We start from the raw sequence: 56,690 nt of genomic DNA, 5'->3' as shown, positions 1-56,690 counted from the left end.
CAGAAAGGTGCGAAACAACTTTGCTACGAGTATCAACGAAATTGGAGTAGTCAGACTGTACATCTGACAACTCTGGAGCAATGGCGCTTTTAATCTCTCCATCAATGTCATTGAATTTGTCTTCGATCTCAATCAGAGCTTCGGACAGACGGGCCGACTCGTCATGCAACGAAGTAACTGTAGAATCAAGATCACTAGCTAGTCTCTTGATCTTTTCCATCTCTGCTGCTGCAGCAACGACTATTGCCTCAACATCACCATCGCACTCTTCGGTACTATGTTGAGATTCTGGTAAAGCGCCGCAAAGCGGGCAAGGCACTCGTTCATGGTGCACAAAAAGCGAACCGGATTCTTCGATGGCCATCAACCGACGCAAGTCTGTTACATATTGCGCCTTCAGCAAAGCAAAGCGTTCCAACATGTTGGCTATGTCATCTATCCTGTCCTTTGTCACCTCGCGGTTTTTCACAATCTCCCGTCTTTGGGTGGTCATTTGATTGAGCTGAGACTGAGCCAGTTGAAGCTTTTCTCTACTGGATGAAATAGCCCGCTCTAGTTTTTCGAGTTGATTTTCTAGTTCTTCACGCCCAAAACCGTGTTCAGTAATCTCGTCCTCTACATCAGCTATCCATTGTTCGAGAAGTTCGGCTTTTGCTCGGTCATTTGACTCCGACTGTTTGCGAGCATCTGCTGGCACTATTGCGCTATCATCCGCCCCCGTAAGCATGAGCTTCAGGGTAGACTTTTCAGCAGTTTTAGAAACATATTGGCCAGTTAAGAACGGAGAATCCTGCCGAATTATTTCCTGCTCATTAACAATGACAAGTCGAGCAATGTCGCGGAAGCTTAAGGACCGGCAATCTCCATTCGCATTCTTTCGCACATATTTGCCTAGCAATTCTATGGCACCAAGAAGCCAACCGGAAATATTGTCCTCCCTGCCTGCTGCGTGTTTCATCTTCATTGTGCCACTTTCCATGGCATCAGTCGCAGCTTCAATATCCCCTTTAAATATCCGGTAGTTACCGCCCTCTATACTGCGTTCGAATGTCCAGAGGCCTTTTTCCGAGGATTCGATAGCAATACGGGCTTTTTCGTATCCGGCCAGCTCTGGAATTCCTCGCAGCTCCTTACCACCGAGAAGGAAGTCAATGGCCTCGACAAGAAAAGATTTTCCAGTATCAGATGCACCGCATACAACACTCAGGTTTTGATCGAAACCAATCCAAGCGGGGGCAACTCTACTGCCCAAAAAGCCTATGTTTCTTATTTTAACTGTTTCATCCATTTTATTAACTATCACCTAGGCCTTGTGATGGGTGAAATTGGGTAGTCCATTTATCAAAAAAACCGCTAATCAAATCTTGAAGCTCGGCAGTATCCATATTCCCGAAAGTCTCCCCAACCCAGCGGGCCCTATCCATCAGTATGCGCATATAGGGGGTAGCCATCGAGTCGACAAATGGCTTCGCATAGTCACTTGCCTGATAAAAGATCCCTTCCGCCCCCACAATTCTGGTGACAAGCCCACGGCTCATCATTAAAGAAAGTCCTGACTCAATAATTGTACGCCTAACCAGAAGCTCACCTTCTCTCATAGGAAGAGGTGGATGGAGGCTTTCGGGGCCGTTAACATCGCTTGAATGAACAACCAGATAGTCAAAATCAACAAGACGCTGCAAATCCAAAGCGACGGGGAAATTAGCTGCAAGAATGACTAACGAGCGAACACCTGTCTCAAGTGCACTATTAAATACTGTGACACTTGGTTGACGATCTTCACTCATCGCGCTCCCCCCAATTCAAACGGCTGTCATTTACAAGTTGGTGGCACATTCCTTGTTTGTCCCGCGCGCGTGTGACACTGGCAAGCGGGCTTGCATCAATGACAACATTGGCTGCCTGGCTCATTGTTGTATTTAAACGATCCATACCGCAGTCGTGCTTAGACTCGCACACATCCACAACGCCATCAAAAATATCATCTTGAAGAGCTTCGAAGACACCTGGGGGGACTGTGTCCCGGGAAAAGTTGCGCAAGGACTCCGCATGATAAAAGCGCTCACGTTGTCTTCGAAAGTTGTTCCGTATGCCATCATCTTTTTCTAGCAGGGAAAGATCGGGCGATTTCGTATTATCGTCAATGGATTGTGCATACACACGTAATAGCTCTCTCACGTAGCGATGATCCATAGATACCGTATCTTCTGGCGGTATTTCAGGTTCGGGGCGTGTAGCTAGCCCTCCACCAAATCTTACGGAATGAAAAGGCGTGGAGGCATGTTGCTCAATCATTCGAACAAGTGATACAGAATCGAATATGGTAAAATCAAAGCTCTCTAAATGGGTAAGGAGATCGCCCTCGAGCTTTATCTTGGCTGCAGACGTGATGCCATCTTCGCAATGTTTTGCCCAGTTATATTTAAGCCCTTCTTTTAACTTTGGAGCATTTGCGAGTAGCTTGCCGAGTTTTGTCCCGATTTGCTTTGGAGCAACGAAGTAATACTTTCTCGGTGACGTATATTCACCGCAATGCGTAAAGTAAATAATCTTACCCAACTCAACCCAGACATCGGAAGGAGCTAAAGGCTTATCGTAAAATTTACACTGGTAGTTGTCCCAGCCATCACTAAACTGGCTAGAGGCGATAAAACCTACGACGTCTAGCCCTTTGTCGCCTGCACCAGCAAAGCGCTTGACGCAATGATAGAAACCTTCAAGCGATGAAGCCCATTCCTCGGTGAATTCCTCCCACTCGTCCGCACCAAATAGCTGCACGCGCTTCGCTTTCGGGATAGGAATACCGGAAATTATATGCTCCGAGCTATACAATCCTTTTTGAGGATTGGGTGAAAGCTCTTTCAAATGATCTTGGTTCATTATTTTTCGCAATTGGTCGTATTTTGTATCGTATAACGCCAAAAGCAGCGGGGCATGTTTTTCTCCGCTGCCATTTCTTGTTAAGCGCTAGTCATCCGCATCAAGGATGAGCATTTTCTCCGTTACCTCGATCGAGACATTCACCTCTCGAGGTGGAACAAACAAAACACAACCAGCTCCGTGACCGGATTGAACCTCTGGCAAAAAATGCCCTCCAGCCCAACCATTACGTTGCGCCTCTTCGGCGAACCAGTTTTTAACCGGCTGAGTTATTCGTTGCTGTGATTTCCCAGTCGCCTGGTTGTAAAGCGCCAAAATTCTATCCGAAGTACATAAGACCGCATTGTCTTTCAGCTTGCATGATGCCGGTGTTGGAAATTTATAGTTTGGCGGCATATCCCCTCCTCGTTTTAGAAATTACGCTTAACGCCCACAGCAACTGCGGCTTTGTAGTGAAGTCGAAGGCGTAATGAAAAAGCCGTCGGATTTCCTGCGATTGTTATGTGTTTTCCACTGCATGTTGATGAACCCTTTCCCGCTCTAGTTGAGCTATTTCTTCCATTTGCTCCAGAGTTAAATCATGGGCTTCGAGGCGATTACCGCCTGTGATCCTCATATATTCCTCATGCCGCTTATTTTTGAAAATATCGTAGAATCCAGTAGAAGGTAAATTGGTATTTTTTTTTGCTAGAAGCGCACCATAGATAGCCACTTCACTAGGCGCAATTTTTCGACACGCTTCTTCGAATGTTTCCCATACATCATTTCTATGTGTGTCTGGATCAAAAAAATCGAATATTGCGCTATAGCGAATGGCGCTACGTCTACGCGCCTTATTCTCTAAGAGCTTGATTAATTCCGGCACCTTCTCTTCTATTACATTCACTTCGTATTCTCTAACTTACGTTTTGGGTACAGTGACACATAATTGGCATTGGGACGTCAGCGCGAATTTCCAATGAACGCGTCCGCGTCATATCACTATTCTTGAATTCCCCTAGCCCAAAATAAAACCAGAAAAGTCAGCAACTTACAAACTCAGTGATCAGGTCTGTCCCTGATATCTTGACCACCTCGCTCTCCCCACAAACCAAAACGCCGCCAGCGCCACGCGCAAACGACCTTTTAAGTAAGCCCTTACTAATTAGCCAAATCAGATAAATCGCGGGTCAAACGCCGACATCAAGGCAAGCCCGTCTAGCGGGCCTCCCCGGCAACGGCAACCCAGCAATCCGCTTAGCCTTCTCTGGCGGCACACCCAGCGCCTGCAGCACCATCTCCGCCGCAATACGGTCGGCGTGCTCCACCTCGCCGTCTTCCACGAGCAGGTTCATGGCGCCCAGGGTGGCGGAGATCACCATGCTCATGGCCATTTCTTCGTGGGCGTAGTGGAAGTCGCCTTGGCGGCGTCCGGCTTGCAGGTCGGCGCGGAGGTAGGTGGCGAGGGTGGAGCGCATGTCTTCGGCGTAGCTGACGACGGTGATGAGGGCGCGGGTCCAGTCCGGGTCGGTGCGGGCTTTGTTCATGAAGGTGCGCACGGCGATGCTGAGGCGTTCGGCGCCGCTGTCGACGGCTTCGCTGACGGTGAGGATCTGTTCGGAGAGCTGGACGGCCAGTTCCAGACCGAAGGCTTCGAGGACTTGTTCGCGGGAGCGGAAGTCGTTGTAAACGGTGCCGTTGGAGACGCCGGCTTCGTCGGCCAGGGTGTTGAGGGCCAGGTCGCCGGCCCCGGCGGGGAAATCATCAAGCCCGCCCACGTGCAGCTGCTGGATTACGAGATCGAGCTGACCCTGGTGCTGGGCAAGCAAACGGACGGGCCGGTGGAGATCACCGCCGACAACCTGCACGAATTCGTGGCGGGCCTCTGCATTGGCAACGACGTCTCCGCCCGGGACGTGCAGATTCCGCAGATGCAGTTCCACAAGGGCAAGAGCTACCGCACCTTCTGCCCGCTTGGGCCGGTGCTGTGCCTGCTGGATAAGAGCGAAATGCATTACCTGGACGAGATGCAGCTGAAGCTGACGGTGAACGGCGAGACCCGCCAGCAGGACAGCACCGCCAACCTGGTGTTCAAGCCCGCCGAAACCCTCAGCGAGTATTCGCTGATTCACAACTTCGCCCCCGGCGACGTATTGATGACCGGCACACCCGCCGGCTGCGCCCTGGGCCTGCCCAGCCCGGCGGTGACCAAAGTGGCCGCCTTGCTACCCGAATCGAAAAAATGGCAGCTTTTTATAAAGTCGCAAAAGCGCCGCCAGCAGTACCTTCAGGCCGGGGACGTGGTGGAATCCACCATCACCAGCCGCGACCAGGTGCTGGACCTGGGCAAGCAACGCCATACGATTAAGGGCGGGGTCTGACCGGGCCGGCAAAGGAGAAAAGGATGAAGGCTTTTACCATCGTCTATCAGAACACCGGCACGCTGCGCCCGACCGAGGTGCCGGCGCCCGCCGACAATCAGGTTCAGTTGGCACTGATCGGCACCTCCATCAACCCCATCGATCCGCTAGTGGCCCGGGGCTACGGCGCCCCGCTGCTCAAAACCAAGCAGCAAGTGCCCCTGATCCCGGGGCGGGACGCGGTGGCTCGGGTTGTCGACGTGGGCAAGGGCGTCACCAACTTGCAGCCCGGGCAGCGCGTGCTGGTCGCGGCCTCGCCACGCACCGGCGGCACCTATGCGGAGATCTTCAACCTGCCACGAGCCTGTGTGGCACCGATTGACCACGGCCTCAGCGACGCCACCGCCGCCGGCCTGGGCTACGCCGGACTCACCGCCCTACAATCCCTGGCCGCCGCCGGCCTCTCCGCCGACAACGCCCAAGGCAAAAACCTTTGCATCAACGGTGCCAGCGGCGGCGTGGGCTCCATCGCCCTGGTGCTGGCCCGGCGCTGGGGCGCGACCATCACCGCAGTGGCCTCCCAGTGCAACCGGGACTGGGTACGGCGTCTGGGCGCCGACCAGACCGTGGACTACCGCGACCCGTCGGCCATGGCCGCCATCGACGCGGACGTCATTCTCAACTTCGCGGCCCCCGGCGACAATCACCGGCAAGACCCACTGCTGGACGGGCTGCGCCGCCGCGACACCCCCAGCCGCGCCTACGTGAACACCACCAATCCGGTGCTCAGCTCGGTTACCGACAAGGGCGTGGTGGGCGGTCTCGCCACCAGCGGTGGGATCTACCTGAAGAAACGCCTGGCGGCACACCGGGCGGGCATCCGCTACCGCTGGGTGCTGTTCCAGGAAAACGCCGACCAGCTGGCGTACCTGGCCAAGGTGTTCGCCGACCCGGACACCCCGACCATCGTCAGCGACAGCCAGCCGCTTGATGCGCTGCCCGATGCTTTCAACGATCCGAAGGGGGCGCCGTCACCGGGGAAAGGGGTTTTTATGGTGGGTGCACCCTGACCGGGGAATTCCCGCGGCAGGATAGTTCCGACGCAAAACCTGGACACAGGTCGCCAGAGCAAATTAAGTGGCCGGCCTTAGCGAAAGCTAAAGACCTAAACATACTGGTGTTATGACTCAGCCTCATTCAAAGCGCTGCTCTCGTTCCTCGTCCTCTCGCTGTTCGCGAACTCTCATGTTTTCAATGCATCTAATCAGCTTTTCGGACACCAATCTCGCGGCCGCTGCTATCTTTTCGTTCTCATGGTCGATTAACCCACGGATGGCATCCGCTCGAGGTTGCATCGCGTCCGCTTGGCTACCAGACCAAGACGACGGTGTAGCCCGCTCAGCGAAGACTTCCAGTATCTCTTCTGGCTCAGGACAGGCTTCCAGTAACCGAAGCGCAGATTCCGACAGGAGCACTTTATCCCCATCCTTCGACCAAAGTTTGATGCCAGGCGCGACAGAGGCCCACACGCTGGCCTCATCTCTGGATCGGCACCACTCAATCAAAACGCCCACATCGACTTTAGCAAAGACAGAGCGATGCAGGCCGCCGTGGCGAATGAAGAACTGTCGACGACTCTGTTCTTCTTCAGTGCCTTCAAAAACGCGATTAAGAAACACCTCTGGCATCAAGGCGACGGTAGTCTCAATGGCAATGTCGAACCCATGAATATAGCCATATCGCTCATCCATAACGTCAAAAATCGTATTTATCCATTCGAGCTTTTCAGTCTCGTTGCCATCGCAGCTCAATGCGGCGCCCACAACGCGCTCCATGTTGTAACTTATGGCCCCATCAGGGTCATCATGATCTCTTGCAAGCCTCTGAATCGCTGCTCTTAGGCCAATCGAGCGAAGGCCCGCCCCCAACGTATCTGCGGCGCCTTCTTGGCCATGCAATTTCATGTTTACAGCATCCAACACCACATCATCGCCGTTTGATTTACTCAGAAGCCTTTGGGCAAGTTCTAGAACACGTTCTTCCGGCAAACCCGCATACTCATCTCGCCACAGGATTGGCCCATACATCCAAGGACGAATGTCAGGATCGTCCAGAATCGCCATACAGCGGTCTAGGTCTTGTTCTTTAAAATCCAGACGGGGATGCAAAGCCACCAAAACGAGCCGGAGTTTGGGGTGCCGGGCACACTGGTCAAGCAACTCCTGTGCGAATGCGGAATCAATTGAGTTAACCTCTTCAATGAAACCGCCAAAAATCGCAAAATTCTTATGGTCTTCACAGTGCGCACTCAGTGCTTTGAGCAGCTCCTGCCAAACAAATTCCAGCTCATGCGACCCTCGAACCAACCCCCGCCCAAACGTTGCGACATAGGGCATAAATCCGTTGCAGAACAGGTTATCACCCAGTTCACTAAGCTCGTAACCTGATGCCGCAAAATCTTCTCCCAGACGTAGCGCCTTCGCCTCGAGCCGCTTCTCAGCTTCGCGATATTTTTGGGAGTCGTCATGATCGAAGTCCTTGTCAAGCGCCCAATAGTCGCCCCCCTTACTCAATACATATGCCATTATCTTCGAAACTAAATCGCTAGGCTCCAGCTCCCTCTCCAATTCGGCAAGCTCATCCGGTAACGGCTCAAACTCGTCCTCGCTTTTATGCTTTGTATGATCAAGATGGATAGTGGAACGAACAGCTTTCCAACCTTCACCCCAAGGTCGGTGTGCATGCATTTTGCGAGCGGCAACGACAAGATCCCCCCGAATGGCTTTTTGGTGCCAGATCGCTCTAAATTGATTCGCCAGAACTAGCCGTGCCGGGTTCTCAAGATCAGAATCGCCGGACGTTCCCAACTGTACCGCAATATCTATGAAGGCATTTCGCCACTGCAAAAGTTCATTATGGTTAGGTTGAAATCCAAAGTTTCTTGGCCGAGCACCAAATTCGTTTACCCCAAACCCTGTCCATGGCGGTCCACCCAGGGCGGTCGAGAGCACCCGGAAGCCAAGCGATCTGCGTCCAGCCACATCTGACGAAAGGCATTCATTCATGACCGCTATACGCTGATCTAGGGAGGCATGCGTTCCGGAAAGGTATGCCTGAAAAAACCTGGTGATCTTGTCCCGAACCGAGTCGTAATTATTTTCTTCGCCCTCGTAATCCGCCACATGGATTAAAAGATTAACACAACGGTCGAAGGCACATGCATCGTAGGCCAATAACTGCAAAAGGTTGAGGATAACCGTCCGCTGCGGATTAAAACGCGGCTCCATACCGTCAAAACCAGGAGAGGTAAGCTCGACTTCGATCCTATGGAGCAACGTCTCAGGTGCAACCGGGCCGACATAGCTCAGCATGCGTGCCGCCGTATCTCCAAGTGTTAATATCCGCCCCAGCAGACCACCGGGATAGAGCCAGGCTTCAACAATCTCTTTCGCCACGGGATGATCGTGCAAGAGCCCCAGCCTGTGCGCGAACGACGTTAGCAAGCGCTCACGACCGGGAGCCTCAAAGGTCGCCCTGAGTTGATCAACAGGGATACTATCAAGTGCTGATGCTGCCAACCTATTTGCAATGGCTTGAGGCAGAATTGCCCTCCAATGCCCCCTTTTCTGCAGAACATGGCGATCCAAAAGCTTCTTGACCGATCGAAACAGCTGGCTCGAGGAATGCCCCAAAATCGAGCCAAGCACTTGCAATTCGCCATCACGTTCTCCAATTTTGGAGGCCGAAAACGAATAGACCAAAGAAAGTATTTCTGCCTGTTCTCGTAAATTATCATCCGGCTGATTCCGCTGCTCAAACAAGCGCTCAAACAGCTGTGCATCAGAAAGTTGAGCCAAGCTCTCACCTTCCTGTACCCGCTCGGCAATTGCCAATGACACCCTCGCATTTCCATCAGCAAACTCCGCTACCCGGCGAGCGTTGTTCCGACCGATGTAGGGAAAGCGACGAATGACAAGCTGCTCGGCCACCTCAGGTCCAACTGCTTCAATGTGGATTACCTCGGTTGTCTGAGGTTTGTCTTCCCTGATGTCGTATTCAACGGTGATAAGTCCTACCTCGCCACCTGCGGCTGATACCTTGCCGGCCAGCGAAGAATGTAGCTCCGAAGGGCAATTATCGAGGATCACGATGGCTCTTCGGCCCTCAGATATAAGCCTATCCAGCATTGCTGCGGCCGAAGGATTCGGTTCCGCACCAGTATCCACGTAAACGGCTATGGTTCGGTCGAGAGCCTCTTTGCCAACCGTCTCATCGAAAAGAGCTTGCACGATCCGGGTCTTCCCGACACCTGACAAGCCCGTTATGCGAACAGCCTTAGAAGTTGACCTTATAAGCTCACGCATCGGATCAATGGCATCTTCTATACTAAGCTTTCGTCCTTTCTCAGAAGGCAATGTCACCGTCACCCCCGCGGCCGAAATCAGCGTATCATCGGCGCCTTTGGGTGGGTTGCTCCAAGCCCCAAATGGCTGCCAGCCTGAATACCCCTGGCCGAGCTTACCTTTTGCCCACAGAATGACCGACGGATGCTGACGCAACCATTGAGTCAGCTTCGATCGGTCAAAAAAATTCAGGTGGATACTGTCGCTGTTAGGATCATCCTTAACGGCTTCCTGCATAGCGGCGATGCGCGCCGTCTTCATGGGAGGAGAGCAATCATCATCCAAGCTGACAATTATATAGCTGCCACGCTTCGAAGCCTGTTCTGAGATCACCTCTGATAGTTCTCCGCCGGTGACCATTTCACTCTTGATAGCCCCCTTCGACATCGAGTGCTTCTTTGCCTGGAGGATTGTATCGGGCCTCGCAAGAAACCCTGTGTTCAGGGTGTCGGCAGGAACTTGAACGTGAATATCAATTCCATCGTCAGGAGCATTGATTGAACCTGACCAGCTTACCGATGCCGGGCTATACCCATTCGCCGCCACCTCAGCCTCGGCGAGGCGAGCAATCAACTCTTCTAGCTGAGTATCGGACAGGCGGAGCAAGTCGTCCTTCTCGATGTCAAAGATTGCCACGGCTTCACCTCATTAGAATATGTCGCGCGAGAGCCGACCCGAGGCCAGCCTTGCCCAGCTCCCCCATTGAAAAACACGCGTAGCACCGACGATGCTTGAGCTCCATACCTTATATGCGCTGTAGCCGTCTCAGCCATGTATCCCATGATTCGATACGGACTGCAGGGGTGGTGTGAGCTTCGTAGTCTTGGCGCTTGACACTTTCCTCCAGATCGTTCTGGGTTCGCCCACCGACCACAACGCACCTGATATTGATGTCCTTTTCAGGATCGACGCCGAGCTTACTACGGGGCCCAAGAAATGCGTTATGCACCTTTTCACCGAACTCAGCTCGCTGTCTAACAGCATGCGCCTTTTCCCGAAACCCATTTAAGTCACGGAAAATGACGCCTAGCCTTTGAGAAATTTGCGCCACAGCTTCGGTTATCTTGTGATTGAATGCCTTGTAGTGATTAGTGTTAAGGAGATTGAATTCGGCACCTTTAACTTCGACGAGGATTACATCCATCCTAGAGCGCCCGGTAAATACGACAAAGTCAACGACGCCATCTACTAGAGGGAATTCAGAGAAACAAATGTACTCATCATCAGGCTTTGCGTATGCCTCACCAAAGATCGATAGGTCAGCTTTTAGTAGACGCTGAAGCTCTTGCTCTCCACTCCCTGATTGAACAAGTGCTTCTACGGAAGCCTTCGAGATCATACCGTCGATCACTTCGAGGCGGCGCTTCGTGACATTGTTACTCTCTGGGTATCTGGATCCGACGAAAGGATTGTGGCGAAACAGAAGCCTGTCTGCTTGAGAGACAATCCGCGGATTAATGGCTGAGCGATCTGAAAGCTCTCCATCTTCATCACCGATCATTTCCACTACCTGGCTTCGACTAAGTGTTTCCCATTTGGTATGAGGCATAAGAGCCACTTTGTCGAAGGAGTCAGACGCCCATTCGTTACGTTCGTAATGTTCAATGAAGGTGGCAGGGGGAATTATGTACCCTTGATCAAGCAAAGACTTGATGATGACTTCAACAGCGTTCGTTACCGATTGGCCATCATTCTTGTCCCCAAGATCAGTTAGAAGAACCACCATGCCAGCTGGGCCGAAGAAGCAGCGAACCCGACATATCCCTTGGCTAATTTGTGTTCTTTCGTCATTGAATTGGTGGACTATGTCGAATATCTTCATAATACATAACAATAGAGGTTATGGACCGCTTTGCAGCCTGACGGAAGGCCGCCCCCTGGACCATCGCATTATATCTTTTCATGGAGAGACGCCCTCAGCTCTTTTACAAGCCTGCGTGACTCTCTAACTACGACCTGATACGCACCCTCTAAATCTTCCTCTGATCTCCTAGCTGGATCATTGTCGGCTTTACGCCCTTCTCCAAAAATATTCGCTAGCATAGTAAAAAAATGCTCGATATCGTTTGCGAGCTTTTCATCACCCGCAAGCAACATTGCTTCAGCAGCAAGCGAATAGCCAACAAAAACATCCTCCCTCGATTCCATGCTCTTACCCATTGAGAGAACTTCGGCGGCAAGCGTCGAGTAAACTCGCAATCGTTGCTCTCTAAGCCATTTCCTTTTTTCTGATTCACGAATGGAGCGTTGAAGCCACACGATATCAAGCAACTTTGTCAACAAGGCACCAACACCAACGGCACTTACTATTTGAACCCAGTCCATTATTTATCTTTTAGTATAAACAGATATTAGGTAAGCGGCTCGAATATCCGATAAGCGCGCCTGCGTCATCTTTCTTTTTTTGATTTTCACAACATCGAATAAGACCAGAAAAATTGGCAGCTTACAAACCCATCAGTACGTCGCAGCTTGGTATCTTGCCGCCAGCTTGCCCTAAAAACAAAAAAGGGCCGCCGACGCTCCCGCGCCGGCGGCCCTTAAGTAAGCCCTTACTAGCTAGCTAGATCAGATCACTCCCACTCAATCGTAGCCGGCGGCTTAGACGAGATGTCGTACGTCACCCGGCTGATCCCCGGGATCTCATTAATGATCCGGCTGGAAACCTTCTCCAGGAACTCGTAGGGCAGATGTGCCCAGCGGGCGGTCATGAAGTCGATGGTCTCGACGGCGCGCAGGGCCACGACGTATTCGTAGCGGCGGGCGTCGCCGACGACACCGACGGATTTGACCGGCAGGAAGACGGCGAAGGCCTGGCTGGTTTTGTGGTAGAGGCCGGCGGCGTGCAGTTCCTGGATGAAGATGTGGTCCGCCAGGCGCAGGGTGTCGGCGTATTCTTTCTTTACTTCGCCGAGGATGCGCACGCCCAGGCCGGGGCCGGGGAAGGGGTGGCGGTAGACCATGTCGTAGGGCAGGCCGAGCTCGAGGCCGATTTTGCGCACTTCATCTTTGAACAGCTCGCGCAGGGGTTCGACGAGCTTGAGTTTCATGTGCTCGGGGAGGCCGCCGACGTTGTGGTGGGATTTGATCACGTGGGCGCCGCCGGTTTTGGAGGCGGCGGATTCGATCACGTCCGGGTAGATGGTGCCTTGGGCGAGCCAGTGGGCGTTTTTGAGCTTGGCGGCTTCGGCGTCGAAGATGTCGATGAAGGTGTTGCCGATGATTTTGCGCTTTTTCTCGGGGTCGGCTTCGCCGGCCAGGCGGGAGAGGAAGTGGTCTTCGGCGTCGACGCGGAGGACGCGCACGCCCATGTGGTCGGCGAACATTTCCATCACCTGGTCGCCTTCGCCGTGGCGCAGCAGGCCGTTGTCGACGAACACGCAGGTGAGCTGGTCGCCGATGGCTTTGTGCAGCAGCGCGGCGACCACGGAGGAGTCGACGCCGCCGGAGAGGCCGAGGATGACTTCGTCGTCGCCCACTTGTTCTTTGATGGCGGCAACGGCGTCGTCGATGATCTTGGCCGGGGTCCAGAGGGCGTCGCAGTCGCACAGCTCGCGGATGAAGCGTTCGAGGATGCGTCCGCCTTGCAGGGTGTGGGTGACTTCCGGGTGGAACTGGATGCCGTAGAAGCGCTTTTCGTCGTTGGCCATGGCGGCGATGGGGCAGCTTTCTGTGGTGGCGGAGACGACGAAGCCTTCGGGGACGCTGCCGACGCGGTCGCCGTGACTCATCCAGACGTCGAGGAATTCCTGGCCGCCCTCTTCGTGGTCGACGATGCCGTCGAGCAGGCGGTTGCCTTCGGCTTTGGTGACGCGGGCGTAGCCGAATTCGTGTTTTTCACCGGCGACCACGGTGCCGCCCAGTTGTTCGGCCATGGTTTGCATGCCGTAGCAGATGCCCAGCACCGGCACGCCCTGCTCGAACGCCGCTTGCGGGGCCCGCGGGGTCTCGGCGGCGGTGACGGATTCCGGGCCGCCGGAGAGGATGATGCCCTTGGGGTCGAACTCGGCGATGTCTTCGGCGGTGGCGTCGAAGGCGCGGATTTCGCAGTAGACGCCGATTTCGCGCACGCGGCGGGCGATCAGTTGGGTGTACTGGGAGCCGAAGTCGAGGATCAGGATGCGTTGGGCGTGAATGTCTTGCATGGCTTTGTCCGCTCTGGCCCCGGTTTGGGCCGGTGTTTTAAATGCAAAGGCCGGCGGGTGAGCCGGCCAGTTCAAGTTTGGTGTGTTGCCGGGTGGCTTTCGCCACCCTTTCGCGGGCGAGGCCCGCTCCCACAAAGAGCCGCTTCCGCAGGAAGCGGCCTCCCAGCGCCTTACCCGACAGGGTAGTTCGGTGCTTCCTTGGTGATGGTCACGTCGTGCACGTGGCTTTCTTTCATGCCGGCGTTGGTGACTTTCACGAAGTAGGGCTTGGTGCGCATTTCTTCGATGTTGGCGCAGCCGGTGTAGCCCATGGAGGCGCGCAGGCCGCCCATCAGCTGGTGGACGATGGCGCTCATCGGGCCTTTGTAGGGCACCCGGCCTTCGATGCCTTCGGGCACCAGTTTTTCGATGCCGGCGGCGGCGTCCTGGAAGTAGCGGTCGGACGAGCCGGTTTTGCCGGACATGGCGCCCAGGGAGCCCATGCCGCGGTAGGCTTTGTAGTAGCCGCCCTGGAACAGTTCCACTTCGCCGGGGGCTTCTTCGGTGCCGGCCAGCAGGGAGCCGATCATGATGGCGTGGGCGCCGGCGGCGACGGCCTTGGCGATGTCGCCGGAGAAGCGGATGCCGCCGTCGGAGATCAGCGGCACGTCGGTGCCCTTGAGGGCGGCGGCCACTTCGGAGACGGCGGTGATCTGCGGCACGCCGATGCCGGCGACGATGCGGGTGGTACAGATGGAGCCCGGGCCGATGCCCACTTTGACGCCGTCGGCGCCGGCTTCCATCAGCGCGATGGCGGCTTCGGCGGTGGCGATGTTGCCGCCGATCACGTCCACGTCCGGGAAGTGCTTCTTGATCCAGGCGACGCGGTTGAGCACGCCTTGGGAGTGACCGTGAGCGGTGTCGACCACGATCACGTCCACGCCCGCTTCCACCAGCGCGGCGACGCGCTCTTCGGTGCCGCCGCCGGTGCCCACGGCCGCGCCGACGCGCAGGCGGCCCTGGCTGTCTTTACAGGCGTTGGGGTAGCGGGTGGCTTTTTCGATGTCCTTGACGGTGATCATGCCGCGCAGCTCGCCGGCGTCGTTGACCACCAGGATCTTCTCGATGCGGTGCTTGTGCAGCAGGGTCTGCACTTCGTCGGCGCTGGCGCCCTCTTTCACCGTTACCAGGCGGTCGCGGCCGGTCATGATGTCGGCCACGGACTGGTCGTAGTCGGTGATGAAGCGGGTGTCACGGCTGGTGACGATGCCCACCACCTGCTGGCCTTCCACCACCGGCACGCCGGAGATGTTGTGGGCGTCGGTGAGGTTGATCAGCTCGCGCACGGTGGCGTTGGGGCTGATGGTGATCGGGTCCTTGACCACGCCGGACTCGTATTTCTTGACGGCGCGCACCTGGCGGGCCTGATCGTCCACCGGCATGCTTTTGTGCAGGATGCCAATGCCGCCTTCCTGGGCCATGGTGATCGCCAGACGGTGTTCGGTGACGGTGTCCATGGCGGAGGACAGCAGCGGGACGTTCAGCTCGATGTTGCGCGTCAGGCGCGTCTTCAGCGATACCTCATTGGGCAGCACATCGGAGTGGGCGGGCAGGAGCAGAACGTCGTCGAACGTCAGTGCTTCTTGGGCGATTCTGAGCATGTTGCACCCCTTGGCACACAGAGAAACTGAGGGGAGTCTGGACCCCGGGGCGCCGGGCTGTCGCCGGCCGGGAAGCCGGGTCGGGCAGGTAGGAGCCGGCGCAAGGGCGAACCAGGGGCTCCGTTAAATTAAGCCGGACATTATAAAGCATTTACCGCCTCAGCAGCAATCGGAGCTGCAAGCCTCAAGCTACAAGCCGCAGGCAGGCGGTGCTGAAGGAAGGGCCGTGCCGTTGCGGTGGGGCCGATACAGGATTCAGGATGCAGGATACAGGGGTGAGGTCGGTGCTATTCGGGTGGGGCCTCACTTCGTAGTGGGCTGGCCGGCCTCGATATCGGGGCGCGGGCCAAAGGGGTGACACCACACCGCCTCCTGTATCCTGCATCTTGTATCCTGAATCGTCTTCTCGTCGACAGGCACGGCCTCTCTTCCAGCACAACCCGGCTTGCAGCTTGAAGCTTGAAGCTTGTAGCCGGCGCCCTAGCGCCGTAAATTGCGCGGCATGACTTCTTCGCGCACCGAACCGTATTCCGTCAGCCGCTTGAATCTGGAGGCCCAGGGCCTGCTGGAAGGCAGCTTCCCGCTGATCTGGCTGCAGGGCGAGATCTCCAACCTGGCGCGGCCGCGCTCCGGGCATATCTATTTCAGCCTTAAGGACGACCGCGCCCAGGTTAACGCCGCCATGTTTCGGAACCGTAACAGCCTGCTGCGCTTCCAGCCCCGCGACGGCCAGCAGATTCTGGTGCGCGCCCGGGTGACGGTGTTCGTGCCGCGCGGCGGTTTCCAGATCATCGTCGAGCACATGGAGGAAGCGGGTGAAGGCGCGCTGCGCGCCCAGTTCGAGGCGCTCAAGGCGAAGCTGGAATCCGAGGGGCTGTTCGCCCAGGAACGTAAGCGCCCACTACCGGCGTGGCCCAGGCGTATAGGGGTGATCACCAGCCCCAGCGGCGCGGCGATCCGCGATGTGCTGCAGGTGCTCAAGCGCCGGGCGCCGTCGATTCCGGTGCTGATCTACCCCACCCCGGTGCAGGGCGCCGAGGCGCCGGCGCAGATCCGCCGGGCGCTGGCGCTGGCGATTCAGCGCAACGAGTGCGACGTGCTGGTGCTGGGGCGCGGCGGCGGCAGCCTGGAAGATTTGTGGGCGTTCAACGACGAGGCGCTGGTGCGCGCGGTGGCGGACAGCCCGATTCCGGTGGTCAGCGCGGTGGGCCACGAGGTGGACGTGTCGCTGTGTGATTTCGCCGCCGACGTGCGCGCGCCCACGCCCTCGGCGGCGGCGGAGCTGATCAGCCCGGACGGCGACGCCCTGCTCGCCCGCCTGGGCGTGCTGGGCCGCCGCCAGCGGCATTTGATGGCCCAGAACCTGCGCGGCCAGCGCCAGCGGCTGGAGGGCCTGGCCCGGCGGCTGCACGCCCGCCACCCGAACCGGCAGCTGGAGCAGACCCGCCAGCAGGTGGACGAGCTGCAGGCGCGTATGGCGCGCACCCTCAATCACCGCCTGGCGCTGCTGCGCGGCCGCTGGCAGCCGCTGGACGTGCGCCTGCGCCAGCAGTCGCCGGCCCAGCAGGTGACGCGTCAGGCTCAGCGGCTGGCCGAGCTGCAGCGGCGCCTGCCGGTGCCGTTGCGGCATCAGCAGCGGCATCTGGCGCAGCGCCTGGACGGCGCGGCGCGGCGGCTGCACACCGCCAGCCCGCTGGCGACCCTGGATCGGGGGTATTCGTTGACGCTGGTGGAGGGGCAGCCTTTGCGATCGGTGGCGGCGGTGAAACCCGGCGATACCGTGACCACCAGAGTGGCGGATGGGGCGTTTGACGCCACTGTGACTCGGGTTGAGCCGAACGAATAGAGTCTCTGTAATCCCGCGAAGCGCCCTTTGTAGCCAACCTTGTGCGAGCGGGCCTTGCCCGCGAAAGGCAAGCAAAGCTTGCCGGCAGGATCTCAGAGGCCTTTCTAACGGCAGCACCAACAACATCTCTGATATCCCGCCGGGCGGCTAGCGCCACCCTTTCGCGGGCTGGGCCCGCTCCCACAAGCCCGCTCGCACAACCGGGCTTCGTAGCTGCCTTGCCTGCCTGCTCCCAAGGCCCGCTGTCGCCGGGTTAGAGGTAGCGGCTGAGGAGGCGGGCGAGGCGGCGGCGGCGGAAGGGTTTGGCGAGGTGGGCGTCCATGCCGGCGGCGAGGCAGCGCTGGCGCTCTTCGAACATGGCGTTGGCGGTGAGCGCGATGATCGGCACCGGGTCGCGGCCGGCTTCCCGTTCGCGGCGGCGCAGGGCGCGGGTGGCTTCCAGGCCGTCCATGACCGGCATCTGCACGTCCATCAGCAGACAGTCGAAGTGCTGCTCCGCGCACATCGCCAGGGCGGTGGCGCCGTCGCCGGCGGTGGCCACCTCCAGCCCCAGGTGCTCAAGCATGCGGCACGCCACCAGCCGGTTGACGTCGTTGTCCTCCACCAGAAGCACCCGGCCGCTCAGCTGGGTGACCTCCTTTTTCGGTTCCGGCACCGCCGGCTGCTCCACGGCGCGGCGGCTGCGCACGCGCAGCGCCAGGGAGAAGCAGCTGCCCTGCTCCGGGTCGCTGGTGACGGTCAGGTCGCCGCCGAGAATCTGCGCCAGGCGCCGGGCGATCACCAGCCCCAGGCCGGTGCCGCCGAAGCGCCGGGCGCTGGAGGAATCGAGCTGCGAGAACGCCTGGAACAGCCGGTCGAGCTTGTGCTCGGCGATGCCGATGCCGGTATCGCGCACGTCGATGGTGAGGTTGAGCATGTGGCGCTCGTCGTGGCGCACGCCCACCAGCACGCGGATGCCGCCGGCCTCGGTGAATTTCACCGCGTTGGAGATCAGGTTACTGAGGATCTGCCGCAGGCGGGTGGCGTCGGAGCGGATCTCCAGGCCGGCCAGCGCCTCCGCGCCCTCCATGTCCAGGTAGAGGCCCTTTTCCCGGGCCAGGTAGCGGAAGGTGCCCACACAGTTCTGCAGCAGCGGTTCCGGGGCGAAGTAGCTCTGGTCGATCTCCATGCGCCCGGCTTCGATGCGCGAGAAGTCGAGGATGTCGTTGATCACCGCCAGCAGGTGGCCGGTGGATTCCAGGGCGGCGTCGGTGTATTCGCGCTGCTCGTCGTCCTGGTGGGTGGTTTCCAGCAGCTGCAGCATGCCCAGCACGCCGTTCATGGGGGTGCGCAGCTCGTGGCTCATCATCGCCAGGAAGTCGCTCTTTGCCTGGCTGGCGTGTTCGGCGCGGTGGTGCGCCTCGCGCAACTCGGTCATGGCGACCTGCTGATCGCGGCGTGCCTGATCCAGGCTGGCGGCCAGTTCGTTGATGTCGGTCTGCAGATGGCCCAGCTCGCCGCTGAGCGGGCGCACCCCGCGCACGTGGTAGTCGCCGCCGCGGATCACCCGCACCAGCCCGGACAGGTAGCTGATCGGGTCGGCGATCTGCCGCGCCAGGTAACCGGCGCTGAACAGCCCCACCACCATGGCCAGCAGCGCCGGCAGCAGGCTGGTGCCGATGATCTCCTTCTGGCGGGCGAGGATGCGCCCCCGGGACACGCCCAGCACCACCTCGCCGATGCGGTCGGGCCGCGCCGGGCGGCCTTCGCCGAAGGCCGGGTCCAGGGCCACCGGCTGGCGGTAGATACCGGCGTGGAATTCCAGCACGTCCTCGCCCACCACCCGGTCGGCCTCGAGGCCGGCGCGCAGCAGCGGCTCGCCGTCCTGGTCGCGGAACTGCACGTACTGCACGTCCGGCCGCGCCAGCACCATGTTGGCCTGGCGGCGCAGGTCGGACAGATTACCGCTGAGCACGCCGTATTCGGCGCTGCCGGCCAGTTGCTGGGCGAGGAAGCCGCCCAGCTGGCGCACCTCGTTGTCGGCGTCCTGAAAACGCTGCCAGGTGAGCGATACCAGCACCAGGATCAGCATGATCAGCGCCGGGATCACCCCCAGCCATTGCAGTTGCCGGCGAATGCCGCCGCGACGTGTCATGGCGTAGCCTCCAAAATCCGTTCCAGGGGCGCCCGATCCACCGGGCCCAGGTCGTAGGCGCCGGCCACGTGCTCGTTCACGGCCAGGGAATAATGGCCGGCGAAGCCCGGCGCGGGCCAGTGGCCGAGCCGCTGGTGGGCGTGCACCGCGTCCCGCGCGGCGGCGGCCAGATCCGTAAGCAGCACACGGGCGCTGGCGACGCTGCCGGCGCGCACGTAGGCGCCGTCCGGCCCCACCACCGGCACCCGCTGGCGGTAGCTGGTGAGCAGCACCAGCCGGGCGGCGCCGCCGTCGAACAGGGTATGGTCCTCCGGCAACAGCAGCGCGTCCCATTCCGGCAGGTGGCGGCGCAGCAGCACGCCGAGCCGGCCCGGCTGGGGCACCGTGACCGCCTCCAGGCTCAGGCCCGGCGGCGCCGGCGGGATAGTCCGCCAGACGCTGTGCGGGGCGCGCAGGATGCCGATGCGCCGGGCATCCGGCAGCAGGGCGCGCAACAGGGCCAGCTGGGTGTCCAGTGGCACGCCCTGCCAGACGGCGCTGCACCGGCAATCGTCGGTGATCAGGCGGTCGGCGGCGCGGCGCGGCACCGCCAGCCCGAGCACCGGCGGCCCGCCGTCGGCCAGGGCGTCGCGGAACGCCTGCTCGCCCAGGGCCACCCCCAGGTCGGCGTCGTCGTCCACCAGGCGCAGGGTGTCGCCGGCCAGGGCGCGCAGGGCGTCGGCGAACTCGTCGGCGGCTTCCGTGGAGGGCGCGCGCACCGACAGCCGCACCGGAGCCTCCGGGCCGCGGCCGGCCGCCGGCTCGGCGGCGAGCACAGGGGCGCCCAGGGCGGCGGCACCGGCCGCCACGCCAAGCAGCAGTAAAGCGATCCCCCAGGCGCGACGCATCCTAGCCGCCACGCCTCCAGGCGCCTTTGGTGTTGCTGTTATCGTGCCTCATCGGCTGCGACCCCCGCTTCTGATCCCTAGAAAGTGACCGTGGCGCCGATCCAATAGCGCTGGTCGTCCTGGTACTGGTTTTCGACAAAAACCACCGGTTCTTTATTGAGCGGGTGTTGGACCACGAAACGCCATTCCACCTCTGTCTGATGCAGACGGTGCCGGAAACCGAGCTGCGCATCCAGCCGCTCGAAGGGGTAGTCGTTGTAATCGCGGGCCAGGTAATAGGCGGTGGACCAGGACCAACCGCCGCCCAGGCGCCAGTGCCACAGGGCGCTGGCGCTGTCGCGGGCGGCGAAGCGCTGCTCGGTGGCTATGTTGGCTTCGGTGTGCACATGGGCGCCGGTGAGCCGTAGGAGATGACGGGCATTGGGCCGCCAGCTCAGCTGCGCCTCGGTGCCGCGGTGCTCCACCTCACCGTCGTTGGCCGGATCGAACTCGAACGGGTTGAGGGCGCCGCTGACCAGGTCCCAGAGCTCTTCGCGGAAGTAACGGATGTCGAGCTCGAAGCCGCCCAGGGCACCGGCGAAGAAGCGCCCGTAGTAGCCCAGCTCGCGGGAGCGGATGCGCTCCGGCTTGAGCATGCCGGGGCTCTGCTGGGTGACGAAGAAGTAGGCCGGGTTCCAGCCCAGCAGGGCCTGCTGGTTGCCGGCGAAGGGGGCGCTCAGGTCGGTGATCGGCAGATTGATGCGCGCCTGGTCTTCGTAGATGTCCGGGGTGCGCAGCGCGCGGGCGTAGGAGGCGCGCAGGGTGTGGCCGCGCACCACCTGCCAGTTGATGCCGGCGCGCGGGCTGAAGTGCTCGCCATTGATGTCGTCGTACTCCCAGAAGCCGCCCAGGCTGATGGTCACCGGCGCCACCGGTTTCACCGCCAGGTTGGCGAACAGGCGCCGGCTGACGTTCTCACCGGTGCCGGACAAGAACGCCTGGGACTCGCCCCGGTCGTGGCGCAGGTTGGCGCCGGCCACCAGCCGTGCCCAGTCGGTGACCTGCAGGGTGTCCTGGATTTCCAGGTCGTAGCGGGTTTCCTGGGTGCCCAGCCAGGCGCGGCCGCAGAACGCCTGGGCGCCGCTGGCCTGCAAGGTGGCGTAGCGGTTCTGTATCCCCGGGTCGGCGCCGGCGGCGGCCAGGGTCTGGCCGATGTCGCTGTTGTTGGCCAGGTACAGGTCGCGCAACTCCTGGGAGAAAAACAGGCCGCCGCCGGGCCCCTGGGCGCCGGTGAGCGGGTCGCGGAAGCACAGGTCCAGGTTGTTGTCTTCGTTGGTGTACTGGCCGTAGGCGCTCACCTTGAGCTGGTGGCGCGGGGAAAACTGGCGTTGCCAGTCGAGGCCGAAGAAGGCGCGCTCGCCCACCTGGTGGGTGTCGTCGTAGTAGTCGGCCAGTTCCTGCAGGCCGGATTCCGGCGGCCGGTCCAGCCGTGAGCGGCTGCCGCCGGCGTGCACGGTGAGCGTGTCGCGCGGCGACAGCTCGAACACGGTGCGGCTGTTGAGCTTGTCGACGCGCTTGGCGTCGCCGTTTTCCAGCGGTGTGATGCCGGCGTCGTAGCCGTCGTCGCGCTGGCTGCTGACGCTGACGCGGAAGGCGCCGTTTTCGAACTGGTGGCTGGCGCCCAGGCGCGCGTCGCGGATGCCGTTGTTGCCGGCACGCACGCTGACCCGCTGGCCGACACTGTCGCGGGGGTCGCGGGTGATGATGTTGATCACCCCGGTGAAGGCGTTGGCGCCGTAGGCGGCGGAGGCCGGGCCACGGGTGACTTCGATGCGCTCCACATCTTCCAGGCTGACCGCCAGATCGTTCCAGCTGACCCGGGCGAAGCCGGGCTGGTAAACGCTGCGCCCGTCGATCAGCACCAGCATGCGGCGGGTGTCGCGGGCCTGGGTGCCGTGGTAGGAGACCGTGGGCACGTTGCCGTCGGCCTTGGCCACCGCCATGCCCGGCACCAGACGCAACACCTCGTGCAGCTCCCGGGCGCCGCTGGCGCGAATCAAATCCCGGTCGATGATAGTAACGCTGGCGGGCACTTCGGAAATGGGCTGGTCCAGGCGCGCCGGGGTCAGCACCCGGGGCACCTCGCTATCGGAATCGAACGGCGCGTCCGCCCAGGCAGGCAGAGTCAGCCATGGCAGACAGGCCAGTAGTAGAAGTTTATGCCCCCGCACTTCTTCCCCCAGATTTTAGAACCGGCTATTTCTTAACGTGCTTCATCATGCGGCGTTTGCGTTTGATTTGCCGTTCGGTGAGCTGGGTCTTGCGGCCCTCGTAGGGGTTGTCGCCGGACTTCAGCTCCAGCCGGATCGGCGAGCCTTCAATCTTTAGCAGCTCCCGGAAGCGGTTCTCCAGGTAGCGCTGGTAGCTGTTCGGTAACGACTCGGTACGGTTGCCGTGGATCACCACCGTGGGCGGGTTGGAGCCGCCCAGATGCGCGTAGCGCAGCTTGGCCCGGAAGCGCCCGGCGCGCGGCGGCGGGTGCGAGTGGGTGATGTCCTGCAGCATGCGGGTGAGCGCGTTGCTGCCCAGCTTGATGAAGGCGGAATCCCAGGCTCGTTCGATAAAGCCGAACAGGTCGCCGACGCCGGTGCCGTGCAGCGCGGAAATAAAGTGCACCTTCACCCAGGGGGCGAAATGCAAGCGCCGTTCCAGCTCGCGCTTGACCCACTGGCGGTGGTCGGCCTCCAGGCCGTCCCATTTGTTCACCGCGATCACCAGGGCGCGGCCGGTTTCCAGCACATAGCCGAGCAGGTGCAGGTCCTGGTCGGTGATGCCGTCGCGGGCATCGATCACCACCATCACCACCTGGGCGGCGTCCACCGCCTGCAGCGCCTTGATCACGGAGAATTTTTCGATGGTCTCGTGGACCTTGCCGCGGCGGCGGATGCCGGCGGTGTCGATCAGCACGTAGTTGCGCTCGCCGTCGCCGTTGCGGTCCTGGCGCACGAACGGCACCTCGATGGTGTCGCGGGTGGTGCCGGCCTGGTCAAACACCACCACCCGCTCCTCGCCGAGGATGCGGTTGATCAGGGTGGATTTGCCCACATTGGGACGCCCCAGCACCGCCACGCGCACGGTGTCCGGATCGGCGGGCTCGCCGTCGTCCTCGTCCGCTTCGGGAAATGCCTTGAGCACCTCGGTGATCATGCCGCGCACGCCGCGCCCGTGGGCGGCGGCGATCGGGAACAGCTCGGTGAGCCCCAGGCCGTAGAAGTCCGCCAGGGCGGTGTCCGGGTCCAGGCCGTCGGTTTTGTTGACCGCCAGGTAGACCGGCTTGGGCAACTTGCGCAGCTCCGAGGCCACCTGCTCGTCGGCGGCGGTGAGGCCGGCGCGGCCGTCCACCAGGAACAGCACCACGTCCGCTTCGCCCACCGCCTGCAGGGCCTGGTCGGTCATCGGCCGGTCGATGCCCTCTTCGCTTTCGCCGATGCCGCCGGTGTCGACCACCGTGTAGGGGCGGTCGCCCAGGCGGCCGTCGCCGTACTGGCGGTCCCGGGTGAGGCCGGGGAAGTCCGCCACGATGGCGTCACGGGTGCGGGTAAGGCGGTTGAACAGCGTGGATTTGCCCACATTGGGGCGGCCCACCAGGGCGATCACGGGTTTCATTGGGGCTCGGTCGGAGTGGCTGTGGTGATTTAGGGGGCAGGATACAGGCGTGCGGGGTTTCTAGCTACAAATGGCAAGCTACAAGCCCGGCGATGCGCGGGGCTTGTAGCTCGGGGCTTGCGCCTAGTCGTCCGCTTCGATGCGGTAGGCGGCGAGCTTGCCGTCGGCGCTGAGCGCGTAGAGCACGTCGTCGACCACCACCGGCGTGGACGAGAAGCCGTCGCGGTCGTGGCGGTAACGGGCCACCAGCTCGCCGGTGTCGGCGTCCATCCAGTGCAGGTAGCCTTCGAAGTCGCCGACCACCACCAGGCCGTCCTGAACGGCGGTGCCGGTGAGGCGGCGGCCGTAGAGCTTGTCCTGCTGCCACAGGAAGCTGCCGCTGCGCTGCTCGGCGGCGCGCACCAGGCCTTCGTCGTCGGCCACGAACAGGGTGCCCAGGTAGGAACTGATGGTCTGGTGGCTGGACAGGTCCTTGCTCCAGTAGGGGCGGCCGTTTTCCCAGTCGAGCACCGACAGCTGGCCCTGGAAGGTGGCGGTGAAGACGCCGCCGTTTTCCACCAGCATGTTGGCGTTCACGTCCACCAGGCGGTCCAGTTCGGAGCGGCCGGAGGGTTCCGCCACGCGGCGCTCCCACAGGGGCGCGCCGGTGTCCGCTTCGATGGCAGCCACCTTGCCGCTGGCGAAGCCGGCGTAGACCCGGCCGTTGACGATCACCGGCTGGGCACCGCCGAGCAGGGTCAGGTTGGGCACCGTGGTTTCGTAGTCCCAGAGTTGCTCGCCGCTGCTGCCGTCCAGGCCCAGCACATGGCCGTCGATGGTCTGCGCCACCACCAGGCTGCCGTTGCTGGTGGGCGCGGCGAGCACTTCACTGCTCACTTCGGTGCGCCACAGCGGCTCGCCGTCTTCGCTGTCCAGGGCCACCACGTCGCCTTCGCGGGTGCCGTAGAGCACCTGGCCGTAGCCGGCGTAGAGGCCGCCGGAGATGCGGTCCTCGGTTTTGCTGCGCCACTGGCGTTTGCCGTTTTCCCGGTCGAAGGCGTAGACGCGGCCGTGGATGTCGGCGGCGAACACCTGCTGGTTGGTCACCGCCGGGGTCAGCGTCATGGCGGTTTCGTCGACGCCGTCACCGGCGCCGGAGCGCCACAGACGGTCCACGTCGTAGCGGGCCTCGAACTCCGGCAGTGGGTTGGGTTCGATGGCGTTGGGGTTGCTGCTGCAACCGGCCAGCGCCACCAGACCGAGCAAAAACGGGGCCGTGAAGGCTTTCAACATAGGGTTCACTATAGGGACTTCATGTCGTCGAGTTTCATTTGCACGCGGTCCTTGGCGGCGCCGTTATCCAGTGCCTCCAGCGCGCCGGTGTAGGCGTCGCGGGCCGCGTCCCATTTTTCCCGGGCGCCGGCGATGTCCCCTTTCAACTCCAGCGCCTGGGCTTCCCAGGCTTCCGGGAAGGTGCGTGAAATCTGCTGTTCCGCGGCGTCCAGATCCCCCTGTTCGATCTGCACCCGCGCCAGGCGTACCCGGGCGGTGTATTCGAGCTCCTTGCTGGCGGCGTCTTCGGCCACCGCTTTGAGCTGCTCGGCGGCGCCGTTGAGGTTGCCCTCGTCGGCGGCCAGCTTGGCCAGGGCCAGGCGGGCGTAATCCGCGTAGGCGGTGGACTCGAAGTCTTCCAGCAGGGTGTCGGCGGCGCTGCGCACCTGCTCGGCGTCACCGCCCTGGCCCAGGCCGGCGACCAGGGATTCGTACACCTTGGACGCTTCCGCCGCCTGGCCGCTGCTGTGCTCCTGCCACTGGCGCCAGCCGATCATGGAACCGATCGCCAGCACGATCACCACAATCGTGGCGGTGCCGTTCTTCTGCCACCATTCCTTGAGGCGTTCCGCCTGTTCTTCTTCGTCCCGGATGTAATCTGCCACCCCAATGTCTCCTTATTCGCTTTTTGGCGCGAGGCGCGCGGCCAGCCATTGGGCGACCTCGTCCTCGGACAGTTGCTGTTGTTCGCTTTGATCACGCAGCGGTTTCACCGCCACCTGTTTGGCGGCCACTTCGTCTTCCCCCAGGATCAGGGCGAAGCGGGCGCCGCTGCGGTCGGCTTTCTTCATCTGGCTTTTGAAGCCACCGCCGCCGCAATGACACTGAATGCCGACACCGGGCAGGGCGTCGCGCAGTTTTTCGGCCAGCACCAGCGCCTGGGTCTGCACGTCGCCCATGGCGGTAATATAGATCGCCACCGGCGCCGGCAGTTCCGGACGCTTTTGTTCGAGCAGCAACACCAGCCGCTCCAGGCCCATGCCGAAGCCCACCGCCGGGGTCGGCTTGCCGCCCAATTGCTGCACCAGGCCGTCGTAGCGGCCGCCGGCGCAGACCGTGCCCTGGGCGCCGAGGGCGGTGGTGGTCCACTCAAACACGGTTCGGCCGTAGTAATCCAGCCCGCGTACCAGGTTGGGATTGATCACGTAGGGCACGCCGGCGGCATCGAGCAGCGCGCGCAGCCCGTCGAAGTGGGCGCGCGCCTCTTCGCCCAGATGGTCGGCCAGGCGCGGGGCGTTTTCCAGCACCTCGCGGGTGCCCGGGTCCTTGCTGTCGAGCACGCGCAGCGGGTTCCGTTCCAGGCGGTTTTGTGAATCCTCGTCGAGCCGGTCGCGGTGCTCGCGCAGGAACGCCACCAGCGCCTCGCGGTAGCGGGCGCGGTCGTCGTTGTCGCCGAGGGTGTTGAGCTCCAGGGTGACCTGGTCGCTCAGGCCCAGCTCTTTCCACAGCCGGGCGGTGAGCAGGATCACTTCCGCGTCGATGTCCGGGGTGGCGATGCCGAAGGTTTCCACGCCGATCTGGTGGAACTGGCGGCTGCGGCCCGCCTGGGGGCGCTCGTAGCGGAACATCGGGCCGGTGTACCAGAGCCGCTGGGTCTGGTTATAGAGCAGCCCGTGCTGCTCAGCGGCGCGCACGCAGCCGGCGGTGCCTTCCGGGCGCAGGGTCAGGCTGTCGTCGTTGCGGTCGGCGAAGGTGTACATCTCTTTTTCGACGATGTCGGTCACTTCGCCGATGCCGCGCGCGAACAGCTCGGTGCGCTCGACGATGGGAAGACGAATCTCCTGGTAGCCGTAGGCCGCCAGCACCGCCCGGGCGCGCTGCTCCAGCCACTGCCACAGGGGCGTCTGTTCGGGCAGAACGTCGTTCATGCCACGAATCGACGTGATCTTGTTGCTCACCGGTTCTCCTTATTTAACGTCTTGCGGGGCGTTATTCGCTTCGCAGGATCACGCCTTTCTCTTCGTCCTCGCGCTGCCGGGCCACCTTGGCGCGCACCATGCGCTCCAGTTCGTCGACCAGGTTCTCGGACTTGATGTGGTGGCTCTTCTGGCCGTCCGCGTAGGACAGGTTATTGGGCGTGCCGCCGGTGAGGCCGACATCGACTTCGCGGGCTTCGCCGGGGCCGTTGACCAGGCAGCCGATCACCGCCAGGTCGACGGATTCGTTGATGTCCTCGAGACGCGCTTCCAGCTCGTTGACGGTCTTGATCACGTCGAAGTTCTGCCGGGAGCAGCTCGGGCAGGCGATGATGTTCACGCCTTTCTTGCGCAGGTTCAGGCTTTTCAGGATGTCGAAGCCGACGCGGATTTCCTCCACCGGGTCGGCGGCCAGGGACACGCGGATGGTGTCGCCGATGCCTTCCATCAGCAGCCCGCCCAGGGCCACCGAGGATTTCACCGTGCCGGAACGGAAGGTGCCGGCCTCGGTGACGCCCAGGTGCAGGGGCTGCTCGATCTGGCTGGCCAGCTTGCGGTAGGCCTGCAGGGTCATGAACACGTTGGAGGCTTTGACGCTGACCTTGAAGTCCTGGAAATCGTAGCGGTCGAGGATCTCGGCGTGGCGCAGGGCGGATTCCACCAGCGCGTCGCTGGTCGGTTCGCCGTATTTGCGCTGCAGCTCTTTTTCCAGCGAGCCGGCGTTGACGCCGATGCGGATCGGCACGCCGTGGTCGCGGGCGGATTCGATCACCGCGCGCACCCGGTCCTCGCGGCCGATGTTGCCCGGGTTGATGCGCAGGCAGTCGGCGCCTTCGTCGGCCACTTTCAGGGCAATCTTGTAGTCGTAGTGGATGTCCGCCACCAGCGGCAGGGCCACCTGCTTGCGGATCTTGCCGAAGGCTTCGGCGGCGTCCATGTCGGGCACCGAGACGCGCACGATGTCCGCGCCCACTTCCTGCAGGCGGCGGATCTGGCCGACGGTGGCCTCCACGTCGCAGGTGTCGGTGTTGGTCATGCTCTGCACGGAGATCGGCGCATCGCCGCCCACCGGCACGGAGCCGACGTGAATCTGACGGGATTTGCGGCGCTTAATGGAGACTTCCGGTTCCATGCTAACTCCTGAAACGACTAGGGCAGCGTGACGCGGACCACGTCACCGGAGCGTTGGCTGGGCAGGCTGACCGCGGAACCGTTGATGCGTACCGCGCTCACTGCCGCCGCGTCGCCCAGGGTAACGCGGAACGGTGCCTCGCCGTCCAGATTGACGCTGCCACCGGCGTTCTGTTGGCCCTGGGTGAGCGTGGCGCCGGTGGCGTCCACCACTTTGATCCAGCAAACGCGGGAAAATTCCAGGGTCAGGCTGTCGATGCCGTCTTCGCCGGGGGCGGCGGCCAGTTCGGTTTGCGAGGCCTGGCTTTGCGGTGTTTGTTCCGCCAGCTCCGGGCGGGACGCGGGTTCACCGCCGGAGGAGCCGTCGTTGGACTGTTCGGAGGGCGGCTCGCCGCCCTGGTCGCTGTCGCCGCCGCTTTCGGGCAGCGGCTGCAGGCTGTCGTCCACCGGCTCGCTGGGCTCGATGGTTTCCGGCATGGCCGGATCCGGGGCCTGCGGCGGCGCCGGGCTGTCGAAGGTTTCCTCGCCGCCACGACCGCCGTCGTCCACGGACGGCTCGGGCCCGCCCATGTCGTCGCGGGGCCACAGCCACCAGCCCACGGCCACCAGCAGCACGACCACCAGCACCGCCAGGGCCGGCAGACGCCATTCCCGATTGCTGGGGGCTTCGTCCAGGGCCGCCTGCTCGCGCTCGCGCTCATCCTGGCGCATTTCGTCCACGCGCTGCTGGAATTGCCGGGCCAGCTCTTCCGCCGGCAAGCCCAGAAAACGGGCGTAGTTACGCAGATAGCCCTTGATGAAGGGGGCTTCGGGCAGGCGCTCGTAATCGTCTTGTTCCAGGGCCCGCATATAGGAAGTGGACAGCCGCAGATGCTTGCAGGCTTCCTCCTGGCTGAGACCCTTCTCTTCCCGGGCCCGGCGCAGTCTCTCGCCGGGTAATACGGTCTCGTTGGCGCTCATTGACGTCCCTCCTGCGCGCTCCGCCATTCCTGCCAGAGCTTGTGCTCCCGGGTACCGGGATAGAGATTCTGCAGGGCCAGCTCATAGCTGGACTGCTGATCCTGTAAGCCGAGGGCGGCGGCCAGTTGAATGCCGGTCCACAGCCCTTCGGCGCTCTGCCGGCCGATGCGGCGCTCGTACTGTTTGTAGTAATCCCAGCCCATCTGGTGGCGGCCCTCTTCATGATAGAGCTTGGCCAGTTGCAGGGTGGCGTGGGTGGAGCGGCCGTTGAGGCGCAGGGCACGGATGAACGCGTCCTTGGCGTCGCCGGGCCGGTCCAGCGCCGCGTAGCTTTGCCCCATGTTGCTGAAGGCGCTGGCGCGGCCTTCATAGTTGGGGTCGTTGGCGGCGCGCTTGAATTTCTCCAGGGCCTCTTCGTAGCGCCGCTGGGTGTACAGCAAGGTGCCGTAATTGTTCAGTGCCGGGGCGTAGTTGCGGTCGGCGGACAGCGCTTTGCGGTAGTGGTATTCCTCTTTCTCCGCGTCGCGCTCGTAGTTGTACAGCAGCGCCATGGCGTTGTGGGCGGCGGCGCTGTCGTCGTCGATGGACAGCGCGCGGGAGAAATGGCGGCGGGCTTCGGACGGGTCGCCCATCTGCAGATACTGCAAACCGGCGGCGACCCGGGTGCGCACCGCTGCCTGGGGGTCGGCGGCGGGCCCGCCGCCGGTGGTCGTGGTGGTGCAGCCGGCCACCGCGACGGTGGCCACCAGAATCAGAACGAGCTGTCGAAGCATTGGGTTCATTGCACGGATGCTGTTTTGCTGTCGGGCTGTTCCGAGCGATGGAAAATGGATTCCTTCCATCGTTCGCTGCGACGGGTACGGTCTTTCACTTCGCCCACCAACTGGCCGCAGGCGGCGTCGATATCGTCGCCTCGGGTAGTGCGCACGGTGGTCATGACGCCATTGTCATTCAGGAATTTGTGGAATGCCAGAATGTCGCTTTTGCGCGAGCGTTCATAGCCCGCGTGGGGAAACGGGTTGAAGGGAATCAGGTTCACCTTCACCGGAATGCCGCGCAGCAGCTTGACCAGCTGGCGGGCGTGCTCCGGTTTGTCGTTCACATCGCGCAGCATCACGTATTCCATGGTGATGGTGTTGTGGCGATGGGTGATGTTGTCACTGTAACGCTTGCACGCCGCCATCAGCTCCTTGAGCGGATATTTGCGGTTGAGCGGCACCAGTTCGTTGCGCAGCTCGTCGTTGGGGGCGTGCAGACTCACCGCCAGGGACACGTCCAGGTCGGCGCTGAGCTGATCAATCTTGGGGATCACCCCGGAGGTGGACAGCGTGATGCGGCGCTTGCTGATGCCATAGCCCAGGTCGTCGCGCATCAGGCGCATGGCGGCCAGTACCGGCTGATAGTTCAGCAGCGGCTCGCCCATGCCCATCATCACCACATTGGTGATCGGGTGCTCGCCCAGGTTCTTGCGCGGGCCGAACGAACGGCTCGCCTGCCAGACCTGGCCGATGATTTCCGAGCTGGTGAGATCGCGCTGGAAGCCTTGCTTGCCGGTGGAGCAGAAACTGCAGTCCACGGCGCAACCCACCTGGGAAGAGACACACAGGGTGCCGCGGCGACCGTCGGGAATAAACACGGTCTCCACGGCGCCGCCGTTGTCGGCCTCGAACACCCATTTACGGGTGCCGTCCCGGGAGATGCCCTCGTGGAGCACCTCCGGGCCGCGAATTTCCGCCACACGGACGAGTTTTTCACGCAGGGCCTTGCCCACGTCGGTCATCTGCTCGAACGAATCCACCTGGTGGTGGTGGATCCACTTCATCACCTGCTGGGCGCGGAATTTCTTCTCGCCCATGTCCAGGAAGAAGGCTTCCATCTCGGGATAGGTGAGACCGAGCAGATTTACCTTGTCGGGGGCACTCATTGCTTCGCTCCTTGCAGCCCTTAGCGGGTGCGCGGGCAGACTTCCTCGTCGGCGAAGAAGTAGTCCACTTCACGGGCGGCGGATTCGGTGGAATCAGAACCATGGACAGCGTTTTCGTCGATGGTTTCCGCGAAATCGGCACGGATGGTGCCGGCTTCGGCGTCCTTCGGGTTGGTGGCACCCATCAGATCACGGTTTTTCTTGACCGCGTCTTCGCCTTCCAGCACCTGTACTACCACGGGGCCGCTGGTCATGAAACCGACCAGGTCGCCGAAGAAGGGACGCTCTTTGTGCTCGGCGTAGAAGCCTTCGGCCTGCTCTTTGCTCAGGTGCAGCATCTTCATGGCCACCACGTTCAGGCCAGCCTTTTCGAAACGGCCAACGATCTCGCCGATCGCGTTCTTGCCCACGGCATCAGGCTTGATAATAGAGAGGGTACGCTCAACAGCCATCTGTCTGATCACTCCAGTTGGGGGTTCCTGAAACCGGCGGATTATACGCACGAAGGGCGAAATATGATACCGTTGCCGGCCCTATCGGGGCCATGGGCCGCGCTTTCACACCCCGGATTCCCCCTCGCCGTCATATACCGTATAATACCTGAGTAATTTACTCTGGTATTCCGCTAATTATGAGCACGCAAGCCGAACTCGACAAAGTGATCAGCTCCGAGTACGAGGCGGGTTTCACCACCCTGGTGGAGTCCGACACCTTGCCTCCGGGCCTGAACGAGGACGTGATCCGCGTCATTTCCGCCAAGAAAGGCGAACCGGAATGGCTGCTGGAGTGGCGTCTGGACGCCTATCGCAACTGGCTGGAGATGGCCGAGCCCAACTGGGCCCACGTCACCTACCCGCCGGTGGACCTGAACGCCATCTCCTATTACTCCGCGCCCAAGAGCATGGAGGACCGGCCCCAGAGCCTGGACGAGGTGGACCCGGAACTGCTGGACACCTACAAGAAGCTGGGTATCCCGCTGCACGAGCAGGAAATGCTCGCCGGGGTGGCCGTGGACGCGGTGTTCGACTCCGTCTCCGTGGGCACCACCTTCAAGGCCAAGCTGGCGGAGGCGGGCGTGATCTTCTGCTCGATCTCCGAGGCGGTCCACGAGCACCCGGAACTGATCAAGAAGTATCTGGGCTCCGTGGTGCCCAAGGGCGACAATTTCTTCGCCGGTCTCAACTCGGCGGTATTCACCGACGGTTCCTTTGTTTACATCCCCAAGGGCGTACGCTGCCCCATGGAGCTGTCCACCTATTTCCGCATCAACGAGGCCAACACCGGCCAGTTCGAGCGCACCCTGATCGTCGCCGACGAAGGCAGCTACGTGAGCTACCTGGAAGGCTGCACCGCGCCGCAGCGCGATGAGAACCAGCTGCACGCGGCGGTGGTCGAGCTGGTGGCCCTGCCCGGCGCCGAGATCAAGTATTCCACGGTGCAGAACTGGTACCCCGGCGACAAGGACGGCAAGGGCGGCATCTACAACTTCGTGACCAAGCGCGGCGTCGCCCACGACAACGCCAAGATCAGCTGGACCCAGGTGGAAACCGGCTCGGCGATCACCTGGAAGTACCCGTCCGTGGTGCTGCGCGGCGACAACTCCGTGGGCGAGTTCTACTCGGTGGCGCTGACCCGCCACGCCCAGCAGGCGGACACCGGCACCAAGATGATCCACCTGGGCAAGAACACCCGCAGCACCATCGTCTCCAAGGGCATCTCGGCGGGCAAAAGCTCCAACGCCTACCGGGGCCTGGTGCGCATGGGCCCGCGCGCGGAAAACGCCCGCAACTTCACCCAGTGCGACTCACTGCTGCTGGGCGACACCTGCGGCGCGCACACCTTTCCGTACATCGAGTCCAAGCACCCCAGCGCCACCATCGAGCACGAGGCCACCACCTCCAAGGTGAGTGACGACCAGCTGTTCCTGTGCCGGCAGCGGGGCATCGACCCGGAGAAAGCGATCTCCATGATCGTGAACGGCTTCTGCAAGGAAGTGTTCAAGGAACTGCCCATGGAGTTCGCGGTGGAAGCCGGGAAGTTGCTGGAAGTTAGCCTGGAAGGCGCGGTGGGCTAGTTAACAGTGAACAGTTGACAGTTAACAGCGAAAGCTGGGCTCGGGCTTTGCCCTTCGCGGCAAAGCATCGCGGGAAAGTCTTAGACAGAATACATAGGCGTTATTTTACATGCTGGAAATTCGTGATCTGCACGCCGCCGTAGCCGGCGAACCCATTCTCAAGGGCCTGAACCTGACCGTGAACGCCGGTGAGGTGCACGCCATCATGGGCCCGAACGGCTCCGGCAAATCGACGCTGGCCAATGTGCTGGCCGGCAAGGACAACTACGAGATCACCGGCGGCGACGCCCTGTTCGAGGGCAAGAGCCTGGCCGATCTGGAGCCCGAGGAGCGCGCCCAGCTGGGGCTGTTCCTGGCGTTCCAGTACCCGGTGGAAATCCCCGGTGTGTCCAACATGGAATTCCTCAAGGCGGCGCTGGAAGCCACCCGCAAGGCCCAGGGCAAGGAAGAGTGGGATTCGGTGACCCTGCTGCGCAAGGCCCGCGAAACCTGCAAGCAGGTGGACCTGGACCCGCAATTCCTGAAGCGCGGCGTCAACGAAGGCTTTTCCGGCGGCGAGAAAAAGCGCAACGAAATCATGCAGATGCTGCTGATGGAGCCGAAGCTGGCGCTGCTCGACGAGACCGACTCCGGCCTGGACATCGACGCTCTGCAAACCGTGGCCCGCGGGGTCAACTCCCTGCGCAGCCCGGAGCGCGGCATCGTGCTGGTGACCCACTACCAGCGCCTGCTGGACTACATCGTGCCGGACTTCGTGCACGTGCTCTCCAACGGCCGGATCATCAAGTCCGGCGGCAAGGAGCTGGCCCACGAGCTGGAAGAACACGGCTACGGCTGGCTCACCGGCGACCGCAACGACGGTAAGGACCAAAGCGCATGAGTGCATTGCTTTCCCCGGAGGACCTCAAACGCCAGGCGCTGGCGAATGTCCAGGACGCCACGGAGAGCAACGCGGAAAACCCGGCGTTGGCGGCGTTGCGCGACAGCAGCCTGGCGGCGCTGAAGGCGGCGGTGTTCCCCGGCCGCAAGACCGAGCAGTGGAAATACACCTCGCTGCAGCCGCTGGCCGACGGCCACCTGAACCGGCGCGCCGCGGCCGCGGCCACCCCGGCGGACCTGCCCGAGCTGGGCGACTACCGCCTGGTGCTGGTCAACGGCCGGCTGGATGAAAGCACCAGCGCCCTGCCCGACGGCGTCACCCTGAAGCGGGAAGCGTCCCGGCTGGAGGGCCTGACCACGCCGTTCGCGCTCTACAACGGCGCGGCGCTGGACGACGCCCTCACCCTGGAAGTGGCCGCCAACACCGACGTGGCCGGCACCGTGCAGGTGATTCACTACGCCGACGGCGACCAGCCGGCGCACTGCAACACGCGGCTGGAAGTGGTGCTCGGCACCGGCAGCCGCATGACGCTGATCGAGCAGTACCTGGGCCGGGGCCCGGTGCTCACCAACGCGGTGACCGCCATCGAGACCCGCGACAACGCCCACCTCAGCCATTACCGGCTGCAGAGCGAAGCCCGCGACAGCCTGCACATCGGCACCCTGCTGCTGCGCCAGAGCGGCGTCAGCCGCATCGACAGCTACCAGCTGATGGCCGGCAACCGGCTGCGCCGCAACGACGTGCGCGCCTTTATCGACAAGAGCGGCGCCGAACTGAACATGAACGGCATTTTCGTGGCCCGCGACCGCACCCACATCGACAACCAGCTGTGTGTCGAGCACCGGGTGCCGGACTGCACCTCCAACCAGGTGTACCGGGGCCTCGCCGGCGAGAAAGGCAAGGCGATCCTCAACGGCCGCATCCATATCCACCCCGGTGCCAGCGGCACCCTGGCGGAGCTGAGCAACAAGAACCTGCTGCTCAACCCGGGCGCCGAGATCTACACCAAGCCGGAGCTGGAAATCTACAACGACGACGTGAAGTGCGCCCACGGCGCCACCGTCGGCCAGCTGGACGCCGGCCAGCAGTTCTACCTGCAGGCGCGCGGCGTGCCGCTGGCGGAAGCCAAGCGCATGCTCAGCCTGGGCTTCGTCAACGAGCTGGTGATGGGCCTGCCCGACCAGACCGTGGCCGACTGGGCCCAGCCCTGGCTGGCCGGCGAGCTGGGCCAGAGCCGGGGCGCCGACGAGGAGGCCGCATGAGCCTGGACGTGAACGCCCTGCGCGCGCAGTTCCCGGTGCTGCACCAGGAGGTCAACGGCAAGCCGCTGGTGTACCTGGATAACGCCGCCACCACCCAGAAACCGCAGGTGGTGATCGACGCGGTGAGTGAGTACTACCGCACCGTGAACAGCAACGTGCACCGGGCGGCGCACTATCTCAGCGACCACGCCACGGCAGGCTTCGAGGCGGCCCGCGCGGACCTGGCGGCGTTCATCAACGCCGCCCGCGAGGAAGTGATCCTCACCAAGGGCACCACCGAAGGCATCAACCTGGTGGCGCAGTGCCTGGGCCGCGAACGGCTGCAGGCCGGCGACGAGATTCTGATCACGGCGCTGGAGCACCACGCCAATATCGTGCCCTGGCAGCAGGTGTGCGAGCGCACCGGCGCCACGCTTCAGGTGACGCCGCTGCGCGAGGACGGCAGCGTCGACACCGACGCCTTCCATCAGCTGCTCAGCGAGCGCACCCGCATCGTGGCGCTGTCCCAGGTGTCCAACAGCCTGGGCTCGGTGACCCCGGTGGCGGAACTGGTCAAGGCGGCCCGCGAAGCCGGCGCCTGGACCCTGGTGGACGGCGCCCAGGCGGTGGGCCACTACCCGGTGGACGTGCAGCAGATCGGCTGCGATTTCTACGCGTTTTCCGGCCACAAGATGTTCGGCCCCACCGGCGTGGGCGTGCTGTTCGGCCGCCGCGAGCTGCTCGACGCGATGCCGCCCTACCAGACCGGCGGCGAGATGATCGAGACGGTGAGCTTCGAAAAGAGCACCTGGAACCAGCTGCCCTACAAATTCGAGCCGGGCACGCCCAATATCGCCGGCGTGATCGGCCTGGGCGCCGCCACACGCTGGCTGCAGCAGCAGGACCGCACCGCCCTGGCCACCCACGAAGACGCGCTGCTGGCCTCCGCCAGCGAGCAGGCGCGGGCCTTCGACGGCTTGAAAATCATCGGCGACGCCGCCACCAAGGTGGGTGTACTTTCCTTCTTGCTGGACGGCGCCCACCCGGCCGATGTCGGCACCTTGCTGGACCAGCAGGGTGTGGCGGTGCGTACCGGCCATCATTGCTGCATGCCGCTGATGGACCGGCTCGGCATCCCCGGCACCACGCGGGCGTCGTTCTCGATTTATAATACCCTGGAAGAGGTGGACCAGCTGTTCCAGGCACTGCACAAGGTCCGCTCCTTTTTATAGGGGCGTTATTCAGAACTCTCCGGAGGCGATCACTATGACGGTACAGACATTCGTACCCGGCCAGGTCGAGATCAAGATGACCGAGGCCGCCCGCAAGCAGGCGCAGCGCGAACTCGAGCGCGCGGCGGCCGGCGGCATTCGTCTCGACCTGGATGAATCCGGCTGCTCCGGCTACATGTACGAGCTGGAATTCGTCGACCAGCCGGTGGCCGGCGACAAGCACTTCGACGTGGACGGCGTGCCGCTGTACGTGCCGGAGAAATGGCTGGCAATGCTCAACGGCCTGGAAATCGACTACGTGAAGGAAGGCGTCAACAGCCTGTTCAAGTTCCGCAACCCCAACGCCACCGGCGAATGCGGCTGCGGCGAGAGCTTCACCGTCGAAGACATGGACGAGGTCTGATTTGGCCAACGCATCCACTGAACAGCGCACCGTGGTGGTGAGCCGCGACGTGCCGGCGCGCCTGGTGCCGGACGGCACGCGCATCACCATCCACAAGAACAGCTTCGTCAACCTGCGCCAAGCGCTCGGCGGCACCTACACGGTGACCCTGAACGGCAATATGGCGCGCATCGACGGCACCGACGCCGACGCCATCGGCCAGGCGCCGCTGGAGCTGGACTTCGATCCGCCGGAGGCGGACGGCAGCGTGCGCGAGGCGGACCTGAACACCGCGCTGGGCACCATTTTCGACCCGGAAATCCCGGTGAATATTCTCGACCTCGGTCTGGTATACGGCTGCGACGTGATCCGCCGCGAGGACAAAAACGTGGTGCAGGTGCGCATGACCCTGACCGCGCCCAACTGCGGCATGGGCCCGGTGCTGGTCGGCGACGTCGAAGACCGGCTCGCCAAGGTGCCCAACGTGGATGAGGTGGAAGTGGCGCTGCTGTTCGACCCGCCCTGGAGCCGCGACATGATGACCGAGGAAGCCCAACTCGAATTGGGATTGTTTTAATGAGTGAATTCGATATCCGCCAGATCAAACTGGGTGAAGACGTGACCGCCGAGGCGATCCACGAAGACCTGGAATTTCTGGACGACTGGGAAGAGCGCTACCGCTACATCATCGACCTGGGCAAGCAGTTGCCGGCGATGCCCGAGGACCTGCGCACCGAAGAGCGCTTCGTGCGCGGCTGCCAGAGCCAGGTGTGGCTGCTCACCGACTACGATGAAGATCAGGACCGGCTGTACCTGGCGGTGGAATCCGACGCGGTGATCGTGCGCGGCCTGGCGGCGATCATCCTGGCGGCGCTCAACCGCAAGACCCCGTCGGAAGTGGCCGCCTACGACATGGACGACTTCTTCCAGCAGCTCGACCTTTTGCGCCATCTGAGCCCCACCCGCGGCAACGGCCTGCTGGCCATGGTCGGGCGCATCAAGCAGGAGGCCGCCGCCCTGGCGGCCTGACTAGACCGCCGACAGCGACGCCTTGCGCTGCGCCGGCACCAGACGCACCACGAAACGGCGCTGCCCGTCCCCGGAGGCGTCTTCCATCAGCTCCGCGGTTTCCCCGAAATACCCGGCCACGCCGTGCACCGCGCCCAGCGCCAGCGCGCTCATATCCCGGTGTGACCGGTAGCCGATCTCCAGCACGCCGGGGGCCAGCTCCCGCACCTCGATGCGCGGCGGCCGGGCTTCCGGATCTTTCAGACGCACCACCTTCTGATGCACCTGTTCTTCCACGTTGAGCAGGAAATCCCGGGCGTTCCAGTGGCGCGGGATCAGCGCCCGGTACATATTGATCAGCGGCGGGATCACCCATTTGCCGAACGCTTCAAGCAGGTCGTTGCGGTGCAGCGCGGTCTCGTCCTCCAGGGCCGCCACCAGGGCGTCCATGTCACCGTCCGGATAGAGCCGCACCGGCACGTAGACCTGGTCTTCCAGTCCGGCGGCGGCCTGGGCGTTGTCCCAGCAATCCGGACCGAACCGTTCCACGGCGAATTGCCGCAGGTGATAAAGAATCACCCCATGCATGCGTTGCTCCTGTACCTTTTTCGCTTTTTTTACAGAGAGTCTTCACGTAGACAAAGCAAGGGGCGGGCCAGCCCCCGGGTGGGACGGAGCGCCCCGGCGCCCCGACAGGCGGGCGTTTCAGGCGCGGCTGCGGGCCGCGTCACGGAGCCGGGTGACGGCCTCCGTCACATTCTGCCCGGCCCGGTCCACCTCGTCCTCGCCGGTGAACCGGCCCAGGGACAGCCGGATCGCGCCATGGGCCAGGTCGTCGGCCAGCCCCATGGCCTTGAGCACATAGGACGGCTCCAGGGAGGCGGAGGTGCAGGCGGAACCGGTGGAGACGGCCACTTCGGTGAGCGCGGTGAGCAGCATCTCGCCGTCCACGCCCTCGAACGCCACGTTCAGATGGCCGGCCAGGCGGGGCGCGTCGCGCCCGTTGAGATGCACGCCGGGCAGCGTCGCGATCCGGTCCCAGAGCCGGTCACGCAGCCCCACCAGGCGCGTCTGCTCGGCGTCGCGCTCGGCCACGGCCAGCGCCAGGGCTTCGCCCATGCCGACGATCTGATGGGTGGCCAGGGTGCCGGAGCGCATGTTGCGCTCGTGGCCGCCGCCGTGGATCTGCGCGCTCAGGCGCACGTCCGGATGCCGGCGCACGTACAGCGCGCCCATGCCCTTGGGGCCGTAGAACTTGTGCGCGCTCAGCGACAGCATGTCCACCGGCGTGGCGCGCACATCCAGGGGCAGCTTGCCGGCGGTCTGGGCGGCGTCGCTGTGGAACAGCACGCCGGCCTCGCGGCAAATCGCGCCGATCGCGTCGATGTCGTTGATCACCCCGGTCTCGTTATTGGCGTGCATGATCGACACCAGCACGGTGTCCTCGCGCAGGGCGTCCGCCACCGCCCGGGGGTCGATGCGGCCGTCCGCGCCCGGCGCCAGGTAGGTCACTGGCACGCCGGAACGCTCCAGCCAGCCGCAGGGGTCGAGCACCGCCTTGTGTTCGCTGGCGGCGGTGATCACATGGCCACCGCCGCGCTGCTCCACCACGCCCTTGATGGCCAGGTTGTCGGCCTCGGTGGCGCCGCTGGTCCAGACGATTTCACGGGGGTCCGCGTTGAGCGCGTCCGCCACCTGGCGGCGGGCGTTCTCCACCGCCTCTTCCGCCAGCCAGCCGTACAGATGGCTGCGTGATGCCGGATTGGCGAAGGTGCCCTCCGGGCCCAGGTGGCGCATCATCACCTCCACCACCCGGGGGTCCACCGGGGTGGTGGCGGCGTAATCCAGATAAACCGCTTGCGACATGGTCGGTGACTGCTTCTCGAAAGGTAGGTTAAAGCGTGCTGATCGGTACCCGGTTCTGGTACGCGCTCTGGTGCGCGTCCTGACGCTGGGCCACCGCTTTCACCTCATGGCGGGCGACCAGCTCGCCCAGGCTGATGCCGGACAGGAAGTCCTGGATCTGATCGGACAGATCGCACCACAGATGGTGGGTCAGGCAGGTGTGCCCTTCCTGGCAATCGCCCTGGCCGCCGCAGCGGGTGGCGTCCACGGATTCGTCCACCGCCTCGATCACCGCCGCCACGTCAATCTGGCCGCCCGGCCGGCTGAGACGGTAGCCGCCGCCGGGACCGCGCACGCTGGTCACCAGCTGCCGACGGCGCAGCTTGGCGAACAGCTGCTCCAGATACGAAATGGAAATGCCCTGGCGCTCGGAAATGTCCGCCAGGGATACCGGGCCGGCATCCGCGTGCAGAGCCAGGTCCAGCATGGCGGTGACCGCGTAGCGGCCTTTGGTGGTCAGACGCATACCCACACCTTTGGTACGTGAATATTCGGTTAGCGTAGTAAAAACCGACTAAATCGGTCAAGTATTATCTCACAATAATTGATAATTATTCTCATGTAAATGCCGCCCGGCCCGACGCTCGAAGCGCCGGCTGCACAATAATTCGTCGGCCGGACCGGCCGCGCCGGGGAAACGGGCTCTGCATTCTTGACAGCGCCGGGGCGCTCGCGGACAATTCGCGGCCTTGAAGGAACCCCGGGTTCCAGAGTTCGATGGCAAGGTAGCTCAGCTGGTTAGAGCACAGCACTCATAATGCTGGGGTCGGCGGTTCAAGTCCGCCCCTTGCTACCATCTACAGAGAAGGCCGCCCAAACGGGCGGCCTTTTTTGTGGCCGAAAGGTTATCGCATCCAGCCTGGCCGACCCCGCTCTCTTTTTGCTGGGGACGGCGCAGGAGGGCCTGCCCGTTCAAGTCCGCCCCGTGCTACCATCTACGAAGAAGGCCGCCTACCGGGCGGCCTTTTTTGTGCGCCCCTCTTCTGGGATCAGATCTTGTGGGAGCGGGCCCAGCCCGCGAAAGGGTGGCTTTGAGCCACTCGGCAGGATACCAGAGGCCTCTTTTTCCAGTGTTCGGTGCTCCGTATCGGAGACGCGGTGCAATGGTGGTGCCTTCCGGGACCGCTCAAGCCATCCCTGGCCGCTGTTAGTTTGGCCCTCCCTGGCCAAACAGCTCCCTCCAGGCACCACCATTGCCCCGCTCACTGGGCAGCGGAACCGCCACGGGTCAGCTCCACCCCTTCAGAGAGAGCGCCCGGACCTTTCTACGAAGCTCGGATTGTAGGAGCTTGCCTTGCAAGCGAAAGGCCGGCTTGCCGGCCGGCTGGATCCCAGAGGCTGATGGTGCTGCTGTCAGACATCTCTGGGATCCTGCCGGGAGCTTCGCTCCCTTTCGCGGACGGGGCCCGCTCCCACAAGGCCCACCCGCACCAGGGTGCCCGGTTAGGGGCAGCCGGTTAAAGGATAACCAGGTGATTGGGCAGCTCGTTTTTCTTTTCGGTGGCGGGCACCTTGATGATCAGCTGGTCGCCGCAGGAGGCGATGCACTCCAGGAAGCCGTTGAGCACCTCGCCCTGCTGGACGTGGGCGGTGAAGGTGTCGACGATCTTCTTCCAGGTTTCGTCCGGCACATGCTGGGCCACGCCCCGGTCGACGAGAATCTCCACATAGTGCTCCGCTTCGCTGACGAAGATCAGCACACCGTGACCGCCACGGGTGTGGTGCAGGCCCTGGTCGAGGAAGGTGCGCCGGGCCAGGTTGGCGGCGCGCCAGTGCTTCACGCGCTTGGGCACCAGCTTCATCATCAGCGGCGGCCAGCGGAACAGCACCGCCAGCACCACCAGCACGGTCCACTGGGCGAGCAGGGTTTCCAGGGCGTCCAGGCCCACCGGCATGAACGCCAGCGCCAGGGGCACCAGCAGCGACAGCAGCGCCGCCCACATCATCGGGATGTAGCGGTAGTCGTCGGCCTGGCGGGCCAGCACGGTGACCACCTCGGCATCGGTGTCTCTTTCAATGGCGGCAATCGCCCGGGCGACCCGTTTCTGGTTCTCTTCATTCAATAACATTACCAACCTCCCGAGGCGCCACCGCCTCCGAAACCGCCACCGCCGCCGCCGAAGCCGCCGCCACCGAAACCACCGCCGCCTCCGCCGCCGAAGCCGCCCATGCCCATGGGCAGGAACATCAGGCCGGCGGCGCCGCGGCGGCCGCCTTTACGGCCCAGGCCACCGAACGACAGAAAGAAGGTGAACACCACCAGGCCGATCAGGTAGAGCAGCGCCTGCAGGCTGGAGGCTTCTTTCCGGTCGGCGTCGCCGCCGCCGGCCGGGGCCTGATACTCGCCCTGGATGGCGGCGAAGATCGAGGTGAGCGCCGCGTTGATGCCGCCGGCGAAATCCCCTTGCCGGAAGGCGGGCTGGATGTCGTTGCGGATGATGCTGGAAGAGGTGGCGTCGGTGAGCGCCCCTTCCAGGCCGTAGCCCACTTCGATACGCACCTTGCGCTCGTTGGGCGCGATGATCAGCAGGGCGCCGTTGTCGGTGCCCTCCTGGCCGATGCCCCACTCTCGGCCCAGCCGCACGCCGTAATCGGCGATGTCATAGCCCTGCAGATCCGCCAGGGTGACCACCACGATCTGGTTGGAGCTTTGTTGCTCTTCGGCGGCCAGCCGCTCGGTGAGCGCCTGTTCCTGGGCCGGCGACAGCAGTTCGGCGTTGTCGACCACGCGGCCGGTGAGTTCCGGGAAGTCCGGGGCGGCGGACACCGGCAGCGCCAGCGCCGCCAGCATCAGCAGGGCGCCGAACCGCAGCGCGGCGCCGAGACGGTTGGGGGTCAGCGCGGTACTCATTCGAAGTTAACGGAGGGCGCCTGGTCGGCGTTCTCCGTGGTGGCTTCGAAGTTTTCGCGCTGTTCCAGTTCGCTGTACAGCACGCTGTGCCAGAGGCGGCCCGGGAAGGTGCGGATCTCGGTGTTGTACTGCTGCACCGCCTGGATGTAATCCCGGCGCGCCACCGCGATGCGGTTCTCGGTGCCTTCCAGCTGAGCCTGCAGGGTCAGGAAGTTCTGGTTGGATTTCAGGTCCGGGTAGCGCTCCACCACCACCATCAACCGCTGCAGCGCGGAGCCGAGCTGGCTCTGCGCCTGCTCGAACTGCTGGAATTTCTGCGGGTCGTCGAGAATGCTCTCGTCCATTTGAATCGAGCCCACCTTGGAGCGGGCCTCGGTGACCTCCACCAGCACTTCGCGCTCCTGGTCGGCGAAGCCCTGCACGGTGTTGACCAGGTTGGGCACCAGGTCGGCGCGGCGCTGGTACTGGTTCTGCACCTGGGACCAGGCGGCCTTCACCTGCTCGTCGTAGGTGGGAATATTGTTGATGCCGCAGCCGGCCAGCGATACCGCCAGCCACATCAGCATGAAAGCACGCCAAAAGTTCATTCCGGGTTCTCCAATTCAGAAGTGGACGCAGTCAAGCAATTCCCCGGTGGATTAGCAACCGAAACCCCGGTGACCGCCTGAATCAGTTTTTCCTTGCGCGGGCGGGACAGGGCCTTGAGGCGCACCTCCAGGCGGCCGGCGGCGGCCCGCCCGGGCACCGCCACGCACATCACCAGGGCCACCGGCCGCCGGGCGCGGGTGTAGCGGGCGCCGCGCGGGCCGTCGTTGTGTTCCTGCCAGCGGCGCAGCACGTCGGTGGTGACGCCGGTGTACAGGGAGCCGTCGGCGCAGCGCAGCATGTACACCCACCAGTCGCCGGCCGCCGGCGCCGTGCTCTGTTTCACGGTTTTACACCTGTTTTCCCGGGAGTTGCTATCATCAATGGATATCTTCGCATTGAAACAACAATAGCCTGAAACAAGGAGCTTCGCATGATCACCTACCTTTATTGGCTGCTGGTGGCGGCCGCTATCTTCCTGGCCCTGTTCGGCATCGGCGTCCGCATGGGCAAGTGGAAACCGGCGCTCATCACCGCCGTGGTGATCTGGCTGCTCAGCACCCTGCTCTACTATTTTTGGCTGGAACAGATTTTCGTCAAGCGCCTTGGCGGCACCATGAACGTGACCGTGGAAGAAGGGCACCAGCACGTGGCGGCCACCTGGAAAGGCGACAACCTGTGGATCGAAAACTACGACCCGGAGACCAACCGCTGCATCTTCCAGGAATATTCACGGGGTAACGTGCTGGAAGGCAAGGTAGTGATCAAGAACTGCAACCCGCTGCGCGCCGGCGATACGCCCGCACCTTCGGAGACCCTCGACAAGGGCCTGTAAGCCTCCCCGGGCGCGAGGCGACCCCGCTGAAAACGCCGGCGGCGGCCGCCTTCGCGCCGCCTTGACCCGGCGCCGACCACTATTCCCGCACACATCAAGGGGGAGGTGGTTATGATCCGATATTCAGTGCTGGGGCTGCTTATGCTGGTGGCGGGCATGGCAAGCGCCGGCGAGCCGCCGCGGCTGCCCTCCCTGGACGCCGCCGATGAAGAAACCGAGTCCCAGGACAGTTGGCCCTCCGGCCGGAATGTTCCCACCGGTATCCGCGCCAACCAGGGCCTGCCCCTTCCCGATGTCGCCGGCGCCACTGTCTATACCTTTTAGGCCCATCGGGGCCCGGCGTCTTCTCGCCCCTGCCTTGCACTGCTATGGTGGAAGGCTACTTGCCCGATCCCCCCGACCCGATGAAAGTCCGCAATAGTAAGGAACAGCAGCGCCGGCGCCTGCAACGGGATATGGAGCGTTTTCTCTCCCACGGCGGACGCATTAAGGAAGTGCCGCACGGCGTTTCCGGCAATGACCCGGCGCAGCCCCAGGGAAAGCGTGCTTTTCCGTTTTCCCAGGCGCCACGCGCCACCCGCACGGACATTTCAGCGGTGGCGGCGGCGATTGACGCGCGCAAACGCAAAACCACCCGCCCCACGCACAAGCGCCGGCCACGGCGCAAACTGATCTACGACGATTTCGGCGAACCGTTGCGCTGGGTGTGGGACGAGTGAGATCACCACCAACCAAGAAGGATGCGACCATGAAACGACTGAGTATTGTGCTGGGCCTGCTGATGCTGAGCGGTATCGCCATCGCGGACGTGGCGGAAAAGACCGTGAAACTGCCCGGTGGTCTGGGCAAGGGCGTGCTGTTCATGGACGAGGACCTGGACCGCACCACCGCCGGCGTGATCGTGGTGCACGAATGGTGGGGCCTTAACGACTACGCCCGCAACCGCGCCCGCCTGCTTGCCGAGGAGGGCTATGTGGCCCTGGCGGTGGACATGTACGGCGACGGCCAGGTGGCCAGCCACCCCAAGGACGCCAAGGCGTTCATGGAGCAGGCGTTGTCGGAACCGGAAAAACTGACCGCGCGCTTCAACGCCGCCAAAACCATACTGCGTGATCAGCAGTACGTGGACGACGAGCGCATCTTCGCGGTGGGTTACTGCTTCGGCGGCGGCGTGGTGCTGGAACAGGCGCGCAAGGGCAACGACCTGGCCGGCGTGGCCAGCTTCCACGGCACCCTGGGCACCAACCAGCGCGCCGGTGAAGGCGACATCGACGCCCGCGTGCTGGTGGCCACCGGCCAGGCCGACCCGATGGTGCCGGCGGACCAGGTGAGCGCCCTGGTGGAAGAGCTCACCCAGGCCGGCGCCCAGTTCCAGCTGCTCAGCTTCCCGGGCGTGCAGCACGGTTTCACCAACCCCAAGGCGGACGAAACCGGCAAACGGTTCGAGCTGCCGCTGGCCTACGACAAAGAGGCCGATCTGGTGAGCTGGGAAGCCCTGATGGACTTCATCGAGCAGCCCTGATTCCCACCCCGGCGCCCCACCCTGGGGCGCCGGGCACAAATAAAGCGCACACCGCTGCCCCAACACGACCCCGCCACGCCTCGCCTCCGGGCGCCAGCCCTTACAAAACAACACCTTGGCCACCCTGGCATCGGTTTTGCTGTATCGAAGTCAGGAATCGAATGGCCGGTTTTGCCATCACGACTCGACAATTTGCTATCAATGGATCGCTAGGGTTCCGGTCGGCAACGCCGATGCCTGGTCCGAGAGCGGTCGACCTTCGCCCGGCGCGCCGGGGAGGTTACACGGCGGGACAAAAGCCCGGGAGGACATGATGACGCCCTGTCATTGGATTCCTCATCGCCTGTAACCAAGGAGGTCGCCATGAAGAAACTGATCAACCGCCAGGCCGGACCGGTGGGCCGCTGGGCCCTCGGGCTGCTGCCCTTCGTGATCCTGGCGGTGTTGTACCTGGTCGCCTCCGACGCACGACTGGACGCGAACCCCAACGACAAACTGCTGCCTTCCCTGAGCAGCTTCTCCGACGCCATCGAGCGCATGGCCTTCGAGCCCAGCAAACGCAGCGGCGAGTACACCCTGCTGGTGGACACCCTGGCCAGCCTGCAGCGGCTCGGCATCGGCGTGGCGATCAGTGCTCTGATCGGCCTGGTGGTGGGCATCGCCACCGGCTCGCTGCCGCTGTTCCGGGCCGGCATCTCGCCGCTGGTCACCGGCATGTCGCTGGTGCCGCCGCTGGCGATTCTGCCGATCCTGTTCATCATTTTCGGGCTCGGCGAGCTGGCCAAGGTGATGTTGATCATCATCGGCATCACCCCCTTTCTGATCCGCGATCTGCAGCAGCGGGCGGAGGAAATCCCCACCGAACAGATCATCAAGATGCAGACCCTGGGCGCCAACACCTGGCAGATCATCACCCGGCTGGTGTGGCCGCAGATCATGCCGCGCCTGCTCAGTTCCGTGCGTCTGTCACTGGGCTCCGCCTGGCTGTTCCTGATCGCCGCGGAAGCCATCGCCGCCACCGAAGGCCTGGGCTACCGCATCTTTCTGGTGCGTCGCTACCTGGCCATGGACGTGATTCTGCCCTACGTGGCCTGGATCACCTTTCTGGCGTTCGCCATCGACTTCGCTCTCAAACGCTATTCCCAGTGGCGTTACCCCTGGTTCCACGGCGCGCAATAAGGAGACCGATATGGCTGCCATCGAGATCAAGAATCTTTGGAAGGAGTACGGCCAGGACGTGGTCCTGGAGCGCCTGAACGCCAAGGTGGAAGAAGGCGAGTTCGTCACCGTGGTGGGCGCCTCCGGCTGCGGCAAGACCACCTTCCTGAAAATGATGCTGGGCACCGAAAGCCCGACCCGGGGCCAACTGTTGCTGGACGGCAAACCGATCCCCGACGAGCCGGACGAGACCCGGGGCATCGTGTTCCAGCGCTATTCCGTGCTGCCCCACCTGACAGCGGTGGAAAACGTGATGCTGGCCGGCGAACTGGACAGCAGCCGCTGGCTGGGCCGGGTGTTCGGCGGCAAACGCCGCGCCCTGCGCGAGCAGGCCGAGGAAATGCTCGCTTCCGTGGGGCTGGACCAGGCCCTGGGCAAATACCCCCACGAGCTGTCCGGCGGCATGCAGCAACGCCTGGCGCTGGCCCAGGCGCTGATCAAGAAGCCGCGCATTCTGCTGCTGGACGAACCCTTCGGCGCCTTGGACCCGGGCATCCGCCGGGACATGCACGAGCTGGTGCTGGACCTGTGGCGCAAACAGGACCTGACCGTGTTCATGATCACCCACGACCTGGCGGAGGGCTTTTTCCTCGGCACCCGCATGTGGGTGTTCGACAAGGAGCGGCTGGACCCGCAGACCCCCGGCAGCTATGGCGCGCGCATTACCTACGACCTGCCGGTGGGCAACAGCGACAAAGGCACCCTGCAGTCGATCACCCAGAGCGTGGATTCCACCGCCCGGGTGCTGGGCGCCTGATACCGACCCCGTAACCAGAGAACGAGGAGCAACCCCATGCAAACCCCGCTCTACCAATACACCCTGCCCGGCGGCGCGCACTGGTCCTTCCGGATGCGGCGCGGCACCGCCCTGCGTCTCACCGACGTGGAAGGCGGCGCCAACGTGGGCATGCTGTTCTACAACCCGGAGGAAAAGCTGGAGCGCTACAACGCCCCGGACAGCCTCAAGGGCCAGCACACCTTCAAACTCACGCGCGGCAACTGCCTGTACTCGGACATGGGCCGGGTGTTCGCCTCCATCGTCGAGGACAGCTTCGGCTGGCACGACACCGTGTGCGGCAACCTGCACCCGCAACAGGTGAAGGAGAAGTACGGCGAACACCGCTACCAGGACCACCACAACGACTGGTACCTGAGCGGCCACACCAGCTTCCTCACCGAGCTGGCCAAGTACGGCCTCACCGAACGGGACCTGGCCGCCAACCTCAATCTGTTCAGCAAGGTGGCCACCGACGACGACGGCAAGATGTTCTTCGACCCGTCCGCGGCGAAGCCCGGCGCCCAGGTCACGCTGCGTTTCGAGATGGAAACCCTGGTGGTGATGCACACCTGCCCGCACCCGCTCAACCCGGCCACGGAATACCCGAAGAAGCCGGTGCACGTGGAAATGCTCAAGGCCGACCCGGTGACGGCGGACGACTACTGCCTGAACTTCCGCCCGGAGAACGGCCGCGCCTTCGAAAACAACCGGCTGTACTACCTGGACGAAGCCTGAGCCGTAAGGAGGACAAGATGATCAAAGAAAGCATTCTGAAACCCGAAGACGCCACCTTCCGGGAGACCGTCCCCGCCGGCGACTACTTTCTGAAAGTGGTGAAAAAAGGCGAGACGGTCCGGATTCTGGATCTGGAAGGCAACCAGGCCGCCGACACCCTGTTCTTCAACGCCGACGACAGCGCCGAGCGTTACAGCGCCATGGACACCATCCGCGAACAGGGCAATGTCTATCTCACCGCCGGCACGGTGCTGCGCTCCAACCGCAACAACCCGATGCTGGAAATCACCGCCGACACCTGCGGCCGGCACGACACCCTGGGCGGCGCCTGCGCCACGGAGAGCAACACCGTGCGCTACGACCTGGAAAAGCGCTGCATGCACGCCTGCCGCGACAGCTGGATGTTGGCGGTGAACGAGCACGAAGAGTTCGGCCTCGGCAAACGGGACATCACCCACAACATCAATTTCTTTATGAATGTGCCGGTGACCCCCGACGGCGGGCTCACCTTCGAGGACGGCATCTCCGCGCCGGGCAAGTACGTGGAACTGAAAGCACTGATGAACACCACCGTGCTGATTTCCAACTGCCCGCAGCTCAACAACCCGTGCAACGGCTACAACCCGACCCCCATTGAAGTGCTGATCTGGTAACGGCGTTCACCGAAAACGCCCCCGGGGACGACCCCGGCGCAAGGAAACACAACGGCGGGACGGCCCGCCCTCGCAAGAGAGCCGACGTCATGTTCAACAAGGTTTTGATCGCCAACCGCGGCGCCATCGCCACCCGCATCATCCGTACCCTCAAGGATCTGGACGTCACCAGCGTGGCGATCTACGCCGACGCGGACACCGAATCCCGACACGTGGCCCTGGCGGACCAGGCGCTGTACCTGGGCGACGGCAACGCCGCGCAGACCTACCTGAACCAGGACAAGCTGTTCGCGCTGATGGCCGAGCACGGCATCGACGCGGTGCACCCCGGCTACGGCTTTCTCAGTGAAAACCCCGAATTCGTCGAGCGGTGCGAAAACAACGGCATCGCTTTCATCGGGCCCACCGCGCAACAGATGCGCGACTTCGGCCTGAAACACACCGCCCGCGCCCTGGCCGAGGACAACGACGTACCGCTGCTGCCCGGCACCGGCCTGCTGGATGACCCGGCGGCGGCGCTCAAAGCCGCCGCCGGGATCGGCTACCCGGTGATGCTCAAAAGCACCGCCGGCGGCGGCGGCATCGGCATGCAGATCTGCCACGACGACGCCGGCCTGGAAAAAGCCTGGGACAGCGTGCGCCGGCTGAGCGCCAACAACTTCTCCAACGACGGCGTGTTCCTGGAAAAATACATTGAGCGCGCCCGCCACATCGAAGTGCAGGTGTTCGGCGACGGCGCCGGCGGCGCACTGGCCCTGGGCGAGCGGGATTGCTCCGCCCAGCGCCGCCACCAGAAAGTGCTGGAAGAAACCCCGGCGCCCAACCTGCCGGACGAGGTGCGCGCCACCCTGCACGACACCGCCCGCCGCCTGGTGGCGGCGGTGGATTACCGCAACGCCGGCACGGTGGAATTCATCCTCGACCAGGACAGCAACCGTTTCTACTTTCTGGAGGTGAACACCCGCCTGCAGGTGGAGCACGGCGTCACCGAGCAGGTGTTCGGCATCGACCTGGTGCGCTGGATGGTGCAGCTGGCCGCCGGCGAGCTGCCGCCGCTGGCGGGCCTGGGCGAAGGTCTCAAGCCGCGCGGCCACGCACTGCAGGCGCGCCTGTACGCGGAAGACCCCAACAAGGACTTCCAGCCCAGCGCCGGCCTGCTCACCACCGCCGAGTTCCCCGAGGCCGACGGCGAGAAGCTGCGCATCGACCACTGGATCGAACCGGGCCTGACGGTCTCGCCGCTGTACGACCCAATGCTGGCCAAGCTGATCGTTTTTGAAGACGACCGCGACGCGGCGCTGGCCGCCCTGCAACGCACCCTGGAACACACCTGCGTGGAGGGCATCGAAACCAACCGCGACTATGTGCTGGCGATCCTCGCCGACCGGGCGTTCCAGAACGGCGAAATGACCACCCGCTACCTGAACGATTTCGACTACCACCCCACCACCCTGGACGTGCTCGCCGGCGGCACCCTGACCACGGTGCAGGACTACCCGGGCCGGCGCGGCTACTGGCCGATCGGCGTGCCGCCGTCCGGCCCCTTCGACGCGCTCAGCTTCCGCCTCGGCAACCGCCTGCTGGGCAACGACGAGGACGCCGCCGGCCTGGAATTCACCCTCAACGGCCCCACCCTGCGCTTTAACCACGGCACCCGCATCGCCCTTACCGGCGCCGACATGGGCGCCACCCTGGACGGCGAGCCGGTGCCCAACTACCAGGCGGTTTCCGTCGCCGCCGGCCAGACCCTCAAGCTGGGCAAGGTGCGCGGCGACGGCGCCCGCGCCTACCTGACCCTCGCCGGCGGCCTGCAGTGCCAGCCCTACCTGGGCTCGCGCAGCACCTTCACCCTGGGGCAGTTCGGCGGCCACGGCGGGCGCGCCATCCGCACCGGCGACGTGCTGCACTTCGGTCCCCCGGGGGCGGACCCGGCCCCGGTGGCGGTGCCCGACAGCCTGAAACCGGCGCTGGGCGACACCTGGGAGCTGCGCGTGATTTACGGCCCCCACGGCGCGCCGGACTTTTTCACCGACGACGACATGGCCACCTTCTTCAGCGCCGACTGGCAGGTGCACTACAACTCCAGCCGCACCGGCATCCGCCTGGTGGGCCCGAAACCGGAGTGGGCGCGCAGCGACGGCGGCGAAGCGGGCATGCACCCGTCCAACATTCACGACAACGCCTACGCCGTGGGCACCGTGGACTTCACCGGCGACATGCCGGTGATCCTGGGGCCGGACGGGCCGTCGCTGGGCGGCTTCGTGTGCCCGGCCACGGTGATCTCGGCGGACCGCTGGAAACTGGGCCAGCTCAAGGCCGGCGACCGCCTGCGCTTCGTGCCGCTCAGCCTGGACGACGCGGACCAACTTGCGGCGGAACAGGACGCCTGCCTGGCCGAACTGAGCGCGCCGACGCTTTCCCCGGCGGCGGCGCCGGTCACCACACCGATCCTGGACCCGCTGGAAGAAAAGGAAGACGGCCCGGAGGTGGTCTACCGCGCCGCCGGCGACCGCTACCTGCTGGTGGAATACGGCCCGCTGGAGCTGGACCTGCGGCTGCGGTTCCGCGCCCACGCGCTGATGCTGTGGCTGGAAGAGGAAAAGCCCGACGGCATTCTCGAGCTGACCCCGGGCATCCGCTCCCTGCAGGTGCACTTCGAGCCGTCCGTATTGCCGCGCCGGGATCTGCTCGAAATGCTCAAACGGGCCGAGCTGACCCTGGACAAGCAGGACGACCTGGAAGTGCCCTCGCGCATCGTCCACCTGCCGCTGAGCTGGGACGACGAAGCCTGCCGCCTGGCGATCGAGAAATACATGCAGTCGGTGCGCAAGGACGCCCCCTGGTGCCCCAGCAACATCGAGTTCATCCGCCGCATCAACGGCCTGGACAGCATCGACGAGGTGAAGAAGATCCTGTTCGACGCCAGCTATGTGGTGATGGGCCTGGGCGACGTCTACCTGGGCGCGCCGGTGGCCACCCCCTACGACCCGCGCCACCGGCTGGTGACCACCAAGTACAACCCGGCCCGCACCTGGACCGCGGAAAACTCGGTGGGCATCGGCGGCTCCTATCTGTGCGTGTACGGCATGGAAGGCCCCGGCGGCTACCAGTTCGTGGGCCGCACCATGCAGATGTGGAACCGCTTCCACCGCACCGAGGCGTTCACCCAACCCTGGCTGCTGCGCTTCTTCGACCAGATCCGCTTCTATGAAGTGAGTGCCGAGGAGCTGCAACGGATCCGCCGCGACTTCCCCAAGGGCCGCTATCCGTTCCGGGTCGAGGAGACCACCTTCAACCTGGGCGAGTACCAGCGCTTCCTGGAAGACAACGACGCCGACATCCGCGCCTTCACCGACGCCCGCAACCGGGCCTTCGACGAAGAACTGCAGCGCTGGGTGGCAAGCGGCCAGATCAACTTCGAATCCCAGCAGGACCTGAACGCCGAGGAAGCGGACAGCCTGCCGGAGGGCACCCCGGTGGAATCCCCCACCGCCGGCAACATCTGGAAGCTCACCGTGGCCGAAGGCGACCGTGTCGAAGAGGGCCAGGTGGTGGCGGTGCTGGAATCCATGAAGATGGAAATCGAAGTGGCCGCGCCGGAAGCCGGCAAGGTGGTGCACATCGCCCGCCAGGAGGGCCAGCAGATCAATGCCGGCCAGGCGGTGATGATCCTGGGTTGAACGGCCCGGGCCTTGCGACCACCGCGATGACAACGCACAGTGCGGGCATCAGGCGCACGACGACGAGGCTCTTATGTGGCGCACCGGCCGCACCCCTCCATGGGCGCCGGCACTGGCCGGCGCCCTGCTCCTCTTGCTCGCCACGCCGCTCTGGAGTCAGCAGGACGGCGGCATGGATTTCGATCAGGTCACCGGCGGCGCACCGCCGCCGGCGCTGCACAAGTACCAGGCCCGCGACGGCACGCCCTTGCACTACCGGGAATATGCCGGCACCGGCGACGCGGCGCGGGTGATCGTGCTGCTGCACGGCTCCGGCTACCACAGCGGCTACCTGCAACCGCTGGCCTCCGGCCTGGCGGAAAGCGGCGACGTGCGCGTTTACACACCGGACCTGCGCGGCCACGGCCCGGACCCGGTGCGGCGCGGTGACGTGGACTACATCGGCCAGCTCGAGGACGACCTGGACGACTTCCTGGGCCTGGTGCGCCGGGCGCACCCCGAGGCGGCGTTGTTGCTGGCCGGCCACTCCAGCGGCGGCGGCCTGGCGATACGCCACGCCGGCGGCGACCCGCAGGTGCCGGTGGACGGCTACATCCTGCTGGCGCCCTACATCCATCACAGTGCCCCCACCAGCGCGGAAAGCAATTCGGACTGGGCGGACCCGAAAGTACTCCGGCTGATCCTGCTGGGCCTGCTCAACGGCGTCGGCATCACCGGCCTGAACGACCTCACCGTGATCGAATTCAAGATGCCGGAAGCCGTGCGCGACGGCACCGAGACCCTGGCCTACAGCTACCGTATGCAGACATCGATGCACCCGCGCGACGACTACGGCACTGACATCGCCGCGCTGAACGCGCCCACCCTGGTGCTGGCCGGCAGCGCCGACAGCAGCTTCAACAGCGACGCCTACGCGCCCCTGTTCCGCGAGCACACCGACCACGCCGAAGTAAAGGTGCTGGAAGGGGTCGGCCACCTGGGCCTCATCAAAAGCGCCGACACGCGCGGCGCGATCCAGCAATGGCTGACCGGCCCCGTGCGGCGTGACTGATATTGAGGTAGCGGATTAGTTGTCTTCCGGACCGACCCAGAACTCCGGGTTATGGGCCACCTCCCACAGGAAGCCGTCCGGATCGGAAAAGTAGCCCAGGTAGCCGCCCCAGTGGGCCCTGTGCCCGGGTTTCACCAGGGTGGCGCCGGCCGCCTCGGCCTGCGCCAGCACCTGATCCACCTCCTGCTCCGAATGCACATTGTGGGCGATGGTAAAGCCGGCGAAGCCGCCGCCGTCATCGGCCACGCCGGCTTCCTCGGCCATCGCCTGACGGCCGTAGAGGCCCAGCCAGGTGCCGTTCAGCGTAAAGAACGCCACTTCCGGCGGCGACGGCATGCGCGGCAACCCCAAACCCTGCTCGTAGAACCGCACCGAACGCGCCAGATCCCGCACACCGAGCGTCAATAAACTCATTCTTGGTTTCACGATACCTCTCCACTCTGAAAACTGTTCTTTTGGACAGTATTCAAAAGCACCCTTGCGCACAAGATGGAGCAACCGGGAAGCGATCAGACCGGCTGGGGCAGCGGTACCGACAGAGCGACCGGCGGGGCAAAACCGAAGGCGCGGAAACCGTGGGTCAGCCCCGCGGGGCGCGGGTCGGTGGCCCAGGCCGGGGCGAGATGTTCAGGCTGGCTTTCCAGCGGCGCGCCGGCCACCTGCGCCACGCGGCGGGCGATGGCGCTGCCGGAGTCCACCCATTGCAGCGGGCGCGGGGCGCGGGCGTCGAGCCGGTCGCGCAGCAGCGGGAAGTGGGTGCAGCCGAGCACCACGGTGTCCAGGGTCGGCGCGCGCCACAGTGGCGCCAGCCCGGCGTCGATGACGGCGTCGTCCACCGGCTCGCCGGCGAGCAGCCGCTCGGCCTGCTCCACCAGGCCGTCGGCGGCCACCCGCACCACGGTGCAGTGGCCGGCGAAGTCGTGGATCAGCTTGTCGGTGTAGGGGCGGGTGACGGTGGCGGAGGTGGCCAGCAGGCCGATCACGCCGCTGCGGCTGAGCGCGGCGGCGGGTTTGATGGCGGGCACCGTGCCCACCACCGGGATGGCCAGGGCGTCGCGCAGCGCGTCCAGCGCCAGGGTGCTGGCGGTGTTGCAGGCCACCACCAGCACCCGGGCGCCGCTGGCGGCCACCGCCGCCCGGCACACCTGGACGATGCGCCGCACCAGCCAGGCGTCCGCCTTGGTGCCGTAGGGCAGCGCCGCGTTGTCGCACACGTAGGCCAGCGGCGCGCCCGGCATCTGCTCGCGCAGCGCCTTGACCACGGACAGGCCGCCGACCCCGGAATCGAAGATCAGAATGGGGCCGCTCACGGGCGGGCTCCGGGCGGGACGGTTGTGGTGACAGCGGAATGGCGGGCCATACGGTTACGGTCGGGTGGTTGCCGGGCGAAGGGGCAAGATTACCGCTATCGCGGGCCGGCAACAAAGGGCGTGACCAGATCGGCCACCAGCCGGGCCTGACGGGCCCAGCGGAAATGATCGGCGCGGTCGCCGAGTTGTTCGGCGGTGATCAGCCGCTGGCTGAGCCGGGCGTTGCGGAATTTGTCGGTGACCGCCTTCACCGACGCCGGCGGCGCCAGGGCGTCGTCCGCCAGCCGCACCGCCAGCACCGGCCCGGTATAGGCGGCGACGGCGGCGTCCAGGTCTTCGTCCAGACCCCGGGCCTGGTAGCGGTTGTGCTGCGCCAGGGTGCGCCAGCCGTTCATGACGCCGCGCGCCTCATTGCCGCCGAAGCCGATGCGCTCGCCGGGGAAGTAGCCGAACAGCAGGCCGGCGGCGGGAATCAGCCGGATCAGCCGGCGCACGCTTTTGGCGTCGGGCCGGGTGCGCGCGCCCTCGAAGGCTTTCCACCAGGGGCTGCCGGTGGCCACCAGAATTAAACCGTGGATGCGTTCGGCAAAGCGCCCGGCGGTGATGGCGGCGAAATGGCCGCCCAGGCTGTGGCCCATCAGGTGGAGCGGCGCGCCCGGCCGGCGCGCTTCGGCCCAATCCAGCAGCGCCGGCAGGTCGTTGTCGAGCACCTCGGCGAAGCCCCAGTTGTGGCGCCGGCCGGGACGCAACGGGCTGCCGCCCTGGCCGCGCTGCTCCATCACCGCCACGTTGAGCCCGCTCCCGGCCAGGGTCGCGGCGAGCTTGTCGTAAAAGCGCGCCGCCACGCCCAGCGCCGGCAGCAGCACCACCGTCGGTGTGTCCGGCGCGCCCGCGTACCAGGTCACCGGCACCCGGTAACCGCTGGCGGTATCGACCTGATGGCCGGCGCCGGCGGCGGCCGCGCTCACGCGGTTTCCGCCCCTTCCGGACGGCGCGGCCGGCGCACCAGCTCACCGCCGCAGTTCGGGCACACTCCGCCCAGGGCGGTGCAGCAGTCCACGCAGAAGGTGCACTCGTAGGAACAGATATAGACTTCGCCCTGCTCGATCAGCGCGTCGTGGCAGTGTTCGCACTCGGTTTTCATTTCCAACATGTCGGTGTACCTCCTAGCGCGCTTCGACTTTCTGTTTGCCACAGCGCTCGCACTGGTAACGGGTGACCAGTTTGCCCTGCTGGCTGTCGAACCGGGTGTTCTTGACCACTTTCCATTTGTGGAAGCCGTGCTGGCACAGGCCCTTTTTGGGTTTCTTTTTGGCCGGTTTCTGGAAGGGGACCACGTCGCCCATGGTAATACCCTTGTGTGTCTGTGGACCGGTACAGGTTACTCGAATTTTTTCCGGGTGGTGTCAATTCGGTTGTGCGGGCTGTGGTGCTCCGTATCGGAGACGCGGGGCAATGGTGGTGCCTTCCGGGACCGCTCAAGCCATCCATGGCCGCTGTTAGTTTGGCCCTCCCTGGCCAAACAGCTCCCTCCAGGCACCACCATTGCCCCGCTCACTAGGCAGCGGTACCGCCACGGGTCCAAATCA

Annotated in this window: 55 protein-coding genes, 1 tRNA gene and 1 riboswitch (1 of these 57 running past the window's edge); of the genes, 21 read left to right on the top strand and 35 right to left on the bottom strand. The window is 63.6% G+C overall.

The window, feature by feature from the left end:
• The 6 genes from ACEQZD_RS03550 to ACEQZD_RS03525 all read right to left on the bottom strand — a co-directional run.
• On the bottom strand, nt 1–1,288 hold the 5' portion of the coding sequence (locus tag ACEQZD_RS03550; protein WP_370184016.1) for an AAA family ATPase. It extends 569 nt beyond the left edge of the window; only the first 1,288 of its 1,857 coding nucleotides appear in the window; its start codon is at nt 1,286–1,288; the stop codon falls past the left edge of the window.
• 4 nt (nt 1,289–1,292) lie between these two features.
• Nucleotides 1,293–1,787, bottom strand: coding sequence for an ABC-three component system middle component 2 (locus tag ACEQZD_RS03545; protein ID WP_370184013.1), 495 nt, complete (start codon nt 1,785–1,787; stop codon nt 1,293–1,295).
• Nucleotides 1,780–2,880, bottom strand: coding sequence for an ABC-three component system protein (locus ACEQZD_RS03540; RefSeq protein ID WP_370184012.1), 1,101 nt, complete (start codon nt 2,878–2,880; stop codon nt 1,780–1,782). Before ACEQZD_RS03540 ends, ACEQZD_RS03545 begins: the two co-directional genes overlap by 8 nt.
• Nucleotides 2,881–2,967: 87 nt before the next feature.
• Nucleotides 2,968–3,276, bottom strand: coding sequence for a hypothetical protein (locus tag ACEQZD_RS03535; protein ID WP_370184010.1), 309 nt, complete (start codon nt 3,274–3,276; stop codon nt 2,968–2,970).
• 103 nt (nt 3,277–3,379) lie between these two features.
• The gene (locus tag ACEQZD_RS03530; protein WP_370184007.1) at nt 3,380–3,766 is read right to left on the bottom strand and encodes a hypothetical protein; all 387 of its coding nucleotides are present in this window, start codon (nt 3,764–3,766) and stop codon (nt 3,380–3,382) included.
• Between the two features lie 283 nt (nt 3,767–4,049).
• Entirely contained in the window at nt 4,050–4,637 is a 588-nt protein-coding gene (locus tag ACEQZD_RS03525) for a TetR/AcrR family transcriptional regulator (RefSeq protein ID WP_370184006.1), read from the bottom strand.
• Here ACEQZD_RS03525 and ACEQZD_RS03520 point away from each other — a divergent pair, their 5' ends adjacent.
• Nucleotides 4,638–5,240: a fumarylacetoacetate hydrolase family protein gene (locus ACEQZD_RS03520; RefSeq protein ID WP_370184003.1), complete on the top strand. Its 603-nt coding sequence runs from the start codon at nt 4,638–4,640 to the stop codon at nt 5,238–5,240.
• Nucleotides 5,241–5,263: 23 nt separating this feature from the next.
• On the top strand, nt 5,264–6,289 hold the full coding sequence (locus tag ACEQZD_RS03515) for an alcohol dehydrogenase catalytic domain-containing protein (RefSeq protein ID WP_370184002.1): 1,026 nt from the start codon (nt 5,264–5,266) through the stop codon (nt 6,287–6,289).
• Between the two features lie 123 nt (nt 6,290–6,412).
• Here ACEQZD_RS03515 and ACEQZD_RS03510 read toward each other — a convergent pair whose 3' ends face one another.
• From ACEQZD_RS03510 to guaB, 5 genes are all read right to left on the bottom strand, one after another.
• Nucleotides 6,413–10,258 carry a hypothetical protein gene (locus ACEQZD_RS03510; RefSeq protein ID WP_370184000.1) on the bottom strand — a complete coding sequence of 1,282 codons (3,846 nt, stop codon included), beginning with the start codon at nt 10,256–10,258 and terminating at the stop codon, nt 6,413–6,415.
• Between the two features lie 109 nt (nt 10,259–10,367).
• On the bottom strand, nt 10,368–11,444 hold the full coding sequence (locus ACEQZD_RS03505) for a Shedu anti-phage system protein SduA domain-containing protein (RefSeq protein ID WP_370183998.1): 1,077 nt from the start codon (nt 11,442–11,444) through the stop codon (nt 10,368–10,370).
• 68 nt (nt 11,445–11,512) lie between these two features.
• Nucleotides 11,513–11,947, bottom strand: a complete 435-nt coding sequence (locus tag ACEQZD_RS03500; RefSeq protein WP_370183996.1) for a hypothetical protein — start codon at nt 11,945–11,947, stop codon at nt 11,513–11,515.
• Between the two features lie 248 nt (nt 11,948–12,195).
• Nucleotides 12,196–13,767 (bottom strand): glutamine-hydrolyzing GMP synthase, encoded by a 1,572-nt coding sequence (guaA, locus tag ACEQZD_RS03495; protein ID WP_370183994.1) that lies wholly within the window; start codon nt 13,765–13,767, stop codon nt 12,196–12,198.
• A 170-nt stretch (nt 13,768–13,937) separates the two neighbouring features.
• Nucleotides 13,938–15,407, bottom strand: a complete 1,470-nt coding sequence (gene guaB, locus ACEQZD_RS03490) for an IMP dehydrogenase (RefSeq protein ID WP_142948505.1) — start codon at nt 15,405–15,407, stop codon at nt 13,938–13,940.
• 502 nt (nt 15,408–15,909) lie between these two features.
• Between guaB and xseA the strand changes: the two genes are divergently transcribed.
• Complete coding sequence (xseA, locus tag ACEQZD_RS03485) at nt 15,910–17,253, top strand: exodeoxyribonuclease VII large subunit (protein WP_370183992.1); 1,344 nt, start codon at nt 15,910–15,912, stop codon at nt 17,251–17,253.
• A 253-nt stretch (nt 17,254–17,506) separates the two neighbouring features.
• On the opposite strand, the gene ACEQZD_RS03480 is transcribed toward xseA, so the two are convergent.
• The 12 genes from ACEQZD_RS03480 to ndk form a co-directional block, all read right to left on the bottom strand.
• Nucleotides 17,507–19,387, bottom strand: coding sequence for an ATP-binding protein (locus tag ACEQZD_RS03480; RefSeq protein WP_370183990.1), 1,881 nt, complete (start codon nt 19,385–19,387; stop codon nt 17,507–17,509).
• A complete protein-coding gene (locus ACEQZD_RS03475) occupies nt 19,384–20,274 on the bottom strand; it encodes a hypothetical protein (protein ID WP_370183988.1) in 891 nt (296 codons plus the stop codon). The genes ACEQZD_RS03480 and ACEQZD_RS03475 overlap by 4 nt, the downstream gene beginning before the upstream one ends.
• Nucleotides 20,275–20,351: 77 nt before the next feature.
• Nucleotides 20,352–22,484, bottom strand: coding sequence for a TonB-dependent receptor plug domain-containing protein (locus tag ACEQZD_RS03470; RefSeq protein WP_370183986.1), 2,133 nt, complete (start codon nt 22,482–22,484; stop codon nt 20,352–20,354).
• Nucleotides 22,485–22,509: 25 nt separating this feature from the next.
• Nucleotides 22,510–23,919: a ribosome biogenesis GTPase Der gene (der, locus tag ACEQZD_RS03465; protein WP_142948500.1), complete on the bottom strand. Its 1,410-nt coding sequence runs from the start codon at nt 23,917–23,919 to the stop codon at nt 22,510–22,512.
• Between the two features lie 123 nt (nt 23,920–24,042).
• Nucleotides 24,043–25,191 carry an outer membrane protein assembly factor BamB gene (bamB, locus tag ACEQZD_RS03460; protein ID WP_370183984.1) on the bottom strand — a complete coding sequence of 383 codons (1,149 nt, stop codon included), beginning with the start codon at nt 25,189–25,191 and terminating at the stop codon, nt 24,043–24,045.
• 8 nt (nt 25,192–25,199) lie between these two features.
• Entirely contained in the window at nt 25,200–25,835 is a 636-nt protein-coding gene (locus ACEQZD_RS03455) for a YfgM family protein (RefSeq protein ID WP_370183982.1), read from the bottom strand.
• 12 nt (nt 25,836–25,847) lie between these two features.
• Nucleotides 25,848–27,128, bottom strand: coding sequence for a histidine--tRNA ligase (hisS, locus tag ACEQZD_RS03450; RefSeq protein WP_370183981.1), 1,281 nt, complete (start codon nt 27,126–27,128; stop codon nt 25,848–25,850).
• 31 nt (nt 27,129–27,159) lie between these two features.
• Nucleotides 27,160–28,278 (bottom strand): flavodoxin-dependent (E)-4-hydroxy-3-methylbut-2-enyl-diphosphate synthase, encoded by a 1,119-nt coding sequence (gene ispG / locus ACEQZD_RS03445; RefSeq protein ID WP_370183979.1) that lies wholly within the window; start codon nt 28,276–28,278, stop codon nt 27,160–27,162.
• A 17-nt stretch (nt 28,279–28,295) separates the two neighbouring features.
• The gene (locus tag ACEQZD_RS03440; RefSeq protein WP_370183977.1) at nt 28,296–29,237 is read right to left on the bottom strand and encodes a RodZ domain-containing protein; all 942 of its coding nucleotides are present in this window, start codon (nt 29,235–29,237) and stop codon (nt 28,296–28,298) included.
• Nucleotides 29,234–30,010 (bottom strand): type IV pilus biogenesis/stability protein PilW, encoded by a 777-nt coding sequence (gene pilW / locus ACEQZD_RS03435; protein WP_370183974.1) that lies wholly within the window; start codon nt 30,008–30,010, stop codon nt 29,234–29,236. The genes ACEQZD_RS03440 and pilW overlap by 4 nt, the downstream gene beginning before the upstream one ends.
• A gap of 5 nt (nt 30,011–30,015) precedes the next feature.
• Nucleotides 30,016–31,161: a 23S rRNA (adenine(2503)-C(2))-methyltransferase RlmN gene (gene rlmN / locus ACEQZD_RS03430; protein ID WP_214013424.1), complete on the bottom strand. Its 1,146-nt coding sequence runs from the start codon at nt 31,159–31,161 to the stop codon at nt 30,016–30,018.
• A gap of 20 nt (nt 31,162–31,181) precedes the next feature.
• The gene (gene ndk, locus ACEQZD_RS03425) at nt 31,182–31,613 is read right to left on the bottom strand and encodes a nucleoside-diphosphate kinase (RefSeq protein ID WP_142948493.1); all 432 of its coding nucleotides are present in this window, start codon (nt 31,611–31,613) and stop codon (nt 31,182–31,184) included.
• A 179-nt stretch (nt 31,614–31,792) separates the two neighbouring features.
• Here ndk and sufB point away from each other — a divergent pair, with 179 nt between their 5' ends.
• The 7 genes from sufB (at nt 31,793) to ACEQZD_RS03390 (ending at nt 37,999) form a co-directional block, all read left to right on the top strand.
• Entirely contained in the window at nt 31,793–33,235 is a 1,443-nt protein-coding gene (gene sufB, locus ACEQZD_RS03420; RefSeq protein ID WP_370183972.1) for a Fe-S cluster assembly protein SufB, read from the top strand.
• A gap of 109 nt (nt 33,236–33,344) precedes the next feature.
• Nucleotides 33,345–34,115, top strand: coding sequence for a Fe-S cluster assembly ATPase SufC (gene sufC, locus ACEQZD_RS03415; protein WP_370183970.1), 771 nt, complete (start codon nt 33,345–33,347; stop codon nt 34,113–34,115).
• Nucleotides 34,112–35,377, top strand: coding sequence for a Fe-S cluster assembly protein SufD (gene sufD / locus ACEQZD_RS03410; RefSeq protein ID WP_370183969.1), 1,266 nt, complete (start codon nt 34,112–34,114; stop codon nt 35,375–35,377). The genes sufC and sufD overlap by 4 nt, the downstream gene beginning before the upstream one ends.
• Nucleotides 35,374–36,588 (top strand): cysteine desulfurase, encoded by a 1,215-nt coding sequence (locus ACEQZD_RS03405; RefSeq protein ID WP_323745373.1) that lies wholly within the window; start codon nt 35,374–35,376, stop codon nt 36,586–36,588. The genes sufD and ACEQZD_RS03405 overlap by 4 nt, the downstream gene beginning before the upstream one ends.
• Nucleotides 36,589–36,622: 34 nt before the next feature.
• Nucleotides 36,623–36,991 (top strand): HesB/IscA family protein, encoded by a 369-nt coding sequence (locus tag ACEQZD_RS03400; RefSeq protein ID WP_370183967.1) that lies wholly within the window; start codon nt 36,623–36,625, stop codon nt 36,989–36,991.
• Nucleotide 36,992: 1 nt separating this feature from the next.
• Nucleotides 36,993–37,547: a putative Fe-S cluster assembly protein SufT gene (gene sufT / locus ACEQZD_RS03395; protein ID WP_142948487.1), complete on the top strand. Its 555-nt coding sequence runs from the start codon at nt 36,993–36,995 to the stop codon at nt 37,545–37,547.
• Complete coding sequence (locus ACEQZD_RS03390; RefSeq protein WP_067606433.1) at nt 37,547–37,999, top strand: SufE family protein; 453 nt, start codon at nt 37,547–37,549, stop codon at nt 37,997–37,999. The genes sufT and ACEQZD_RS03390 overlap by 1 nt, the downstream gene beginning before the upstream one ends.
• Here ACEQZD_RS03390 and ACEQZD_RS03385 read toward each other — a convergent pair whose 3' ends face one another.
• The 3 genes from ACEQZD_RS03385 to iscR all read right to left on the bottom strand — a co-directional run bounded on the left by ACEQZD_RS03385 (nt 38,000) and on the right by iscR (nt 40,349).
• Entirely contained in the window at nt 38,000–38,566 is a 567-nt protein-coding gene (locus tag ACEQZD_RS03385) for a heme NO-binding domain-containing protein (RefSeq protein WP_370183964.1), read from the bottom strand.
• 117 nt (nt 38,567–38,683) lie between these two features.
• A complete protein-coding gene (locus tag ACEQZD_RS03380; protein ID WP_370183961.1) occupies nt 38,684–39,844 on the bottom strand; it encodes an IscS subfamily cysteine desulfurase in 1,161 nt (386 codons plus the stop codon).
• A gap of 28 nt (nt 39,845–39,872) precedes the next feature.
• Nucleotides 39,873–40,349: a Fe-S cluster assembly transcriptional regulator IscR gene (gene iscR / locus ACEQZD_RS03375; protein ID WP_142948484.1), complete on the bottom strand. Its 477-nt coding sequence runs from the start codon at nt 40,347–40,349 to the stop codon at nt 39,873–39,875.
• Between the two features lie 253 nt (nt 40,350–40,602).
• Here iscR and ACEQZD_RS03370 point away from each other — a divergent pair.
• Nucleotides 40,603–40,679: transfer RNA gene (locus ACEQZD_RS03370), tRNA-Met, on the top strand.
• A gap of 661 nt (nt 40,680–41,340) precedes the next feature.
• Here the strand turns inward: ACEQZD_RS03370 and ACEQZD_RS03365 are convergent.
• The 4 genes from ACEQZD_RS03365 to ACEQZD_RS03350 are packed head-to-tail and all read right to left on the bottom strand — an operon-like array spanning nt 41,341 to nt 43,665.
• Nucleotides 41,341–41,952 carry a TPM domain-containing protein gene (locus tag ACEQZD_RS03365; protein WP_370183959.1) on the bottom strand — a complete coding sequence of 204 codons (612 nt, stop codon included), beginning with the start codon at nt 41,950–41,952 and terminating at the stop codon, nt 41,341–41,343.
• On the bottom strand, nt 41,952–42,734 hold the full coding sequence (locus ACEQZD_RS03360; RefSeq protein ID WP_370183956.1) for a YgcG family protein: 783 nt from the start codon (nt 42,732–42,734) through the stop codon (nt 41,952–41,954). The genes ACEQZD_RS03365 and ACEQZD_RS03360 overlap by 1 nt, the downstream gene beginning before the upstream one ends.
• A complete protein-coding gene (locus ACEQZD_RS03355) occupies nt 42,731–43,321 on the bottom strand; it encodes a LemA family protein (protein ID WP_370183953.1) in 591 nt (196 codons plus the stop codon). Before ACEQZD_RS03355 ends, ACEQZD_RS03360 begins: the two co-directional genes overlap by 4 nt.
• Nucleotides 43,318–43,665: a GIY-YIG nuclease family protein gene (locus ACEQZD_RS03350; protein ID WP_255442690.1), complete on the bottom strand. Its 348-nt coding sequence runs from the start codon at nt 43,663–43,665 to the stop codon at nt 43,318–43,320. Before ACEQZD_RS03350 ends, ACEQZD_RS03355 begins: the two co-directional genes overlap by 4 nt.
• Before the next feature lie 87 nt (nt 43,666–43,752).
• On the opposite strand from ACEQZD_RS03350, the gene ACEQZD_RS03345 reads away from it, so the two are divergent.
• The 10 genes from ACEQZD_RS03345 (at nt 43,753) to ACEQZD_RS03300 (ending at nt 53,791) form a co-directional block, all read left to right on the top strand.
• Nucleotides 43,753–44,154, top strand: a complete 402-nt coding sequence (locus ACEQZD_RS03345) for a hypothetical protein (RefSeq protein ID WP_370183950.1) — start codon at nt 43,753–43,755, stop codon at nt 44,152–44,154.
• Between the two features lie 111 nt (nt 44,155–44,265).
• Nucleotides 44,266–44,478, top strand: coding sequence for a hypothetical protein (locus ACEQZD_RS03340; protein WP_142950122.1), 213 nt, complete (start codon nt 44,266–44,268; stop codon nt 44,476–44,478).
• A gap of 59 nt (nt 44,479–44,537) precedes the next feature.
• Nucleotides 44,538–44,873, top strand: coding sequence for a hypothetical protein (locus ACEQZD_RS03335; protein ID WP_228548068.1), 336 nt, complete (start codon nt 44,538–44,540; stop codon nt 44,871–44,873).
• A 29-nt stretch (nt 44,874–44,902) separates the two neighbouring features.
• The gene (locus ACEQZD_RS03330; RefSeq protein WP_142950121.1) at nt 44,903–45,676 is read left to right on the top strand and encodes a dienelactone hydrolase family protein; all 774 of its coding nucleotides are present in this window, start codon (nt 44,903–44,905) and stop codon (nt 45,674–45,676) included.
• Between the two features lie 198 nt (nt 45,677–45,874).
• Nucleotides 45,875–45,985, top strand: a riboswitch (guanidine-I (ykkC/yxkD leader).
• A gap of 54 nt (nt 45,986–46,039) precedes the next feature.
• Nucleotides 46,040–46,855 carry an ABC transporter permease gene (locus tag ACEQZD_RS03325; RefSeq protein WP_370183946.1) on the top strand — a complete coding sequence of 272 codons (816 nt, stop codon included), beginning with the start codon at nt 46,040–46,042 and terminating at the stop codon, nt 46,853–46,855.
• Nucleotides 46,856–46,865: 10 nt separating this feature from the next.
• Complete coding sequence (locus tag ACEQZD_RS03320) at nt 46,866–47,651, top strand: ABC transporter ATP-binding protein (protein ID WP_370183945.1); 786 nt, start codon at nt 46,866–46,868, stop codon at nt 47,649–47,651.
• A gap of 36 nt (nt 47,652–47,687) precedes the next feature.
• On the top strand, nt 47,688–48,407 hold the full coding sequence (locus ACEQZD_RS03315; RefSeq protein ID WP_370183942.1) for an urea amidolyase associated protein UAAP1: 720 nt from the start codon (nt 47,688–47,690) through the stop codon (nt 48,405–48,407).
• A 17-nt stretch (nt 48,408–48,424) separates the two neighbouring features.
• Nucleotides 48,425–49,060 (top strand): urea amidolyase associated protein UAAP2, encoded by a 636-nt coding sequence (locus tag ACEQZD_RS03310; protein ID WP_370183940.1) that lies wholly within the window; start codon nt 48,425–48,427, stop codon nt 49,058–49,060.
• 89 nt (nt 49,061–49,149) lie between these two features.
• Nucleotides 49,150–52,740 carry an urea carboxylase gene (uca, locus tag ACEQZD_RS03305; protein ID WP_370183939.1) on the top strand — a complete coding sequence of 1,197 codons (3,591 nt, stop codon included), beginning with the start codon at nt 49,150–49,152 and terminating at the stop codon, nt 52,738–52,740.
• Nucleotides 52,741–52,813: 73 nt separating this feature from the next.
• A complete protein-coding gene (locus tag ACEQZD_RS03300; RefSeq protein ID WP_370183936.1) occupies nt 52,814–53,791 on the top strand; it encodes an alpha/beta hydrolase in 978 nt (325 codons plus the stop codon).
• Nucleotides 53,792–53,806: 15 nt separating this feature from the next.
• Here ACEQZD_RS03300 and ACEQZD_RS03295 read toward each other — a convergent pair whose 3' ends face one another.
• The 5 genes from ACEQZD_RS03295 to ACEQZD_RS03275 all read right to left on the bottom strand — a co-directional run bounded on the left by ACEQZD_RS03295 (nt 53,807) and on the right by ACEQZD_RS03275 (nt 56,447).
• A complete protein-coding gene (locus tag ACEQZD_RS03295) occupies nt 53,807–54,205 on the bottom strand; it encodes a VOC family protein (RefSeq protein ID WP_370183933.1) in 399 nt (132 codons plus the stop codon).
• 95 nt (nt 54,206–54,300) lie between these two features.
• The gene (gene murI, locus ACEQZD_RS03290; protein WP_370183932.1) at nt 54,301–55,101 is read right to left on the bottom strand and encodes a glutamate racemase; all 801 of its coding nucleotides are present in this window, start codon (nt 55,099–55,101) and stop codon (nt 54,301–54,303) included.
• A gap of 95 nt (nt 55,102–55,196) precedes the next feature.
• Complete coding sequence (locus tag ACEQZD_RS03285; protein ID WP_370183930.1) at nt 55,197–56,069, bottom strand: alpha/beta fold hydrolase; 873 nt, start codon at nt 56,067–56,069, stop codon at nt 55,197–55,199.
• Nucleotides 56,066–56,254: a DUF1272 domain-containing protein gene (locus ACEQZD_RS03280; protein WP_370183928.1), complete on the bottom strand. Its 189-nt coding sequence runs from the start codon at nt 56,252–56,254 to the stop codon at nt 56,066–56,068. The genes ACEQZD_RS03285 and ACEQZD_RS03280 overlap by 4 nt, the downstream gene beginning before the upstream one ends.
• Before the next feature lie 13 nt (nt 56,255–56,267).
• On the bottom strand, nt 56,268–56,447 hold the full coding sequence (locus ACEQZD_RS03275; protein ID WP_142950111.1) for a hypothetical protein: 180 nt from the start codon (nt 56,445–56,447) through the stop codon (nt 56,268–56,270).
• Nucleotides 56,448–56,690: the final 243 nt, after the last annotated feature.

The sequence above is a fragment of the Alloalcanivorax sp. genome, assembly GCF_964221125.1.
Classification (GTDB): Bacteria; Pseudomonadota; Gammaproteobacteria; order Pseudomonadales; family Alcanivoracaceae; genus Alloalcanivorax; species Alloalcanivorax venustensis.
This window is presented reverse-complemented; position numbering and strand designations above follow the sequence as displayed.

Coding starts and splice junctions, on each gene's coding strand:
- ACEQZD_RS03545 (WP_370184013.1), bottom strand. CDS start 1,787: ATGAGTGAAGATCGTCAACCAAGTGTCACAGTATTTAATAGTGCACTT.
- ACEQZD_RS03540 (WP_370184012.1), bottom strand. CDS start 2,880: ATGAACCAAGATCATTTGAAAGAGCTTTCACCCAATCCTCAAAAAGGA.
- ACEQZD_RS03535 (WP_370184010.1), bottom strand. CDS start 3,276: ATGCCGCCAAACTATAAATTTCCAACACCGGCATCATGCAAGCTGAAA.
- ACEQZD_RS03515 (WP_370184002.1), top strand. CDS start 5,264: ATGAAGGCTTTTACCATCGTCTATCAGAACACCGGCACGCTGCGCCCG.
- ACEQZD_RS03505 (WP_370183998.1), bottom strand. CDS start 11,444: ATGAAGATATTCGACATAGTCCACCAATTCAATGACGAAAGAACACAA.
- ACEQZD_RS03500 (WP_370183996.1), bottom strand. CDS start 11,947: ATGGACTGGGTTCAAATAGTAAGTGCCGTTGGTGTTGGTGCCTTGTTG.
- guaA (WP_370183994.1), bottom strand. CDS start 13,767: ATGCAAGACATTCACGCCCAACGCATCCTGATCCTCGACTTCGGCTCC.
- guaB (WP_142948505.1), bottom strand. CDS start 15,407: ATGCTCAGAATCGCCCAAGAAGCACTGACGTTCGACGACGTTCTGCTC.
- xseA (WP_370183992.1), top strand. CDS start 15,910: ATGACTTCTTCGCGCACCGAACCGTATTCCGTCAGCCGCTTGAATCTG.
- ACEQZD_RS03480 (WP_370183990.1), bottom strand. CDS start 19,387: ATGACACGTCGCGGCGGCATTCGCCGGCAACTGCAATGGCTGGGGGTG.
- ACEQZD_RS03475 (WP_370183988.1), bottom strand. CDS start 20,274: ATGCGTCGCGCCTGGGGGATCGCTTTACTGCTGCTTGGCGTGGCGGCC.
- der (WP_142948500.1), bottom strand. CDS start 23,919: ATGAAACCCGTGATCGCCCTGGTGGGCCGCCCCAATGTGGGCAAATCC.
- bamB (WP_370183984.1), bottom strand. CDS start 25,191: ATGTTGAAAGCCTTCACGGCCCCGTTTTTGCTCGGTCTGGTGGCGCTG.
- ispG (WP_370183979.1), bottom strand. CDS start 28,278: ATGGAACCGGAAGTCTCCATTAAGCGCCGCAAATCCCGTCAGATTCAC.
- ACEQZD_RS03440 (WP_370183977.1), bottom strand. CDS start 29,237: ATGAGCGCCAACGAGACCGTATTACCCGGCGAGAGACTGCGCCGGGCC.
- pilW (WP_370183974.1), bottom strand. CDS start 30,010: ATGCTTCGACAGCTCGTTCTGATTCTGGTGGCCACCGTCGCGGTGGCC.
- rlmN (WP_214013424.1), bottom strand. CDS start 31,161: ATGAGTGCCCCCGACAAGGTAAATCTGCTCGGTCTCACCTATCCCGAG.
- ndk (WP_142948493.1), bottom strand. CDS start 31,613: ATGGCTGTTGAGCGTACCCTCTCTATTATCAAGCCTGATGCCGTGGGC.
- sufB (WP_370183972.1), top strand. CDS start 31,793: ATGAGCACGCAAGCCGAACTCGACAAAGTGATCAGCTCCGAGTACGAG.
- sufC (WP_370183970.1), top strand. CDS start 33,345: ATGCTGGAAATTCGTGATCTGCACGCCGCCGTAGCCGGCGAACCCATT.
- sufD (WP_370183969.1), top strand. CDS start 34,112: ATGAGTGCATTGCTTTCCCCGGAGGACCTCAAACGCCAGGCGCTGGCG.
- ACEQZD_RS03405 (WP_323745373.1), top strand. CDS start 35,374: ATGAGCCTGGACGTGAACGCCCTGCGCGCGCAGTTCCCGGTGCTGCAC.
- ACEQZD_RS03400 (WP_370183967.1), top strand. CDS start 36,623: ATGACGGTACAGACATTCGTACCCGGCCAGGTCGAGATCAAGATGACC.
- ACEQZD_RS03390 (WP_067606433.1), top strand. CDS start 37,547: ATGAGTGAATTCGATATCCGCCAGATCAAACTGGGTGAAGACGTGACC.
- ACEQZD_RS03385 (WP_370183964.1), bottom strand. CDS start 38,566: ATGCATGGGGTGATTCTTTATCACCTGCGGCAATTCGCCGTGGAACGG.
- ACEQZD_RS03380 (WP_370183961.1), bottom strand. CDS start 39,844: ATGTCGCAAGCGGTTTATCTGGATTACGCCGCCACCACCCCGGTGGAC.
- iscR (WP_142948484.1), bottom strand. CDS start 40,349: ATGCGTCTGACCACCAAAGGCCGCTACGCGGTCACCGCCATGCTGGAC.
- ACEQZD_RS03365 (WP_370183959.1), bottom strand. CDS start 41,952: ATGTTATTGAATGAAGAGAACCAGAAACGGGTCGCCCGGGCGATTGCC.
- ACEQZD_RS03360 (WP_370183956.1), bottom strand. CDS start 42,734: ATGAGTACCGCGCTGACCCCCAACCGTCTCGGCGCCGCGCTGCGGTTC.
- ACEQZD_RS03355 (WP_370183953.1), bottom strand. CDS start 43,321: ATGAACTTTTGGCGTGCTTTCATGCTGATGTGGCTGGCGGTATCGCTG.
- ACEQZD_RS03345 (WP_370183950.1), top strand. CDS start 43,753: ATGATCACCTACCTTTATTGGCTGCTGGTGGCGGCCGCTATCTTCCTG.
- ACEQZD_RS03340 (WP_142950122.1), top strand. CDS start 44,266: ATGATCCGATATTCAGTGCTGGGGCTGCTTATGCTGGTGGCGGGCATG.
- ACEQZD_RS03330 (WP_142950121.1), top strand. CDS start 44,903: ATGAAACGACTGAGTATTGTGCTGGGCCTGCTGATGCTGAGCGGTATC.
- ACEQZD_RS03325 (WP_370183946.1), top strand. CDS start 46,040: ATGAAGAAACTGATCAACCGCCAGGCCGGACCGGTGGGCCGCTGGGCC.
- ACEQZD_RS03320 (WP_370183945.1), top strand. CDS start 46,866: ATGGCTGCCATCGAGATCAAGAATCTTTGGAAGGAGTACGGCCAGGAC.
- ACEQZD_RS03315 (WP_370183942.1), top strand. CDS start 47,688: ATGCAAACCCCGCTCTACCAATACACCCTGCCCGGCGGCGCGCACTGG.
- ACEQZD_RS03310 (WP_370183940.1), top strand. CDS start 48,425: ATGATCAAAGAAAGCATTCTGAAACCCGAAGACGCCACCTTCCGGGAG.
- uca (WP_370183939.1), top strand. CDS start 49,150: ATGTTCAACAAGGTTTTGATCGCCAACCGCGGCGCCATCGCCACCCGC.
- ACEQZD_RS03300 (WP_370183936.1), top strand. CDS start 52,814: ATGTGGCGCACCGGCCGCACCCCTCCATGGGCGCCGGCACTGGCCGGC.
- ACEQZD_RS03295 (WP_370183933.1), bottom strand. CDS start 54,205: ATGAGTTTATTGACGCTCGGTGTGCGGGATCTGGCGCGTTCGGTGCGG.
- ACEQZD_RS03280 (WP_370183928.1), bottom strand. CDS start 56,254: ATGTTGGAAATGAAAACCGAGTGCGAACACTGCCACGACGCGCTGATC.
- ACEQZD_RS03275 (WP_142950111.1), bottom strand. CDS start 56,447: ATGGGCGACGTGGTCCCCTTCCAGAAACCGGCCAAAAAGAAACCCAAA.